The following is a 57,671-nucleotide window of genomic DNA, read 5'->3' as shown; positions in this document are numbered from 1 at the left end:
GCTCAACATAGAAAGATTGTAGAGCATGAAATAGACGACCCTGTATGTAATAGTTGTCGTTATAAAAAAATCTGTAATGGTGGTTGTTTAGGGGCAGGTTTTTATAGTACAGGGTCATTGAATGTAGCAGATATGAAATGCCCTAAAGTATATAGTACATTGAAAGAACGGATAGTCACAACAAAGTTAATTGACTTTGTACAAGTTTAAATTAAGGATATTATTGATGTCAGCAACACTATTTTGGAAACTATCAGATCAACCAAACATGCAAGAAAGGTTAGAAAGAAATTTAAATCATATTTTGAGAACTAGACCTGAATTAAAGCCATTATTTGATAATGCAGATGATCGTATTTCCCATTTTTTTCAGTTATTTTTCCCACAGTCTGTAGAACGAGATTGTTATCTCGCAAATTTATCCTTACAGGATGACTCCGAAAAAAGAATATCATTATCTATTCGATTTCAATATCACCATATTTTTAACCAAAGTGAATACTTGCCAGAATATTGTTCATTGGCTGTGATTGGTTATTGGAAGACAACAGCTCCTACTCCTTGGTTTATGCCAGAAAAGATTATGATTACTCATAATAGTGATGCCACAAAATATGAACATGAAATAGAATGTGCTTATCAACAGCTTGGTGTTGGAGGTGTTGAATATCCACCAAATGGTATTCAAAATGCTTTAACTCGTCAGCTTGCCAATGATTTACCTAAAATTTCTGTAGAAACTAATAAGCGTTTGCAAGATTGGTATTCATTTTTACAGTTTAAACGTAATTTGATTCGTCAAAAAACTGTTGGGCTACGTTATATCAATGCTCAATATATTTCTGAGACTTATCAAGTTCAATTATTAGTGGTTGCTGAAAATAAAGAATATTTGCAACAAGTGCGTAAAGCTTTTTCACGCCAAAATTTAGAACTTTTTGATCTTAATATTTCAAGTGAAGATTGGACGTTTAATTTACCAGAGAATGATAGAGAGAATAAAAGAACACCAAAATCTGAAATAGAGTTAGGTCAAATTCCTCGTAGTAAGAAAGCCTTAGAAGAGATTTCAATTCAACAATTAAAATCTAAAGAAATGCAAAAAATGATCAAAGATGTACCTTTTGATAAACCTGTATTTGCTTTATTAAATATTGAAGTAAGTGAGGACTGGAAAAATAAATTAGAAAAAGTTGATCTTAATTCTCAGGATGAAGAGACGTTATTTAATAATCAAGATATTATAGATAACTTTATTAAAAGGATTCCTCAACAAGGTTTTATTTCTTTCTCATTAGTTGGTGATTGGGCCTTAATTAATCGCCAAGAAAGAGTTATCAATAATCTGCGTCAGAATGAAAATTGCTATTCACCGTATTTATCAAGTTATTTATTTGATATTACTCAAGCACAAAAACCAACAGCTTTACCTAATATTAAAGAGTGGTTTAATACAGACTTAAATGAGGCTCAAAAAAGTGCAGTAAAGAAAATGCTGGCTGCTCCTGATTTATGTTTGATTCAAGGGCCACCTGGGACGGGTAAAACCACTGTAATTGCAGAAGCAATTTTACAGTTTGCAAAAGATGGACAAACAGTTTTACTTGCAAGTCAAGCCCATGATGCGATTGATAATGCACTTTCTCGTATTAAAAATAGACCTGAATTGCGTGCAATTCGTCTTGCGAATGAGGCTAGGGGAAGAAGTAAAATTACAGAGGATGGACAGCAATTTGCGGGAGAACAGGCTTTAGCTCGTCATTATGATGCTTTAGCTCAATATGTCGATAACGGGTTTATAAAACCTTTAAGAGATAGACAGGCGAAGATTAAAAATTTGCAGGAATGGTTAAAACAAGCTGAGTTTTTGACTGTTGATATACAGAAATCCCAGCAGAGGTTGCAAGAAATTGCTCAACAAGGCACCGAGAAAAAACAGGCGTTACAACAAGCACAGCAGGATTTTGATTTACATATTCAAAAATATCAGCAACAGCAACAATATAAACAAAAAATGGTGCAGTTATGTGATTTTCTACAACAGAAATCTCATGCACCAGCAGATATAGATTTCCCCCAAAATTTGGCGACTATTGCAAAAACTTTATTTTTATTAAAAGATGCTCAAGTAAAAATACCATTTGCTTTATCTGATTTTAAAGTGAATCCACAATCACAAATGCTTATTTTAACAGCATTATTTGATGTATGGAAAAAGGTTCAATTCAATATTGAGCATATCCAATCAGATGTTCAGCGTTTGGAATCTTTAGGTTCTGGTAGTTTAACCAGTATTGAAACGACACTCAAAATTAAGTCTTTGGAAGATGAAATTGAAATTCTATTAAATCAATTAGATGCTGGTGATGATAGTGTATCGGATTTATGGCGTAGTAAACGTCGTGAATTAAACCAACTCAAGCAAAGTTCAGATGGTTTAACGCATCTATGTTATCAGCAGTTATTTGAAGATGCAGAGCAGTTTAATAATGTTCAAAATGCACAAAATACGACTCAAGTGTTATCGCAACGATTAGCATTATTTACCCAAATTAATCACGATTTAGTGATTCAAATCAATCATGCTATTCAAGAGTTACAGTATGAGATTCAAAAATTGCCATTGAATCAGCCAGAAGATAGTTTGGTTAAACAATTAGAACATGACGTTGAAACCTTGCGTGATCATTATAAGCAACAACAGAATACACAAAAACAGATAGAGCAGAAGCATTCTGCACATTTAAAAATCCACAATTTTACTCAAGATTTTCAAGTGTGTGTTGCGGCTATTCGGGAGCAAACTAAAAATCTCGAAAATGAATATACTGCTACCTATGATAAAAATAAAAATTGGCAACCTTTATTTGAGCAATGGCATCAAATTTTACAGCAATCAAAACAGGAGGGTGAAGATTGGGAAATATTGCAATCAACTTATACAGAAAACTGTAATTTAGTGGCAATTTCCTGTAATGAAAATGAACGTACCTTGACGAATGCTGGATTAGATGGTTTTGATGTGGTTATTATTGATGAGGTATCTAAGGCAACACCTTTGGAATTACTTTTACCATTAATGCGTGCTAGAAAAGCAATTTTAGTGGGAGACCATCGTCAGTTACCCCCATTATTTCAGGAAAGTCAGGATGCTTCGGCAACATTTGAAGATATGGTGAATGAAGAAGAAGATTCTCAATCACAAGATACTTTATTAACCAAAGAAAATTTTAAACGCTATGAAAAAATGGTGACAGCATCATTATTTAAAGAATTATTTGAAAAAGCACCTGATATATTACGTGAACGATTAACTGTACAATTTCGTATGCACCCAGACATTATGAAAATGATTAATTATTTTTATGAGGGGCAGCTTGACTGTGGTAATCCTGATATTGACAGAAATCATCATATTATCCTAAAAAGTAAATATAATGATTTAGTAACAGAAGATAAACATTTGCTATGGGTGGATACTTCTAATGATGAAAAAGGCGTAGCCTGTTTGGATGTGGATAGAAGTACCAACCCAACTGAAGCAAGATTAATTGCTCAAACTTTAGTGCGTATAAATGAACAGATGCAACGAAAAGGCTTTAACTCAAAAAATAAATACAAAGTTGGGGTCGTCTCTTTCTATCAAGCTCAATGCAGAACGATACGAGAAGCTATTAGAAAAGTAAATCAAGGTCAAATTCGTTTTGATGCTATAGATGTAGAAATTAATACTGTTATTCGCTATCAAGGTAAAGAAAAGCCAATCATTTTAATTAGTTTGGTGCGTAATGATGGTAAATCTAAAGAGCATAGACGATCATCGAATGCCAATGTAGCACGATTTGAGTTTATTAATGTTGCCATGTCTCGAGCACAAAATTTATTGATGGTGTTTGGAGCTAGAAATATGCTCGAAATGCGAGATATTATTTTGCCCAAAATGGATTCTCAAGGTAGTGAGAAAAAGAAAATCTATCAAGATATTTTTAATCGTCTAGACCGTATGGCACAAATCTGTTCAGCAAAAGAATTTGTACAGGCTTGTGAAAACCGTTAATTTTTAATGGTAAATAAGAAGTGGCACAGTTAAATCAATTAGGAAATAATATGCGTAATATTGAATTAAGTCAATGTGATGTCTTTTTACCAATTTATCAGGTAGAGTCTGTTGTTAGTTATCAAACAGTCCGTAAACCAACTGTATTTGAAAAACTGATATTAAACTTGTGTGTAGAGCATCAAAGTAAACTTGGTCAAAATAATTTATTGCAAATCTGTGAAGTTTTTAAGATAGAGCAGGCTTTTCTTCAACAGGCATTAGATAACTTGGTTAATAATGATATGCTTGAACGAAATTCACAAGGTTTATCGAGTCATATTAGGGATTTACGATTAACAAATTTAGGTCAAGATTTATATCGCAAAAATAAAATGTCTGGTGTAAAAAAAGATGTTGATGTATTTTTTTATTATCATTCATTACTAGAACAATTCGTAGAAAAAAAGAACAGTTGGCTTGCTGATGCTCAAACAAAAAAATATATCTTTTCGGAAGATATATTTCCAGTAAATGAAAGGCAAATAAAACAGTTAAGTCAGGCATACATTGACCAAGCTGACGAAAAAATTCTACGTTGGAAAAAACCAAATACAAATATTAGTGATATAAATTGTTCAGTAGATAAAACTTTATGGCAATCATTAAAAGTGGGTTTATCACTCGACCACAATGGTAATATTATTCCTCAAAGTAAAGGCACGACTTCAGAAGCATTGGCATTAGAACAATGGTTAAAACAAGCCCAATCTGAAATTGTTTGGGAACATCTAATTTCACCTGCATTTGAACGGGTAGAAAATGATTTACCCAAGATGGATTGGCAACAGGTATTAGATGTAGCCATGCCTGATACAATACTGGCTACACCATTAGCAAAAGTCAGTGTTTATGATGAGAAAAGTCCTCATACAGTTGCTCAGGGCTTAGAGATTATTTTATCTAGTCAGGCACACATTGCAAAGCTGCAAGGCAAAGTTTTAACTGTACCCTCATCATTGTTTAGACCCTACACAGGCTTTCATGCTTTATATCTTGATAAAGAGAATCAAAGCTCTGTGGTATTTCAAGGTAATACCAATATTTATTATGCCAAGCAAGCAAGAAAAGTTGCTCTACAACTTAGAATTAAAGATGCAGATATTTGGCAAAAATTACAAGAAAAGCTACTGGATTTGGCTAAACAGGATACCGATGTTTTAGCATTTTCTCGTTGCTTTTTGACAGAGCAGCAAGTAATAAATACATTACCAATACTTTCAGTTAAGAAAGCATTAGATTTTAATGAATTAATGCAAAAGACTTGTAATCAAACCATACAAGATACAAATTGGATTGAAAAAATAAAACCATTGGAAAATATAGAAGATTTAACTTATTTCCGTAAGTTATTTCCACACGTCAAATTAGCAGAAGATAGATTAAGTTCTACATTAATGGTTCAGCTTATTGAAACTACTATTTTAGATAATCGTTTTTCTAATACAATTTTCGATGAAATATTAAAGCCTTTAAGTCAAATTAATCAGGAATTAAAAAGTCGAATTAATCCAGACCAGTTAAAACAAGCAATTTCCCAGCAAAAAGTTAATATTGAGAAAGTCAGCATTAAAGCAATGCAAGTGGTTAAGGAATGGCTAGAAGTCTATGATGATGTCAATAAACACATTTCTCATTTAATGCTTGATGCTAAAAAATTGGTTGAACAGCGAAAAAATTTACAACTTTGGCAACAACTGGTTGAGCAGAATTTTGCTCCTAAACGTTCCGATCATCAAAAAGTTGCTGTTTTTGATACCAGTTATTTAATGCAGCATAGTGATAAATTAACAGAGGTTGCTAAACATCAATTTATTATTATTCCTCAAATTGTTTTGCATGAATTAGATGGACTAAAAGGTGGAAATAATGATGAACAAACAGAACAAATAAAACAAGCTCGTCATGCTATTCGTATTATTCAAAATCTGCCTAAAGAACACTTTGAATCTAGTCATGTCGAATTATGGAGTTTTATCAATGGTAGTAAGCAAAAACAAGATTTGAGTCAGGATGAACAGGTTTTATCCGTGGCTCTATATTATCAGCTCAATTCAGTCATGCTTTATAGCTTGGATAAAAATATGTGTAATCTTGCAAAATCTTTGAATATTCAACTTCAATAATTATCTATCAAGGAAGTATCAATTCATTATCAATCTAAGGAGTTTATATCGTGAGTGCAATCCATGAAAGACGTTACCGTATTCAGAGAGAAAGAGAAATTGCTGAAAAGAGAGTAAAACAAACAACGCAACAGTATGTAGAACGTTATGAAAATATTTTAAATGATTTACGTATACAAGGTTTACAAGAATTTGTGAGTGAGGATTTTCGACAAATTAAATCTGAATTGAATGAACTTAAAGCCATGCTCAATCGAGATGCTTTTCGGGCAAGAGAAATGAGCTTGCAAATTGGACAGCGTATTCATGCTTTGCCAAGGCTTGCTCGGCAAGTCAGAAATATTGAGGTTGAAAATGAACGTTTTGAAGCTCAAGAACGTGAACACAAAGCCCAAGAACAACGCCGCCAAGAACATAAACAGCTTGAACAAGTATGGCAACAAGTTTGGTCAAGCTGGACAGATAAACTTTCTCGTAATATGGCATTAAATGAATTATCTAGTTTACGACAACGAATATTTGCGGAAACTAGTTCATACACTGTGCAACAGATTCAAAAAGAAATGCAGCAAATTAAACAGGTTGCAGAGCAGAAAGCAGTACAAAAACGTCAGTCAGTTCAACAGGAAGCAGAGCAAGAAGCGACCAAACAAATGGTAGAGCAGCTTGTAAAAGATGTACAACAAGCAGATTTACCGATTGCACAGACAGAACAGCTTACCCAAGAGATGCAAAAAGCCTTATCTCAACCACAGGTATTACTAGAACAGTTCCAAACTTTGGCACAACAAACCGACCAAGCATTAGAAGATGAAACGATCCGTAAAGAAATGGTCAGAGCAGTCTATCAATCATTGCGTGATGCGGGTTTTAGTGTTTTAAATCCAACACGAAATAAAAATGAGCAAGAAGATGTCGTGATTATTCAAGCTCGCCGCCCATCAGGAAATCAGGCAAAATTTAAAATTGAGCTTGATGGAAAAGTACGTTATGAGTTTGATAATTATAAAGGACAAACCTGTAAAGAAGATATGGAAAAGGTATTACCTCGCTTAGCAGAGGTCTATGGCGTGGATTTATCCGATGAGCGTGTCATTTGGTCTAATCCAGATGATGAATTTCAGGATATGCGACCTATCACCCCAAATCAGACCCAACAACGTTAATTAATACCTGATTTTTATAAGGAAGTGAACATGGAATATATCAACGCATGGCTAGAAAATTTTGAACGTCAAAGCCTGATTCGCCGAGCATTAATTGTATCAGGTAATATTATTGATTTATCTTTTTCGGCGACTGGACAATTACAGCCAATCAATCAAATTATTACGGAAACACTAAAAAAACAGGGTTTTCAGCAAGTTGTTTTTTACTCTCGAGTGGGGGGGATTTCAGGTGTAACCCCTCAACAATGGCAAGATTTACAAGCGACAGGATTCCAACAGGATAATTCTGCTGGTGAAGCATACGACATGGGCGGTTTTGATGATAATCCCCAACAACAAAATACTGGTCAAACAGAACTCACCCCTAAAGACTTTTTTGCAGTCGCTGAAAAAGTATTATTACAATCAAAACAACGTGTTGCATTCATACTAGATTGGTCAAACTATTTATTTGGTCAGGCAAATAGTTTAAGTGATGCAGAACGAGCATGGTTACAACAAATTTCTAAAAGTCTGCGTGATGCTGACATCAATGACAGTGCTTATGAAATGGATAAACCACAAAGTATATTCATCTTTTTATGTTCTGGTATAGGTACTTTACCACCCTCACTATATTTGAATAATCCGCTATTTGGTGAGATAAATATTGCTTTGCCAAATATCAAAGAACGTGAACATGCTATTTTAGCTTGGAAACATATTTTTCAAGTACAGGAAAATTTACAGCATGGAACACGAGAGTTAAATGATTTTGTCACTCAAACAGATAATTTTACCATTCGTGATATTTATAATATGGCACGTTTATCACGTCAGCAAAAAAATGATTTAACCATTAACAATTTAGTTTCACTTTATCGTTTTGGAAAACGTCAGTCGCCTTGGGAACAACTTGACCAAAGTAAATTACAAGGCACAACAGAAAAACTTAAATTGCGTGTAAAAGGTCAAGATCAGGCAGTTGAGGCAGTAAGGAAAATTTTGATTCGGGCTTATACAGGTTTATCAGGGTTACAACATTCTGCCAAAGCGAAAACTCCTAAAGGGGCATTATTCTTTGTTGGACCCACAGGTGTAGGTAAAACAGAATTGGCAAAGTCCTTAGCTCAATTTTTATTTGGTGATGAAGAAGCCTGTATCCGTTTTGATATGTCAGAATTTAACCATGAACATGCCGATCAGCGTTTAGTCGGTGCTCCCCCTGGCTATGTTGGTTTTGAGCAAGGTGGTCAACTTACCAATGCAGTAAAAGCTCGTCCTTTTTCATTATTATTATTTGATGAAATTGAAAAAGCTCATTCTCGGATTTTAGATAAATTCTTACAAATTTTAGAAGATGGTCGCTTAACTGATGGTAAAGGTGAAACAATTTCGTTTGCAGATACATTTATTGTATTTACCTCTAACATTGGGGCAAGTGAGATTGAACCCTCTACACCTAAACAGGTTGCTGAACAATTTAAAATTGCTGTTCAGAGACACTTTAAAGATGAACTCAAACGTCCTGAATTATTAGGGCGTATTGGTGAAGCAAATATCATTCCATTTAACTTTATGCAAGATGATACTATTCTAAAAGAAATTGCTCGAGCAAAATTACAGCCATTAGAACAACGTTTAAAAGAAAAGTGGTTTATTAAAGCATTAGTATTTGAAAATGAAGATAAAGCATTACAAACCTTGGCTGGAATGGTAAATAGGCAGCATGGTGGACGGGGTATGCTTAACGTATTAACTAAAGAACTGTTTGATCCTTTAGCTGAATTCTTATTTTCACAACGTCCTGAGCAGCTTAGAAATAGATCTATTCAAGTGATTCAGGCAGGTAAAACCTTTGATTTTGAAATGATATAAACTGGGAAAATATAAATGGCATGGATTAATCTTGCAAAAATGATTGATGTGACAGAGGCGGAAGGACCTGGATTGCGTGCTGCAATTTGGGTTCAAGGCTGTTTAAAACGTTGTCAAGGTTGCTGCAATGGGCAATTTTTAAAAATTAAGCCAGCAGAATTATGTCAAACTAGTCAAATTATCGAGCGTATTCAATATGCTCAACAAGAGCATCAAATTGAAGGTATCACTTTACTTGGTGGTGAGCCATTTTTACAAGCAGAGGGCTTGGCTGAAATTGCAGAAAACAGCCAAAATTTAGGCTTATCGGTGATGGTTTTTTCGGGATATTTATTAGAGGAATTACAAGACCAGAAGTTTAAAGGAGCATCTCGTTTATTGGCTGCAACTGATTTATTAGTTGATGGTGAATATGAAATTGAAAATACAGAAAATATAAGGAACTGGGTGGGTTCAACCAATCAAAGATTCCATTACTTTACAAATTTTTATGATAAAGAAATTGAAACAAAAATTTTGAATGTAACAAATGAATGGCGTATTGACAGTGAGGGTAGAGTATTAGGAAATGGATTACCATTTATAATGCGAACACATAAGATACAGGGGCAGCAATAGTAACATGTTTGTAGATATCCAACAGACCTTTAAACAAAACCGTGAAAACTTTAATGAAGATTTTCGTTTGCGGATTCATCGCTCACTAAGCTGGTTACAACGAGCTGAACAAGCTCAGCAAGAGCAGGACTTAGACTCACAATTTATTTATCTATGGATTAGTTTTAATGCTGCTTATGCCAAAGATTTGGGAGCTGGTTTAAGAAGTGCTGATAAGGGGGCATTTGTACAATTTATTTATCGTATCTGTCACTTAGATAAAGAACAAAAAATTTATTATACAGTTTGGAATACATTTTCAGGCAGTATCCGTATTTTGCTGAATAACCAATTTACCTTTCAGCCTTTTTGGGATTATCACAATGGTTTAATTACTGAACAAGATTGGATAGCTAGTTTTGAGAAAAATAGAAAAAAGGCACTGGAGGCTTTAACACAAAAAGATACACCTGAAATTTTAATTGCAGTGTTTAATCATCTCTATACTTTACGCAATCAGATTATGCATGGCGGTGCAACGTTTAACAGTACTGTTAATCGTAGTCAGCTAAAAGATGCTTGTAATATCTTATCCACGCTGATTCCTGAAATGCTTAAAGTGATGCTACAAAATCCAGATGATAAAACATGGGGAAAACCATTTTATCCAGTGGTAAAATAATTGATAAAAAGAAAATTTTATAAGGACAGGGACACAACCTGTCCACGCCATACCCAATACTAAAACCTTACCAAAAAGATAATTCAACAAGGGGTTTATTCAATGAAATTATCAAAATCTATTTTACTGGCAAGTTTACTTGCTACAACTACATCTGTTTTTGCAGATGACTTTATTTCTGCAAATGGGGTAAAGCTTACAGTGGGTGATTCATTAAAAACGGTTACAAGCAAACTGGGCAAACCCACAGAAAAAAATTCTGACTTCGTAATCTGGAAGCTAAAAAATGGCAATAAGATTGCAGCTCGTTTTGATCAATATGGCTTAAGTAATGCAACATTAAGTGGAAACGTGTCTACTGATTATTTATATACAGATGGCATTAAGATTTTCCTTAATAAAGAAACAATCAATAGCATTGAGAAAAAACTCAAGTACGGTTGCTACCATGAGGGCTGGGGTGAGGGTGCAATTGCAGACTATGTGGTGAGAAGTGGTCCAGAGGGTTCAATCAATCTGATTTTTAATACTTGGGGTGGGGATATCACCACCAAGCAATTAAAAAGCCAGAAAGTATCAGCGCTTAGCTTGGGCGATGATGAACCATTTGGTGAACAAAAATATTGCCACTATCAATAAATAGTTAAAAGGATTTTTAAAATGAAAAAATTAATCATCGGACTTGCCGTTGCTGCCTGTAGCTATTCATTATTCGCAGCTTGCCCAAATCAAAGCAAAACGGTATTCAATTGTACAACCACCAATAACAAGGTGATTCAGGTCTGTGATGCAGGCAATACGATTAGTTATTCATTTGGTAAGGCAAATGCCACACCAGAGTTGGCGATTACAGTTCCTCGCAATAAAGTCACCACCTATCAATGGGAGGGATTTGGTCGCTATGAAAATTATGCGATTAATATTCCGAATGGAAAAACCATATATCGGGTCAATGACAGTCTGGACAAAATGTCTCAACAATATACGGCTGGCGTTGAAGTTTCCAATAACGACAAATTACTTGCCACAGTGGAATGTGCTGCCAATAAAAAAATAACCAGTAAAATTCAGGGCATTAAACTTCGTCCTGAAATGTAATCCTAGTTTTATCTTTCTCTAGGTTCTTATTTCATTTTCTCGGAATAAGAACCTGAATTTTTTAAAAATAAATGGTGATCCAATGAGATTATACTATCTTATCGGAAGTCTGTTGCTTGTCGCTGGGTGTCAGGATGCCTCAAACCATAAGACAAATGTAGACTCATCAGATACCACCATCCAGAACGGTTTGTGTCATGGAGTCTACGAGCAGAAACGGCTAGAAAAGGAATAGTTAATGCTAGCGTTGTGATGGCATAAAATACAATTGGGTTGGATATTGATCAGATATGATGTTCAAAGAGAAAAACCAGAATAAGCACGACAAACTATGTCTTTTATCTTTCAAATGTAGCTGAAAAATAATTAAATTTCGGTAAACTATTCACGTTTTATACTTATCTTCGGACTTCAATAACAATGACTCAAGTACAACTGCAACAGCTACAAAAACAACTATGGAATATTGCCAATACTTTACGTGGAAAAATGGGTGCAGATGAATTTCGTGACTATATTCTAGGGTTTATTTTCTTTAAATATTTATCTGAAAAAGCGGTTAACTTTGCCAATGAATTGCTTGATGGTGAAGACATTGGCTTTTTAGAACTTGATGAAAACAACGCTGAACATACGCCGTATATCGAAGAAATCAAAAAGAATGCCATTGATGAAGTGGGCTATGCGCTGACACCAAAGCAACTATTCCACACGCTTGCAGAACGTGGTCGTAAAGGTCAGTTTATTCTTGATGATTTATCTGCAACACTAAAAGCCATTGAACAAAGCACATTGGGTTCAGACTCTGCCGATGATTTTGCCAACCTGTTTGAAGACCTCGATCTAAACTCGACCAAACTGGGCAACACAGCGAGTGACCGTAACGAGCTGGTGGCTAAGGTTCTCAGCCATTTAGACGATATTGATTTTGATATTTCCAATACTGAATCCGATGTATTGGGTGATGCTTATGAATATCTGATTGGTGAGTTTGCGTCTGGTGCAGGTAAAAAAGCAGGGGAGTTTTATACACCGCAAACCGTATCGACCTTACTGGCGAAGATTGTGACGCAAGGGAAAACTCGTTTACGTTCTGTTTATGACCCGACTTGTGGTTCAGGTTCGTTGTTGCTGCGTGTTAAACGAGAAGTACAAGATGTGGATATGATTTACGGTCAGGAGATGAACCGTACCACCTACAACTTGGCACGTATGAACATGATTTTGCATGATGTGCATTTCGCCAAGTTCGACATTAAGCAAGAAGATACCTTGATTCGTCCGCAGCATTTAAACAAACGTTTTGATGCCGTGGTGGCAAATCCGCCATTTTCGGCAAAATGGTCTGCCGATCCGTTATTTTTACAAGATGAGCGTTTTGCAGCTTATGGCAAACTTGCGCCAAGTTCTAAAGCCGATATGGCATTTGTTCAGCACATGCTGCATCAACTGGATGAGCATGGCACGATGGCGGTGGTGCTTCCGCACGGTGTTTTGTTCCGTGGTTCGAGTGAGGGCGTGATTCGTCAGTATCTGATTGAACAGCTCAATGTGATTGATACCATTATTGGTTTACCTGCCAATATTTTCTATGGAACGTCGATTCCAACTTGTATTTTGGTGCTGAAGAAAAACCGTGAGCATAAAGACAATATTTTGTTTATTGATGCCAGCAACGAGTTTGAAAAGCAGAAGAATCAAAACAAGTTATTGCCTGAGCATTTGGACAATATTATTGGGGCATTTGAAAACCGTCAGAATATTGAAAAGTATGCGCATGTGGCGACTTTGCAGGAAGTGAAGGACAATGACTTTAACCTGAATATTCCACGTTATGTCGATACTTTTGAAGCTGAGAATGAGATTGACCTTGATGCAATTGCTCAAGCCTTGCAGGCTTTGGAAGTGGAAAGTCGAAAGACCGATGCGGTGATTAGTGAGTTTTGCGCCGAGCTTGGGATTGCTTCGCCGTTTGTGGAGGTGAAGTAATGTCTGTACCTAAGTTACGTTTTGATGGCTTTTCTGGTAATTGGGTAACCACTCAATTAGGTAACATTTGCTCATTTACTCAGGGTGTGCAAATTCCTCAATCTGAACAAATAAATGAAGAGAGAGATAGCTACATTCGCTATTTGTATATCAGAGATTTTTTCTCCGATAAGTTTAAATGCTATGTGCCAAATATTTACCCTGAGAAAATTATCCATCCACACGAAATTATGATGGTAAATACTGGTAATACTACTGGAGAGGCATATACAGGACGATATGGGGTATTGAGTAATAATAGTTTTAAAATTGGCTATGATTTGGCTCATTTTAATGACCAGTTTATGTACCTTTTTTGTTCATCTGAGTTAGCCCAAAATCAAATTAAGAAATTCTTTAATGCTGGGGGGCAGCCACATTTAGGGCATAAAAATATTTCTCAAATTTTAATTAGCTATCCTAAAAAAGAAGAACAAACCAAAATCGCTTCTTTCCTTTCCGCAGTCGATGAAAAGATTAGCCAACTGACTCGAAAACATGAGCTACTCAGCCAATATAAACAAGGCATGATGCAGAAGTTGTTTAGTCAGCAGATTCGTTTTAAAGCGGATGATGGTAGTGAGTTTGGGGAGTGGAAAATAACTTCAATTAAAGATGCTGTAAGTTTTATAAAAGATGGTACTCATGGCACTCATCAAGATGATCCAAGTTCCAATCTATTTTTATTAAGTGCTAAAAACTTACAAAATGGCAAAATTGTGATTGATGACAAAGATAGAAAGATTAATCAAAAAGAATTTGATTCAATTTATAAAAACTATAAATTGCAAGACGGCGACATTCTTTTGTCGGTAGTTGGTACGATTGGGCGTGTGGCAATATTTAAAGACTATTATGAGTCTTATGCTTTTCAACGTAGTGTGGCTTTTATGCGTTTCAAAAAGGCTTTACCTGAATTCATATATCAATTGTTTTTGGCGAAAGACTTTCAAAATGAGTTATTAGTTCGACAAGTTGTATCAGCTCAGCCCGGTATTTATCTTGGTGATTTAAGTAAGATAGACATTAAATTACCTTGCCTAGAAGAACAAACCAAAATCGCTAATTTTTTATCTGTCATCGACCAAAAAATTGAAGTAGTGGCACAGCAAATTGAACAAGCCAAACAGTGGAAAAAAGGCTTGTTGCAGCAGATGTTTGTGTAGGGGGAAAAGATGACCGATTACTTTCAAAATCTTGTATTGCAATTGCTCCAAGAACCCAGTGAGCAAGAATGGTTAGAGTTTAAAGAAAACTACCATAGTGCCGAAGAAATTGGAGAGCGTATTTCTGCCCTATCCAACGGCGCATGTTTATGTAACAAGCGCTATGGCTACTTAGTTTTTGGAATTAAAGACCATGATCACAGTATTGTTGGTACTCATTTTAATCCCAAAAAACAAAAAGCCAAAGGCAATGAAGATTTAGAGTTTTGGTTACTGACACGCTTAAACCCACGTATTGACTTTAAAATTCATAAACTCGACATTGATGGTAAGCATCTTGTTGTATTTGAGATTCCAGCGACTAGCGGCTCACCAGTGAGCTTTCTACATGAAGCCTATATCCGTATTGGGAGTTATACCAAAAAACTTAAAGACTATCCCGATAAAGCCAAGAAAATATGGCAAAGCATGGAAACCGATTGGAGTGCTGAAATCTGTCCCGATGCGACATTACAAGATTTAGACCCGATTGCGATTGCTACAGCCCGACAGCTTTTTATCCGTAAAAATCCACGCTTGGCTGAAGATGTTCCCAATTGGGATGATGCGACATTTTTAAATAAAGCCCGTGTGACTATTCAAGGGAAAATCACCAAAACGGCGATTGTATTGCTTGGTTTACCCGAATCAGCGCACTTTATTAACCCTGCCGTGGCACAAATTACATGGATTTTAAAAGGTGTGGATAGTGTTGAAAAAGACTATCAGCACTTCTATACACCATTTTTACTTGCAGTTGATGAGCTGTATCACAAAATTCGAAATCTAAAATATCGTTATATTGTCGATGGTACACTGTTCCCTGAAGAAGTCGACCAATATGACCCGTATATCATTCGAGAAGCATTGAGTAATGCTATTGCACACCAAGACTATCGTTTAGGTGGGCGGATTACGGTAGTGGAAAAAGAAGATTCAACGTTGACCTTTCAGAACTATGGCAGCTTTTTACCTGTTTCTATTGAAAATGTCATTTTAAACGATGCACCTGAGCAAAAATATCGGAATACATTTTTAGTCAATGCCATGATGCAACTCAATCTGATTGATACTATTGGTAGTGGTATCCGCAGAATGTTCTTAAAGCAAAAAGAAAAGTTCTTCCCTATGCCAGATTATAGCTTTGAAAATAATCGGGTTCAGGTGAAATTTACAGGTAAAGTGCTCAGTATGGACTATGCTCGTAAACTTGCTGAGTTGCCTGATTTATCCCTCACCAATATTATTGCGCTGGATCAGGTACAAAAGAACCAGTTAATCAGTGATGATGACGCTGCCGAACTTAGAAAAAAAGGTTTAATTGAAGGCAGAAAGCCAAATTATTGTATCTCTGCAAATGTGGCTGAACAAACAGATCAGCAAGCAGAATATTTAGAAATGCGTGGTTTGGATGATCAGCATTATCAGGGACTCATTTTGGAATATTTACGCAAGTTTAAGCAGGCGAAACGAGCTGATTTTGAAAAGTTATTAATCGATAAATTACCGCAAATATTAGATGAAGACCAGCGTAGACATAGAGTACGTAATTTACTGCAAAAAATGCGTAGAGATGGTTTGGTCGAAGCTAAAGGTTTGACATGGTATTTAAAGAAGAGCTAGTTTTAGCTAGTTTTAGCTAGTTTTAGCTAGTTTTAGCTAGTTTTTTATATAAGTTATTGTTAATTAAATATTTAATTATGAGAGAAATATGACGGTACAAAGCGAATATCAACTTGAAAATGAACTGATTGCACAACTGCAAGGACTGGGCTATGCAACCGTTACCATCAAGGATGAACGCCAACTACTGTCAAACCTTAAAACACAAATTGAACGTGCCAACGGACTTGCACCATTATCAGAAACGGAATGGAAGCAGGTCATTAGCTTTCTCAATACAGGCACAGTATTTGAACGAGCTAAAAACCTACGTGACCAGTTTCCTGTTAAATTTGATGATGGTTCAAGTAAGCACATTTTCTTTTTATCAGATGACCCAAGCAAAAACGTATATCAAGTCACCCATCAAATCACGGTAGATCATCGTGATTTTAATGGTCGAACCAGCCGTTTTGATGTCACGCTCTTGGTCAATGGTTTGCCTTTAGTTCAAATTGAATTGAAAAAACGAGGCATGGAAATTGCCGAAGCCTTTAATCAAACCCAACGTTATATTCGTGAAGCGTATTGGGCAGGGCAAGGGCTATTTAGTTTTATTCAGCTTTTTATCATCAGTAATGGCGCAAATACTCGCTATTACTCAAATGGTACGACTGGGATAGAGTTTGCCTTTCCGTGGGCAGATGTTGCCAATAAACATATCAATGAAATTGTCGATTTTGCCGATGCATTTTTAAATCATCAGCATCTGACAGACATGCTGACTCAATACATGGTGATGTTGGAAACCAGTAAAAGTTTGATGGTGCTACGCCCATATCAAATTTACGCCGTGCAAAAGATTATTGCCCATGTGCAAAATTCAGAACAAAATGGCTATATCTGGCATACCACAGGTTCAGGTAAAACACTGACCTCATTTAAAGCCAGTCAGCTGATCATGAAGATGCCTGATGTAGAAAAGGTCTTGTTTGTGGTGGATCGTAATGACCTCGACACACAAACCTCACGTGAGTTTAATGCTTTTAAAGCTGAGAGTGTGGATAGCACAGACAGCACGCACACTTTAGTGAAGCAACTCGATCAACGCCATGACAAGCTGATTGTGACCACCATTCAAAAGCTGAATCGTGCGATTAGTACAGACCGATATTTAGAACAGATCAATTATTTAAAAGACAAAAAAGTCGTATTCATTTTTGATGAATGTCATCGTAGCCAATTTGGTGATACCCATCAAAACATAAAAAAGTTCTTTAGTAATGCACAGATGTTTGGATTCACGGGAACACCGATCTTTGAGGAAAATAGTCAATCCAAAGCAGGTTTGAAACTCACCACAGATTATTTATTCAATCAGTGTTTGCATCAATATGTCATTGTGGATGCGATTCGAGACCGCAATGTATTGCAGTTCCAAATAGATTATCGTGGCAAATATACTGCTAAAGGTATGCAGAATAACCTCGATTATGATGAAGATGTTGAAGGGATAGATACCAAAGAGCTGTATGACAATCCGCAGCGATTAGAAATGATTGCCCGTTATATCGTTGATACGCATGATACCAAAACCAAAAACCGTGAATTTACGGCGATGTTCTGTGTCAGTTCAGTGGATACCTTAACGCAGTATTATGAACTGTTTGAAAAGGTACAAGCTGAGAAGCAACAACAAGATGAGGCGGAGGGTCGATTATTTAAACCACTCACCATTGCGACTATTTTTTCCTACGGTGCGAATGAAGCTGTTGAGAACAATGACCAAAATGGATTGATTCAAGAAGAATCAACAGATGCACCAAGCCAAATCAATCAGTCTAGTCGTGATAAATTGGATCGCTACATTGCCAATTATAATGCTCAATTTGGCACGAATTATAACTCTGGTGACGGCTTCTATGCCTACTACCGAGATATTGCAGATCGGGTAAAGAAAAAGCAGATTGATATTCTGTTGGTCGTAAATATGTTCCTGACGGGCTTTGACTCAAAGCCTTTGAATACCTTGTATGTCGATAAAAATCTTAAATATCATGGTCTAATTCAGGCTTTTTCACGGACTAACCGTGTTTACAATGATAAAAAACCATTTGGGAACATCATTAGCTTCCGTAACCTAAAACGGGCTACAGATGAAGCATTGGCATTATTTTCAAATAAAGAAGCCAGAAAAACGGTGCTTGTTCCGAGCTTTGATGAAATCAAGCAAGATTATGAGCAAGCGGTTGAAAAGCTACTCCGTATTACGCCTGACTATCAAACAGTAGATGATTTAGTCACAGAAGATGAACAACTTGAATTTATTAAAGCATTCCGTGAGGTCATGCGCTACAACGCCCAGCTACAAACCTTCATTGAATATGATCAAGACGACACTAAGCTTGATAAACAGCACTTTGCGAATTTTGCATCTAAATATGCTGATCTCTGTCGAGCGATTCGGAAAACCACCAAAAAAGAAAAAGTCTCTGTGCTGGATGATGTCGATTTCCAATTGGATTTGCTGCACAGTGACCGTATCAATGTGGGGTATATCCTGACACTGTTACAGATGGCAGTGAATGCTGAAACAGATGAGCAGCGTAAGAAATACGAAGCTCAAGTACATGATCTGATCGGCAGTGATATTAGCTTGCATGATAAGCAAGACTTGATACAAAAATTTATTGAAGAAAACATGCCAAAAATGATCAATGGGCAAAGCGTACAAGTGGCTTTTGCTCAGTTCTGGGATGCGGAAAAAGAGCAAGCCTATCAGCATTTTTGTGAGCAAGAAAAGCTTAAACCTGAAGTGATGAAGCAAGTTTTAGATAATTATGAGTTCAATAAACGCTTACCAAGAAAAGAAGAAATGAAAGAGTTGCCAAACTACAAGATCAAGCTTTTTGAGCGGGACAGTGTATTATCCAATTTATTAGTGAAAACACGACAGTTGATTGAGAAGTTTTATGTGGGGTTGTAGTAAGGGTTTAGAATGACTTAAACCCTTAAATTTTGGATTTGATACCTTGTATTTCTCCCACCACCTTCAAGTTTTATGATACAGCCTTTTTCCAATAAATCAGTCAGGTGGCGAGTTGCCGTTGCTCGGCTAACTTTAGCCACTTTCTGATATTGTGAAGCACTGATGCCATGCTCAAAGCCATTTTCCCCACCATCAAGCAGTCGATTTAAAACTTTACGCTGCCCCTCATGTAAATCCACTTCCGAAAAAACCTGCCAAAACGTACTTTTTCGAAGCGTCCTTTCAATACGCTTTAATGTCTGCTCAAGGCTTTCATTGAGTGCCTGTAGAAACCAAAGTAACCAATCCGTAATATCAGAATCACTTTTTTGAGTGGCTTCAAGAATTTCATAATAACTCTTACGCTTATTTAAGATGACAGGTGACATTGCATATAGACGAATACTTTGTTGATCCATCTGAGCTAAAGCCAAGTCAGTCAATGTACGGGTAATACGTCCATTACCATCATCAAAAGGATGGAGTGTCACAAACCATAGGTGAGTAATTCCAGCCCGAATCAGTGGGTCAAGCAGGGTATTGTTTCTACTCGTATTAAACCACTGGATAAATTCATCCAAACGTTGTTCTAAAGCATCTCGTGGTGGAGCTTCAAAATGTACAGTAGGGTAATCCATACGCCCTGATACAACCTGCATGGGTTCGTGTCCACGTAACTGCCCAATACGAATACGCTGCATCGTCCAGTCAGTTTCATTAAATAGCCATTGATGCCACTGAAATAATCTTTCAACAGATAAGTCTTGTTCAAAATTATTTAAAGCGTCCAGCATGATATTGGCTAGACCATCTGAACGTTCAGAACTGGGGTATGGTTGGTCTAGTGACACACCTAAATGCCTTGCTAAAGATGAACGCAGCGAATAAACATTCAGAGTTTCATTTTCAATCGCTGAGGATGAGACAAGATTGGCAATCAGGTTATCTAATGTAAGGTATTCTTTTTCGGGGTTATGCTGGCTTTGTCCAAGCAGGATTCCAATTTTTTGATGAATGTGTCTGGTGAGTGGAAGAATATTTTCATCTTTCCATGTAAAGGTTGTCCAGTTAGGCTGTTTCCAAATCCAGTCATCATACATATTTGGTCATCCTCTGAAAGCGTGAAGAATGGGAGTGAGTAGATTGTAGTGTATATTTGACTCATTAAATGAGTCAAATAAAATTGTGATTCAGCTCATTTAATGATTCAATCTGATTGCTTATTTGATGAGCATAAAAAATGGTGGGTCGGTTGCGGTGTAGGCTGTTTTAATGATTTTGAAAAAGTGTAGGTTGTTGTGTAGGTTTCAAGATTTTGTTAAAAATTTATTTTATAAATCAATGAAAAGGTATTTCTGCATCATCGGCGTATGGGATGAAAGATCAGCCATAACTGTGTCACTATTCATGCGTGTTAAATCCTTGAATTTTAATAAATAGAAATATAACTCTAAAGGGTGGGCTACTAGCCGATCTTCACCATGGCTTTGTGAATCTGATAAATAAAGTATTGCTTGTTATCTAACTTCAGTCAGATTCAGTTATCAGCATGTGAAGCTATATTGGTTTTGCATGCATGTTATCTTAGCAAATCCATGTAGATTCACAAAAAGGATTTGTTCCTATAAGTGAAGAAAGAAACAACAAAAAAGTTGTATTATCCACTTGTAAAAATAGATTAGATCAGGTTTAACACCGCAGATAAAAGCAGCGATATTGGTTAATATAATGAAAATTATGAGATTGGGTTAAGCGAAAATTTGCAATATGCGTGATCCAAAGAATGTTAGACATGATTCTAGTTTTCCTAAACCAATTAAACTATCTATCAATCGTGTCAGGGATACAGAGATCAAGGCCTAGATTGAATCCAAAATTGCTCTAAGCTAGAAGAGTGAGTTTAGACTTTCTATTTTTAAATTTTAATTTCTGATTCATTTTTTGCTGTTAAAAGCAATTTAATATTACTGTTTGTTTAATTTTAAAATAAGAGATAAATCATTTAATATAGTTACTTTGGTTTTTTAAGCATTTGTTTGATTAGATTTGATAAAAGTAATAAGGGGAAAATAATGTTAGAAGTTGAAAATAAACACCAATTTGATTCTAGATATTCATTACAAGTTGATTGTGCTTCAGCCTTGAACTTTGTTTTACAACAAAATTCAGTTCCCCTAATCCGACAAATCCTAATATCTTCTGTTGAAAACATTGCTGATTCCCGAATAGTGATCCGTTCCAATCCTGAATATTTCAAGGAACACACAATTCATATCGCAAGTCTGGAGGCTCATCAGGTTCTAGCCCTTGATAAGTCAAAACTCACTTTTGATATCAAACTATTGCAGGAACTGCCTGAGAATATCAAAGGTGGTATTGAAGTCGTTTGGCTAAACAAACAAGAAGAAATCCTTGCGGAACAGCAGATAGAGATCGATTTATTAACCATTGATACATGGGGTGGGGAACGCCAGCCAATAGAATTGTTGGCAAGTTTTTCGCAGCCGAATGCCTCAGCACTTAGCCCAGTTCTGGTTAAGGCCAGTGAGATTCTAAAAGCCAAACAATTAGGTTCATTAAGTGGATATCTAGACCGAGATCGGGATTCTGTCCTGTCTCAACTGAATGCCCTATGGGACTCTCTGTTATTACAAGATATTCACTACATTGTGAGTCCAGCAAGTTTTGTAAAATCAGGACAGAGGGTACGTTTACCAAAACAGATTTTTGAAGAAAAACTGGCATGCTGCCTAGACACATCAATGCTGTTAAGTGCCTTGGCTGAACAAGTTGGACTGGATACCTTAATCATTATTGAAGAGGGGCATGCCTATCTTGGGGTCTGGTTAAATGAAACCCCGAATGTTGACCTGATCATTGATGATATTCAAGTATTAAGAAAACGCTATGATCTAGGTGAGATTGTTTTTATCGAAACAACACTATTAACTCAACAGGCAAGGTTTGCATCCGCACTTGAAACAGCAAAACAGTACATTAAGGATGAATCCCGACAGAATAAGTTTTATCTTGCGCTTGATGTTCGCCAGTCCCGCTTGCGTGGCATTAAACCGATTTCTGCACATCAGGAAAAGAAAAACCATCTGGATGAAACAGAGATTGAATGGGCACCCGCATCCATTCCAGTTTATGACGTTGAACGTCCTGTTGAGAGTAAAGCCACACGGGTTGACCGCTGGTTGCGTCGCTTATTGGATTTAAGTCTCCGTAACAAGCTCTTAAATTTTAAAGATAATCGTTACAGTATTCCTTTACAGTGTTCAGAGCTAACACTGGGCAAACTTGAAGATGCATTGGCAAATCAGGAGGGCTTCTTATTTAAGAGTGTGGATAGTATTTCGCTCAAAGATGTGCAGCGAGAAAATGAAAGTCAGCATATTAATCAATACGTTGATGAGAGCCTATCCAGAAAACTATTGTTTAGCCCACTTGAGACACCTTTATTAGAAAAGCGCCTGATTGAAGTCTATCGTGCTTCACGTACTGCTTTGGAAGAGGGAGGGGCGAATACACTGTTTCTTGCGATTGGTTTTCTGGAGTGGAAAGAATCTGAACGTTCGAAACGTACCTTTAAGGCACCTCTACTGCTCATTCCTGTACAGATCACACGTGAGACTGCTAAAACAGGTTATCGCCTGTTTATGTATGATGATGAACCACGTTTTAACTCAACGCTATTACAGTTATTAAGGCAGGATTTTGAACTGGATATTGCAGGGTTGAATCCTTTACCCACTGATGATTCTGGGGTGGATGTCAATCAGGTTTTACATATTGTGCGTAAGGCGATTGTGAATATCGCAGGATGGGAAGTAAAAGCTGAAGCTGCCATTGGTCAGTTCTCATTCTCAAAATATTTAATGTGGCTCGATTTGTCATCACGAATGGATCAGCTTAAAAATCAATCGGTGGTGAATCATCTGATTGAATCTCCACGAGAACCGTTTATTAAACAGGATGAGTTTCCACAGCCTGCCCAACTCGACCAACAATATCGGCCACAACAATTATTTACCCCATTATCCTCTGACTCCTCGCAGTTAGCCGCAGTCATGTCCGCAGCATTGGGACGAACTTTTGTATTATCGGGTCCTCCTGGGACAGGTAAGTCACAGACCATTACCAATATGATTTCGCAATGTTTGGCGGATGGTAAATCTGTGTTATTCGTTTCTGAAAAAATGGCAGCGTTGGAAGTGGTTTATCGCCGTCTGACACAAATTGGTCTGAGTGAATTGTGTTTGCAGTTGCATTCTTCTAAAGCTCAAAAAATGGAAGTATTGGATCAACTGCGAGAACGGGCACAGAAAAACAATGATCCTTACTTTTTAACTGCCCAGCCTCAAACAACCGGATGGCAGAAACTCTCAGACAGATTAATCCAGACTCGTGATGAGCTAAATCAGCATGTCAAAAATCTCCATATATCACATGCGATTGGCTGGAGTTTGTATGCGGCAATGAGTGATGAACTTCGTTATCGGGATACACCACATTTACGTTTTCCTGAGATCAATATTGCGACACTGACAGTAGAAAAACGTGAGTTGTTGAATGAGATTGTGACACAGGCGGTAAGCCTGCGTCAGTTAGTCAATGAAAATGCTAAAGATATATTGGATGGTTTTGCGGAGGGTTTGTCCGAGCCGATCTGGAGTCTGGCATGGCAGGAGCAATATCAGCTATTACAGGACCAGTTTGTAGGGCAGATACAGCAATTGCAAAAGTCCATTTTTGCATGGCAACAGGCTTTTGGGTTTGGTGAAAAACAAAACCTGAGTCAGCTTAAACAAGATGTCTCTATTTTTAGGGCAATATCCGATCTGGTTCAGCAAATAGATTTAAAACTATTAAGTGCGATTAAAGACATCGATTTAACCACAATCACACAGGCAAAACAGTTATCTCAAGATTTAAAACAGCAGCGTTCCATCTTGGTTGGACAATACCAGCCTCAAATCTATCAGGCGGATTTAAATCAAATTGCCTTTAAATGGCGTGAAGCGGAAGCAAAAATTTTCCCATTCTCATGGTTTGCCAAGTTTCAGTTGAGGAACTTGGTTAAAACTTATCAAAGTTCAGCTCAACGTCCCACAGCTTTGGTGGTTGCCCATGACTTGCCCATCTTGCAACATATCCAAAGTCAACAACGAAAATTCACTGAATGTGAAAATCAGTTGGCAACTCAATTGGGTTCTTACTGGCAGGGTGAAGACAGCGCATGGCAAAGTTTTGAGACTGTTCACAATCAGTGGCAAGAAATTAAACAGGTTGTTGCAACAATAATTACTGACCAAGCGGCTTTATTAAAAGCAGTGGAGTTTAGTAAAAATCATGGTTTGGAAGAAGTGGTACTAAATATAGCTCAGGTGGAGAATACATTCAGTCAATTGCTAAATGACTATGCACTACAAAAAGATGTTCAAGTTACCCCGTATTCAGATATTCATTTTAATGAAATTCTCGAAAGACAACAGCAATTACAGCAATATGTTCCAGCTTGGCGACATTGGTTAAATTGGCAAGCGATTAAAAGTCAGTTAATCAAAAATGGATTGAAACCATTGGCATTCGAGCTTTTACATGCGCCATTGGAACTGAACGCTGCACTAAAACGCCTAAATATTAATTTGGCGAGACACTGGATTACACATCAATTTAGCCAACATCCAGAGTTAAACCAGTTCAATAGTCAGCAACATGAACAGAAAATACAGTCATTTGCCCAGCAGGATAAACAGCACCAGCTTGCTGCAAGCCAAGAAATCATTCATCGCTGGAATGGTATTTTTGCTGAGCAAAGTCAATACAAGGGACAATGGACGGTTCTGAACAAAGAGCTTGGCAAGAAACGCCGTCATATTCCTGTGCGTGAATTGATGCGCCAAATTTCTGATGTGTTGGTTGGATTGAAACCCTGTTTATTAATGAGTCCATTATCGGTTGCTCAATATCTGGATACGGAAGCAAAATTTGATGTGGTGATTTTTGATGAGGCATCACAGATTCCAGTCTGGGATGCAATTGGTGCATTGGCGAGAGGTAAACAGTCGATCGTGGTGGGTGACAATAAGCAAATGCCACCAACTAGTTTCTTTGGGAAAGGCGATTCTGAGGAAGAGGTTGATGAAGAAGTCACTGAAGATTTGGAAAGCATCTTAGATGAATGCCTTGCTGCCCAGTTACCTGAGTTGGCTTTGAACTGGCATTACCGTAGCCGTTATGAGAGCCTGATCCAGTTTAGTAACCAGAAATACTATAAAGGTGGTTTATTTACGTTCCCTGCACCTGTAGCCAAAGACACTGCTGTAAAGCTGCATATGGTTGAGGGTGTTTATGACAAAGGTGATACCCGTACCAATGCCAATGAAGCCAAGGCAATCGTTGAATTTATTATTCAACATTTACAGTCGCAGGTGGGGCAGAAAAATCCTCTGACTCTAGGTGTGGTGACGTTCAACATGACCCAGCAAAAGCTGATTGAGGATCTACTGGATAATGAACTGACGAATCATCCTGAGTTGGAAGCATTAAGCAAATCAGGTATTGAACCATTATTTGTGAAGAACCTTGAAAATGTACAAGGAGACGAACGGGATATCATTGTTTTCTCAATCACCTATGCCAAAGATCAGGATGGTCGCTTATCAATGAACTTTGGTGCGCTAAACCGTCAAGGTGGCCAGCGCCGTCTAAACGTTGCCATTACCCGTGCCCGTCAGGGTTTACATGTTTTCTCTGCCTTGAGTCCAGAGGAAATTAATCTGGCTCGTACCAATAGTGAGGGGGTTAGAGATTTAAAAGATTTCCTTGTTTTTGCCCGTAGTGGTCAGTTGCATTTAAACTATGCTGACCGCAATCAACGGCAGGCTAAAAAAGAACTTGTACAATATCTACAAACCAAGTTGCAGGAACAGGGCTGGAATGTGGATGCTGGAATAGGTCAGGGTGATAGTTGTGTTGATTTAGCGGTCAGAGATGACTTGCATTCAGGCAATTATATTGCAGGTATTCTGGTGGATGGTGAGAACTACGCTAAAGCTGCGACTGCACGAGATCGTGATCAACTTAGACCAACGGTATTAAATGGATTGGGCTGGGAGGTTCTATCCGTCTGGACAGTGGATTGGTGGTTGGATCCAGAGCAGAACTTAAGTAAATTGATAAAATCCTTGGAAGAGATAAAAGTTAATCAAAACGTGGCTTAAATTGTGTAGAAATAGGTAAGAGCTAAACTTATCTTTTTCTGTATCCTTGAAAGAATTTATAGATGATATGGGATGGGGGAAAACGCTACGTATGTTGAAATAGTAACCACTTAACAATGTGTTGCCTTGAAAACATCAGTTCAACAATAAATCCAGAATAGTATGCAGTTAAAAGTATATATTTTATATTAAATTATTGAAAATAATAATTAAATTTATTGGCACGTAAATTGGAAAGATAACAGCAATATTTATTTTATTCTCATGGCAGGGTGGTCTGTCATGAGAAAGGGATGTATTGCAGTATGTCAGATTACACTCACAATCTTGTTTCATTGCTGGTTTATCATGCACAGACACGCCCAGAGGCGATTGCATTAAGACATAAGAAGTTTGGTTTATGGCAGCAATGGTCATGGCAAAAATTACTGCAACTCAGTGAAAAGTATGCCTCTGCACTAGATCGTTATGGTTTTACCAAGGGACAATCATTTTTAATTCTGAGTACCCCCAACACCGAGGTGGTTGCCATCAGTCTTGCGATACAAGCATTAGGTGGCAAGGTACAGTTGATTGATCATGGTGTGGAGCAATTAGCAGCAGAAGCTCTTTTAAACCATCTGGCCATTATACAGCCAGATTATATTTTAATTGAACAGCTTGAGCAGCTTGGTTCGTTACAGCAGCTCAATTACCATCCTGCTTATATTTTCTATATTGAACACAGTAACGCTAGTTCATTTAACCACGACTATATTGTGGATTTGATGGCCCTACTTGCAGATGAGAGGGGACATGCCCAACTGGAATTTAAGCGGCTACCGATACAGCAATCACAGCTTGCCTTTAGTTTTGAGCGAGTTGAAGCCAATCAGCGATTCAGGGTGTGTTATTCGCATCAGGAACTCATCGAAGAAGCTCAACAGCTTATACACACCCATGATTTAGACCATAACGAAGAAGCTTTTATTGCCCGTGCCTTTTCCAGTGTTGGGCATATTCGCTATTTATGGTCATCTTGGTTACTTGCGGGGTTTAGCCTAAATATCCCTGAGACCCTGCAAACACGGGATCAGGACCGTCAGGTAATTGCACCCACCTTGGTATTAGGTACACAAGCGACTTATGTAAGAGTTGAGCAATTGATTTCCAGACGTCTGCCACAGCCACATACATGGCTGGCAAAGACCTATCAGTCAGCTTTACTGAAGCTACAGCAAAAGCAAAAGCTAACACTGGTTCAGCGAGGAATCATAGTTTTATTCCGTCAGGTGATTTTGGAGGAACTGGGTTTTTCTCGTTTAAAAACTGCCTTGATTGTCGGGCAACCAGTGGAAATGACCACACAGCAGTTTTATCAAGGCTTGGGTGTGCAATTACAGCACTGGGGGCAATATACAGAATGGCGAAGCACGCAAGTATCTGTGACTCCCCATGATTTTCCTAATTTACCTATAACAACAATAAATTAGGAGATCACAATGTCATCTTCCACATGGTTAGAACTTAAAGAAATCGATTTGTCATTTGGCACATCTCAGGTATTGAAGCAGTTGAGTTTTGTGGTACGTGAGGGAGAAATCTGCTCATTGATTGGACCAAATGGTGCTGGCAAAAGTTCGGTGATTAACATTATCAATGGCATTTATCAGCCACAGGCTGGGCAAATGATTTGGGCAGGGCAGGTGTTACAACACTATAAAGCCCGACATGCCGCTTATTTGGGGATTGCCCGAACTTTTCAGAATCTGGCTTTATTTAAACAGATGTCGGTACTGGACAATATATTGACTGGGCGCGTTTTGAAAGGTCGCTACTCATTTCTGGGCGCATTGCTGTCATTGCCACAAAGCCGAAAAAATGATGATGAGCAGCGTTATAAAGTCGAAGAAATTTTAAGACTGCTCAACTTGCAGGAATACCGTGAGCAGATTGTCAGTACTTTATCTTATGGTTTGCAAAAGCGTGTCGAACTGGCGAGAGCGTTGGCAGCAGAACCAAAATTATTGTTGCTTGATGAACCAATGGCAGGCATGAACCATCAAGAAAAACAAAGCATTGCCCAGTTTATCCAAAAAATAAATCAGGGTCTTGGTATCACTATCCTGATGATTGAACACGATCTGGGTGTAGTGATGGATATTTCAGATCATATCGTGGTGCTGGACTATGGCAAAAAGATTGCCGATGGCACAGCCCAGCAGATTCAGCAACATCCAGAGGTTCTGAATGCCTATCTGGGCAGGCAGACGCTTGAAGCAAGTTAAATATACGACATTGTCTTAAAAATTTGGGGTGAGTTTTATGTCTTTTTTTCTGGAAGTTCTGCTTGGGGGAACTTTGGCAGGTGTGATGTATTCCTTGGTTGCAATTGGGTTTGTACTGATCTATCGGGCATCGGGAGTATTCAATTTTGCACAGGGGGCTTTGGTGCTATTTTCAGCCTTAACCTTTGTCAACCTGACTGAACGAGGCATTCCATTTGTAGTGGCATTTATTATCACGCTCTTTGTGATTTTCCTGCTTGTCTTGCTAATTGATGCCTTGATTTTACGGCATTTGATTAATCGTTCGGTGATAACCCTGTTCATGGCAACGCTGGGTTTGAGTTATGTGATTGAGGGCTTGGCGCAGACGCTATGGGGGACACAAGTGCATGGGCTGGAGCTAGGAATATCAGATGAACCGATTGAGTTGTTTGGCATCATGCTCAGTAAGTTTGATCTATTTGCAACTGCTATCGCTGGTAGCTTAGTGATTATCCTGTCATTGCTGTTTAGTAAAACCCGTTTTGGTATCTCGTTGCGTGCGGTCGCCGATGATCCACTGGCTGCACAGTCTGTGGGTATTCAGCTTAATCGTGTCTGGATACTGGTCTGGACAGTGGCAGGCTTTGTGGCTTTGGTAGCAGGTTTGTTATGGGGCGCACGTCTGGGCGTACAGTTCTCGCTGTCACTGGTCGTTCTCAAAGCATTACCCGTATTGATCATTGGTGGCTTTACCTCAATTTCGGGAGCGATTGTGGCAGGTCTGATCGTGGGAGCAACAGAGAAACTGGCGGAAATCTATCTAGGTAGCATTATTGGGTCGGGGATTGAAAACTGGTTTCCTTATGTACTTGCGATTGCATTTTTATTGATTCGCCCGACCGGCTTGTTTGGTCAACAACAGGTTGTGAGGGTTTAAGCCATGTTTCTATTTAGTCAGGCGGGGCAGTATCCCCAGCATTATCAGGATCAAAAGCGGATCTTCCGTTTAAAGCAACATCGTATTTTGTTCCTGTTTGGATTATTGATCGCCTTTGTTTTTATCCCGTTTGTTGGAACTGATTATCTGTTCAATGCGATTCTAGTGCCCTATTTAGTGTTGGCACTTGCAGGTCTAGGTCTCAATATCTTGACAGGATATACAGGACAGTTGTCACTGGGGGCGGCTGCATTTATGGCTGTGGGAGCATTTGCAACCTATAACCTTGAGCTGCGTGTTCCACAGTTGCCACTACTACTCAGTATTTTTCTGGGTGGCATCATTGCGGCATTATTTGGAATTTTAGTCGGTTTACCTAGTTTAAGAATTAAAGGTTTTTATCTAATTGTTTCGACATTAGCGGCACAGTTTTTTGTACCGTGGCTATTCACCCAATATAGTTGGTTTACCAATCACAATGCTTCTGGAGTGATCACCGCCCCACGTATGCAAATTCTGGGTTATTCCATCAATAGTCCTGTAGGGCATTATTTACTGAGCTTGAGTATCGTGGTGGTGCTCACGGTATTGGCTCGCAATTTAATTCAGAGTCAATATGGCCGTAATTTCCGTGCGGTACGTGATATGGAAACTGCAGCCACCACCATCGGTATTCCTGTAGGTCGAACCAAGCTATTGGCTTTTGCGATCAGTTCTTTCTATCTCGGTATTGCTGGGGCACTTTGGGCATTTGCTTATCTGGGGACGATTGAAGCCGATGGTCTGGACTTGAATCGTTCATTCCAGATTTTATTCATCATCATTATTGGTGGTTTGGGCAGTTTGGCAGGCAGCTTTTGGGGTGCTGCATTTATTGTGCTATTGCCAATTTTTCTCAGTGTCTTTGGGCAAGCTCTATTCGGTCAAGCCGTAGATCAGGCGTTATTACAAAACCTACAAAAAATTATTTTTGGCGGAATAATTATCTATTTTCTGATTAAAGAACCTGAAGGTCTAAGCCGTTTATTGCGCAATTTTTATCAGTGGTTGAGACGGTGGCCATTACGTTATTGATGGGGTTTACCGTGTTTTTTAATATTTTTTAGAGGCTTAATATTTATGAAGTTATTTAAATCTTTGTGGTTTTGGCTGGTTACCATCGCCATTATCCTGATTTTAATTGTCTTTTTAACTAAAAAGGGCAAGCAGAATCCATCAGAGCAGGCACAGCAGAGTCAGGTAGCGACGGCTGAACAGGCACAATTGTCTGATCAAAATGCCCAATATTTCCCATTACAGAGTTATCGGGTCGGACCTTATGCGGCAGGGGGAACGGGGTTCTTTGGTGGCTTTATTGATTATCTCAAAGCTGTGAATGCCAAAGGTGGGGTGAATGGGGTCAAACTGGTCTGGTCTGAGTGCGAAACTGAGTATGTGGTGGAAAAAGGGGTGGAGTGTTATGAACGTTTGAAAAAAGGTTTAAATGGTGCGCCAGCGGCAGCGACCAATCCACTCTCTGTGGGCATTGCCTATGCGACTTTAGAGCGCTCAACCAAGGATAAATTGCCGTTGATTACCATTAATCATGGTCGGACCGATTCTACTGATGGGCGAGTTTTCCCTTATGTGTTTCCGTTACAGTTGAATCCGTATAGTGAAGTGTCTGCGATCATCAATTATCTTGGACAGCAAAGTGGCGGTATCGACAAACTCAAGGGCAAGAAAATTGTGGTGCTGTATCATGGTTCACCTTATGGTAAAGAAACCATTCCTGTTATTGATATTTTATCGAAAAAATATGGGTTTGAGGTAACGCATATTGAAGTGCCACATCCTGGTAATGAGCAACAATCACAATGGTTGAAGATTAGACAAATTCAGCCTGACTGGGTGATTCTACGTGGTTGGGGTGTCATGAATCCTGTGGCGTTAAAGACTGCGCAAAAAGTTGGCTATCCAACTGATAAAATCATTGGCAATATCTGGTCAAACTCTGAAGAGGATGCAGCGCCAGCAGGCAATGCGGCAAATGGTTTTATTTCCATCACCACGCATCCATCGGGTACAGATTTCCCTGTATTACAAGAGATCAAAACTCTGGTACTGGACAAGGGTCAGTCTGATTTAGCCGATAAAAATCGTTTTGGTACTGTTTATTATAACCTTGGGGTGGTCAATGGCATCCTGAATGTGGAAGCAGTACGTGTTGCACAGGAAAAGTTTGGTAAACGTCCATTGACTGGGGAGGAGGTACGCTGGGGCTTTGAAAATATTCATTTAACCGAACAACGTCTAAAAGAATTGGGTGCGTATGGACTGGTTCAACCATTACAACTGAGCTGTGAAGACCATGAGGGTGGTGGTGCAGTACGCTTCCAGCAATGGGATGGCAAGGCATGGAAAGTGATCAGTGACTGGGTGCAGGCAGATCGTGCTCTGTTACGTCCAATCATTGAAAAATCTTCGGAACAATATGCCAAAGAGCAAGGCATTACCATTCGTGATTGTGCCAGCGAAAGTTAATGGACTGTAGGGGCGAACTGAGTTCGCCCTGTAAAAGAGGATCATCCCATGTCGATTACAAACTGTGAAACCTTATTAAATGTCGCTGATATTGAAGTGGTCTATGAACAGAGTATTCTGGCGGTAAAACAGGTCAGCCTAAGTGTGCCACAGGGTGCCATCGTGGCGTTGTTAGGTGCAAATGGCGCAGGTAAAAGTACCACGCTCAAGGCAATATCGCAGTTAATTACTACTGAAAATGGACAAATCCAGCGTGGACAGATTGAATATCGGGGTGAATCTATTTTAGGACACAACCCTGGCGATATTGTTAAAAAGGGTCTGGTACAGGTTTTGGAGGGGCGGCATTGTTTTGCGCATCTGACTGTGGATGAAAATTTACGCACAGGTGGTTTTATCCATCATTTATCCCGTACCAGATTATCCGAGGCGCTGGAAAAGATTTATTATTATTTTCCAAGGCTTGCGGAGAAAAAACATACCTTGGCAGGATATACATCTGGGGGAGAACAGCAAATGCTGGCGATTGGTCGGGCATTAATGACCGAGCCACAACTGGTTTTGCTGGACGAACCCTCGATGGGGCTTGCACCGAAGATTAGCTATGAGATTTTTGAGTTGATTCAGCTGTTGCGCGAACAACAGGGGACGAGTTTTTTGGTGGCAGAGCAGAACATACGTTTGGCACTGCAATATACCGATTATGCCTATGTAATTGATAATGGCGAAGTCAGTGCATCAGGTCAAACACAACAACTCTATGAACAGGGCGAAATCCAGAAAGCATATCTGGGTAAAATAGCTTGAATATATCCCACTTACCTTTAATTGAATTGAAAAAAGTGCTGACAATGTTGGCACTTTTTTATGCGTGACTAAAAATAGGGTACGGGATGGGCCAATGTTGTTGTAGCAACAGCTGTTCAACAAATTACATCTAATTTATTAAATAAGAAGTGTTTTATTTTTTATTAAATATATGAAAAATAATAATAAATAATGTGGCACGATTTTAGCGTATATAGCTCATATCAGCAAATTAATTTGCCATTTACACAAAGCATCCAGGTGAGTGATTATGAGTTCCATATCTTCTATTCGTCCATTAAAGCTTGTTGCAGTATCGGGTGCGCCAAACGCCCCATCTAAAACAGAAGCACTGCTGAACACTATCCTTGCAGAGCTACAACAGCATATTCACGTTGAGGTTGAATACGTGAAGTTAAGTCAGATTGGTCATTTGCTTAATGGTGCTGCCCGTCGTGACTTGCTTGCACCTGAAGTGCAGGTCGCACTCAACCAGATTGAGGCAGCAGATGCCCTAATTGTTGCTAGCCCAGTCTATCGTGCTTCCTATACAGGTCTATTCAAGCACCTATTTGACTATATCGACCAGTTCGCTCTGGTGGATAAGCCTGTATTGTTGGCAGCAACAGGGGGGAGTGATCGTCATGCCTTGGTGATTGATCATCAATTCCGTCCATTATTTAGCTTTTTTCAGTCCAATACTTTACCGATTGGGGTGTTTGCGACAGATAAAGATTTTGAAAATTATCAGGTAGTGAACCGATTATTAATTGAAAGAATCCAGCTCGCCGTAACACGGGCAGTTCCGCAGTTTTTATTTGCCAGCAGCTTAAATCTTGATACAGCACCAGCCGATGAGGCTGAAATAAAACTCAAGCAACTTATTGCGACACAGCCACACCATGTGTTTTTAACGCATGTTCAGAATTTGGCACTGACTGCACATACAGGCTAAGCCGATTCAATAACGATATAAATTCAACAGATTTTTAAATATTAGGATAAGGAGTTTTTAAAATGACAACTGAAAATAACAGCAATCCTCAACAGATTCGTTTTGCTTATTGGGTACCGAATGTCAGTGGTGGTTTGGTGGTCAGTAACATTGAACAACGTACCGACTGGGGGATTGATTATAATCGTCGTTTGGCGCAGGCCGCTGAGAAAAGTGGCTTTGACTATGCACTGTCGCAAATACGCTTTACCGCAGGCTACGGCGCAGAGAATCAGCATGAATCCGTCTCTTTTAGTCACGCCATTCTGGCCGCGACAGAAAAGCTGAAAGTGATTGCAGCCATTTTACCTGGACCTTGGAAACCAGCCTTGGCTGCAAAACAACTGGCCACCATTGATCAGCTTACCCATGGTCGTATTGCAGTCAATATTGTGAGTGGCTGGTTTAGAGGTGAATTTGATGCTATTGGTGAGGAATGGCCAGAGCATGATGAGCGTTATGTCCGTTCTGAAGAGTTTATCCGTAGTCTAAAAGGCATCTGGACGCAGGACAATTTTAGTTTTGATGGCAAGTATTATCAGTTCAAGGATTACACCCTAAAGCCAAAACCACTACAGCAACCACATCCTGAAATTTTTCAGGGGGGAAGCTCTCGCGCAGCTCGTGACATGGCTTCGCGCGTATCGGATTGGTACTTTACCAATGGCAATACCGTTGAGGGTATTAAAGCGCAAATTGATGATATTCGTGCCAAAGCACAATCCAATGATCATCAGGTCAAGATTGGGGTAAATGCCTTTATTATTGCCCGTGATAGCGAAGAAGAGGCTCAGGCAGTGTTGCAAGAGATCATTGATAAGGCCAATCCAGAAGCAGTCAATGCCTTTGGTGATGCAACCCGTGAAGCAGGTGCAGCCAGCCCAGAGGGTGAGGGGAACTGGGCAAAATCCACCTTTGAAGACCTGGTGCAATATAACGATGGCTTTAAAACCAACTTGATTGGCACACCACAGCAGGTGGCAGAACGTATTGTGGCATTGAAAGACGTCGGTGTTGATCTGGTTCTGGCGGGCTTCCTGCACTTTATTGAGGAAGTGGAATATTTTGGTGAAAAAGTGTTGCCGTTGGTACGTGAATTAGAAGCCAGAAAAAAAGTACAACTTGAAGAAGCCGTATAAATCAATAAGAAACACACTCGTTCTATTGGATGAGTGTGGTGAGCAAATTAGGAAAGAACAAAGAATGACAAGTTTACATGATATTCCAAGTGTGACGTATAGTGCTGATTATCAGGCACTTGCCAATAAATACCGACCAATCTTTGAGCAGATTGCTCAGGGAACCGTGCAGCGTGAGCAACAGCGTATCTTGCCTTTTGAACAGATTCAATGGTTAAAACAGGCAGGTTTTGGCGCAGTCCGTATCCCTGTTGAGCACGGTGGGGATGGGGCATCTATTCCGCAGTTATTCCAGTTATTGATTGAATTATCTAAAGCAGATTCCAATGTGACACAGGCATTACGGGGGCATTTTGCTTTTGTGGAGGATCGTTTGAATGCCCAGCGTGATTCAGATCAGAGTCACTGGTTTAAACGTTTTGTCGCGGGTGAAATTGCTGGTAATGCCTGGACTGAAATTGGAACTGTGAAAATTGGTGATGTGATCACCAAAGTCACCCATCATGGCGATCAATGGCTGGTGAGTGGTCAAAAATATTACACCACAGGGAGTATTTTTGCTGAATGGTTTGATCTTTTTGCCCAGATTGAAGAAACAGGTGAACTTGTGATTGCAGCAACACGCACCCAACAAGAGGGTGTAACTATTAAAGATGATTGGGATGGTTTTGGTCAGCGTACCACTGGCAGTGGCACAACAACTTTGGTCAATGCCAGAGTTGAAGAAGTCATTCCGTTTGATACACGTTTTAAATACCAGACTGCATTCTATCAATTATTTCATTTGGCAACACTGACAGGTATCGCACAGGCGGCTGTGGAGGAGTTTAAACAGCAGGTTCGCCAGCGTACCCGTATTTTTAGTCATGGTAATGGTGATCGGGTTGATCAGGATGTGCAGGTTTTACAAGTGATTGGTAAAGCCTCTGCACAAGCTTACGCCGCTGAAGCAATTACCATTCAGGCTGCACAGGCATCACAGCGCGCCTATCAAATACATTTTGCTCAGGATGATACCCAAGCTGAAAAAGAGCTGAATATTCTGGCAGAAATTGAATCTGCACAAGGTCAAGTGGTGATTGCTGATCTGGTTTTACAATTGACCAGCAATTTATTTAATGCCTTGAGTGCATCAGCTGCAAGTTCAGAAAAATCACTGGATCGTTTCTGGCGTAACGCCCGCACAGTATCCTCCCATAATCCACTAATTTATAAGGAAAAAAGTATTGGAGATTGGGAAGTCAATGGCACAGAGCCCATCTACGCCTGGCAGATTGGGGGCGGCAGTAAAGAAACAGAACAGCTATCTTCCTCTTAAATGAGAAAAAGATCTATGCAACTCTGATATGAATAAGAGTTGCATATTTTTGAATTATTCAGTACCTCGTCGACTCACCACCAACTCACCGAGTTCAATCAATCTTGAACGTACCACATTACGGCTTAAACCCAACAATTGAGCAGTCTTGACCTGATTCTGATGGCAGTAATGATAGGCGATGCGCAATAGTTGATCTTCAAATTGAGCATATACCTTACCCTCATGCTGTTGAAACAAGCTGTGAAACACTTCTTTTAGTTTTGGATCAATGACTGGTTGAGCTGGTTTATCCTCATTCAGTTTACTCTGGTTGAGCTGAGAGGGAGACTTGAGTAGGGTGAGATCATCACTTTCAATCAAGTTGTTCTGGCAAATCAGTAGCGCATGATGAATCATATTCTCAAGTTCACGAATATTGCCTGGCCACCAGTAGCTACTCAGTTTTTTCTTGGCGGCATCTGCAAACTCAGCCTTGTCATACCCAAGTTGTGCATGATACTTGTCAATAAAATGATAGGCTAAAGGTAAAATATCACCCTTTCTTTCACGTAGCGGTTTAATATTGAGCGTGACTACGTTTAAGCGATAATATAAATCCTCACGGAATTGATCACCAATAATGGCCTGTTCCAGATTGACATTGGTGGCAGCCAGTACCCGTACATTGACAGGAATACTTTTCCGTGATCCCAAGCGTACTACTTCACGTTCTTGCAATACCCGTAACAGTTTGACCTGAATACGTTTGGATAGGTCTCCAATTTCATCCAGTAACAATGTGCCACCATTGGCGGCTTCAAACCAGCCTGCACTGCTGGAAAGTGCTCCCGTAAATGCACCTTTTTCATGCCCAAATAATTCGCTTTCCACCAGATTTTCTGAAAATGCCCCACAGTTCACTGCAATAAAGGGTTTATGGCGGCGATGGCTATGTTCATGGATTTGCCTTGCAATCAGTTCTTTCCCTGTCCCTGTTTCGCCATGAATTAACACACTGGCTTCACTTGGAGCAATTTGTTTAATGTATTCCAGTAGCTTTTTCGATTCAGGATCGTTAAAGACTTGTGCCGTAGCTTTATGGGAGTGGCTGCGTTCAGTAATGTCAGGGAGCGTAATAATATCTTGTCTCATTCAATTCAATCCTTCTCCTGCACGATGTGGTTTCGAGAGTTTAAATTGGTATTGCCTACAGTGAGGTCTGAAATATCAGATTGTGTTATGAGTAGAACGATGCTTTTGGATAAACATCATTTAAAGCCCATTGCCCAATTTCTTTAATTTTATATTCCACAGGGTCATGCAGAGTCTGTGTGCGTACATTGCGCCAGAAGCGGTCAAAACGCAAAGCGGCATGAGTGGCTCTTGCTCCAGTGACCTCAAAGATACGATTAGTAATGTCTAAACTGGCGCGTGTGGCTGCAACTTTCGCTGTTGCAACCGCAATGGCAACCTCACCACGTTGTTGCTCTGTGAGTTCTTCGGCAATGTTCCATGCCTCTTGTAGTCTGGCAATTGCATGTTGGTTAAGCAAACGCAGTGATTCCAACTGTAACCAGAACTCGCCATAGTGGCGTAAAGTGTAGGGGTCTTCATGGGCATGTTCCACACCTGACAGAAACCAGGCACGGGATTCGTGTTTGGTGTAACGCTTGGCTTCGTTTAAAGCCCCTTCAGCCACACCCAGAAACATATTGACAAATACCAGTTGGGCAATCAGCGGTCGCAGTGTTGAGAAAGGTGTGCTTAATGGACCTGGATCAAGTAACATGTCCTTGGCTTCAACCCGTACACGTTCAAAAATGGAACTGCCACTGTCGGTCTGGCGTTGGCCAATATTATCCCAGTCATGGTACAGGGTAATCCCTGAACGTGACGTCGGTACGGCCGCAATCAGCAGCTTGCTAGTATTTTCATCAACACCTGACGCGATCAGCATTTCTGAATCTAGGGCACCTGAACAAAAGCTCTTTTTCCCCGAAAATTCGTACCAGCCATCTTGATGTTTGACCACTGTGCGTGAATCCAGTGGATTGAGTGCATTGCCCCAGAACCATGATTTTTCCGCAGTCAGTTGATACCAGCGTTGCCATTGTTGCTGGTTACCAAACAGGCGTACCGTTGCCAAAAGGAGATGGTGGAAACCAAAAACATGGGCAATTGAGCTATCCGCTTGTGCAAATAACCGTACCACATTGAAAGTATCTTGCCATGTGCCAGAAAAACCACCGAATTCCTTTGGAATGGAGAGGGATAATAGACCACTTTGACGGATCAGGTCACGCTCATATTTAGGTGTGCCGCCTATTCTATCCCGTTCTACGGCGGTTTGTGCGAATTGCTGGGCGAGAAACTGAGCAACAGGTATAGCATCAGAAAGACTACATATGCGGTGGTTCTGATTTAAAACGTTCATATTGCGTTATCCTATAACTTATTGATTTTCTAAAATTCAAGATGAGGTATTGATCTATTCTGAAATGGCCTGTTTGTATAATCTGTGCATCAGGCTAACCCCGTTAGGAGTTAGCTCCCGATCATGATTGACTTAGCTGTTTTTCTGGGATGACATCGTTGGCGATCATTTCTCCAAAAGGTCCCGTCAGATTGGTTTGCCCGAACTTGGCATAGCTGGCATAGGGTTCAGGCAGGAGGGGAAAGACCAGTTCAGCAAAACGATAGGCTTCTTCTAAATGAGGATAGCCTGAAAAAATAAAACTTTCGATGCCTAAATCCGCATATTCCTGAATACGCGCTACTACAGTTGCAGGATCACCCACCAATGCAGTCCCTGCACCACCACGCACCAGACCCACTCCAGCCCAGAGATTAGGTGAGACTTCAAGCTGATCACGTCTGCCACCATGTAGGGCAGCCATACGCTTCTGTCCGACTGAGTCAAAGCGAGCAAAAGAGGCTTGTGCCTTGGCAATGGTGTCATCGGAAATATGCTCAATCAGTTGATTGGCGGCTGCCCACGCTTCTTGGTTGGTACGACGTACAATCACATGCAGGCGAATACCAAACTTGACTTCACGACCTTGCTCTGCAGCCTTGGTTCGGATCTGGGCTATTTTTTCCGCAACAGCGGCAGGTGGTTCACCCCAGGTTAGGTAGATATCGACCTGTTTGGCGGCCAGATCCTGTGCGGCATCTGAAGAACCACCAAAATAAAGCGGTGGATAAGGTTTTTGTATAGGTGGATACAGGATTTTTGCATTTTTGACGGTTAAATGTTTCCCCTCAAAATGAACGGCTTCACCTTGTAAAACGCGACGCCAGATGTGTAAAAACTCATCTGCTGCTTCATAACGTTCGGTATGACTTAAAAATAATCCATCACCTGAGTTTTCATCAGGATCACCGCCAGACACCACATTAATTAATAAACGGCCATTAGACAGGCGGTCTAGTGTGGCGGCTTGTCGTGCGGAAACTGTTGGAGAAATAATCCCAGGACGAATAGCAACCAAAAAACGTAATTTTTGGGTCAATGGTGCAAGTGCGGAAGCAACTACCCAAGAATCCTCACAGGAACGACCTGTTGGAATAAGCACACCGTAATAACCCAAATCATCCGCAGCTTGGGCAATTTGTCTTAGATATGCCAATGATACAGGTCGGGCATGCTCACTTGTGCCTAGGAAATGTCCATCGCCATGGGTAGGTAAAAACCAAAAAATATTCATGTAGCATTAACCATTTTACATCTGAGTACTCAACCCACTGCAAGCAATGTACCAAAAAATAATTAATTAAATATCAATGTGATGTGTTCTTTTGGAAGCTTTATGACCTGACGAATGATGAGTTAAATGTTGATTCACTGTTGCTGAGCCAACACTTTTTATTTCCAAGTACAACAATTGGGGAAAAGTTGTGTGGAGTGAATAAATAATTAAACCGAATATGATTAGCACTTAATCTTATTGGTATTTTTTATAGTTAAAATTTAGATTAAAACTAAATTTTTATCCTCTTTTTTATATTTAGCCTGAAAGATGAATAAATTTTATCAGTCTTATCATTTATGGGTAATGTGCTGTTATCCAGTGATCTAGGACTAAAAAAACTGGATGTACTGCATCCAATTCCACTTTGAATTTTGGAGATCATCATGGAGATCGTAAAGCATCCCGAATCTCGTCAATTGGTGCGTACCGTAAAAGCGAGTGCGTATGTATTTGAAGATCAAAATTCAAAGCGGCTTATGTCTTATATTGAGCAAATTGCTCCAAGTGAAGCGACTGTATTGATCATTGGTGAAACAGGAACAGGTAAGGAGCTGGTTGCCCGCCAGATTCATGCGCTTTCACAAAGAAAACATAAACCCTTTGTCGCAGTAAACTGTGGTGCATTGTCGGATACCTTGGCAGAAACGGAGCTGTTTGGACATGAAAAAGGTGCATTCACAGGGGCAGTGAACCAGCAAATTGGCTGGTTTGAGGCGGCTCAGGGTGGAACCATCTTCCTGGATGAAATTGGTGATTTGTCACCGAATATTCAGGTCAAGTTGCTGCGAATTTTACAGGAAAATGAAGTTGTTCGTTTGGGTTCTCGGCAAACCAAAAAGATCGATGTACGTGTGATTGCCGCGACCAATGTCCGCTTAGAAGAGGCAGTGTATGCAGGTAATTTTCGGGAAGACCTTTATTTTAGATTAAAGGTGGCATCTTTAAGCATTTTACCGCTACGTTTACGAACAGGTGATATTTTGCCTTTGGCACAACATTTTATTGATGATTATTCCAAAAGTTTAAAACGTTCATCACCCATACTCAGTGAGGAGGCCAGACAGTTGTTATGTGATTATCACTGGCCTGGTAACATTCGAGAACTGGAAAATGCCATTCATCATGCCTTATTGATTTGTAAAAATGGCGTGATCCAGAGCTATGATTTTCAGCTTTCTGGTTTTAAACATAAACTATTATCCAATGAGTATGATTTATCAATCTATCAAGGCTCAGGGCAAACTTTAAAGCAAATCCTGTTTAACTGGTTTGAGCAGGGTATAGAAGACCTCAATGAACAGCTTGAAGCAGAAATTACCGAAGCTGCTTATGAGTATTGTCATCAAAACCAACTACATACTGCAAAACTGTTGGGGGTAAGCCGTAATATTATTCGTGCCAGACTCATTAAACATGGCTTATTGTCACCCAATACACGGGTATAGACTTCCTAAGCATTTCATTGCTGAGTTATTTTTACGTTCTCCCAAGATTAGAGCACTAATCTTGGGCTTTTTTATTTAAAGATGACTTGGTCTTTAGTCGAACCATTATTTGAAAAGAAATCTTGTTTAGATCAATTTCTTATTTTTTATATAGAAACAGATTGTTTATTGAACAACACTGATTCATCAGCATATTGTGAAAAGTGTGCAATATAACGATATAATTTTAAATAAAATATATATAATTCATGTATTTATGTTTGGCATGTCTTGTGCAATTTGTAAGAACAATTATTGAAAATTGATAGGAAAACAACATGGGTCATTTAAATATCCAACAATTTGTACAAACTTTACCAGTACAGGCTGCTCATCGTATTCAAAGTGGTGAAGAAGCTATCAATATTGCCAAACAACTGGCGACGCAATTTGCTCAGGAAGCCTCTCTGCGTGATCAAAATCGTCGTTTACCCGTTGACGAGTTAAATGCTTTCTCACAAAGTGGTTTATGGAGCATCACCATTCCGAAACAGTATGGTGGGGCTGGTGTATCTTGGCGGACAGCACTTGAAGTCATCAAAACTATTTCGGCTGTTGATCCATCACTCGGGCAATTACCACAGAACCATTTAGTGATCTTGGAACATATCCGTCTGGATGGAACCGAGCAACAGAAAAAGTTCTTTTTTGATCTGGTACTCAATGGGGTGCGTTTTGGTAATGCATTCTCTGAAATTGGCAATAAGCATGTCGCAGATTTTAAAACGATTCTCAAGCCAGTGAATGACAATGCCAATCAACATGGTTTTGAGGTCAATGGCAAGAAATTTTTTGCAACAGGTGCATTATTGGCACACTGGGTACCGATTGTCACTGTAAATGACGGTGGCTTACCGCATTTGGCTTTAGTGCCTAGAGAAACAGCAGGGTTGACCATTATTAATGACTGGTCAAGTTTTGGCCAGCGCACCACCGCCAGTGGTACGGTCATTATTGAACAGGTGAAAGTGCCTGTTGAGCATGTGATTCCGATTTATCAGGCATTTGCCAACCCGACTGTGGCAGGGCCAGTATCACAAATTATTCAGGCGGCATTAGATGCAGGCATTGCACGAGGGGCAATCGAAGAAACCATTCAGTATGTTCGCCAGTATGCCCGTCCATGGATTGATGCCAATCAGGACAAGGCTACAGATGATCATTATACCATTGCAGCAATTGGCGATTTAAAAATTAAGTTACGTGCAGCAGAAGCAGTGCTGGATTTAGCCGCAGATCAAATTGAAAAAGCAAGTCAAGAACCAAGTGATGACAGCGTGGCAGAAGCATCTGTTTTGGTCGCAGAGGCAAAAGTTTTGACCACTGAAATTGCCATTCTCGCAGCCAATAAACTTTTTGAATTGGCGGGAACACGATCAACATTGGCTGAACATAATCTTGATCGTCATTGGCGTAATGCCCGTACCCATACCTTGCATGATCCAGTACGCTGGAAATACCATTTGGTTGGTAATTATTTCCTTAATGAGATTAAACCACCAAGACATCCTTGGGCATAAATGAGTTCTGGATAGAAAATTGCCTGATGATGCCAGTCATCAGGCAATTTTTTGTGTTAAAAAAATAGCCCATATAGAATGGGCTATGCATGAGGTTAAATTAAAAAGAAAAAGACTTATTTAATCCTAGAATCACTTTATTATCATGATGATCTAAGTCAGTTCCCACATAGGAAAATTTGGCAGAAAAACCATCGCCAAAGGATTTTGTGAGTGAAAGTGAATAATTAAAGAACTCTTCTAACCCCCCCACACGTTTCTGATCAAACGTATCACCAAATGCATAACCGACTTGGGGGCTAAGTATCAGATCAGGTTTAAGCTGAATGTCTGCCTGTGTGGTGACATACCATGCTGACTCATCCTGATTTTTAGGATCGGGTAAATATGCATTACGGTCAGGGGTAAAATGCACTTTGCCACTGAGTGTGGTTGGTAACGTACGAGCAATCTTATAATTTAAACCTGCATAGGCTTCAACGGTATTATATTTGCTTTGATTAGGATAATTTAAAAAATATAGGCCAGCATCAATACCCAAGTTGTCACTGAGTTTGGTTGCGTAGCCTGTATAAATATCCCATTCCACATCGCTATCAACCACACCATCGCCAGTCTTGTCGTACCATTTTACATTTGAGGCAAAACTGCCTAAATAAAAACCAGATGCATGATTGTAATCAATACTCCCCTGTACTGTTACGCCACCTGTCTGATCCAAACCACGGGCATAATAATCGCTGACAACACCGACGTTTCCAGAAACGCCAGCATGGCTCGATAGGCTGACTATCGACAATAGTAAAACAAAACCTGATTTAATTTGCAGAGTGTTGAATACGTTATAACTAAACATGATAAAATCCTGAATATAAAAGGTATTTTACATTCGCATTTTTTGTGCCAATTATAAGTATCTGTATTTTATAAAATATTTTTTAACCGATCTGATTTTAATGTGTTTTTTTTTTAATATTTGTATAACTGCTGTTGTATTTCTATAAAACCTTTAAAATATCCATCTACGTGAATCAGATTAGTCATGGGTATCTTGGCTGATCCGATTCAATTCTCACTCGATAACCATTTAAAAATAAATGTACGCTTGCTCTAATATTTTCTTCCAGTTGCGTTGCATTGGGTAAGTGAGATTCATTTCTCAATAAAAAATAGTGGCCAGAGACACAAAGCTGAATAAACTGGATTGCTGCAATGTGTATATTGGGAATGTGGTATTCAGGAAGTTGATTGAGCTTTTCCAGAAATTCCTCGATCGGGCGGCGGGACTGTTGCATCAGCTCATGAATCATGTCAGAGAGTTCTTCTATACGCTGAACTTCTGCAATGATAATTCGTGATAAACGGATATTGGTAACACTCAACCATTGCTGAGCAAGATAAACGCCGAGATCGAATAACATGGCTTCATTGATGGCTTGTGTATGAATCCAGTCAGTGACAGTTGTACGGTATTGATCAACACCTGCCTGAATAACAGCAATAAATAAATTGGTTTTGTTTTGATACTGTCGATAAATGGTGAGTTTGGACACCTGTGCCTCTTTGGCAATTCTCTCAATACTACTGCCTTGAAAGCCATATTCTAAAAAATGTTGAGTGGCAACTGCGAGCAAATGCTCATGTAAGGCTTCAGATGCCTGACGGCTTGGGCGACCTGTTAAGACCTTTTTCCCTTTGCCTGATGGGTCTGTAGATGTACTTGTCACCATAACTTCACTCATGATTTATGTTCCCTCATTAAAAATATTCGTTTATTAAAACTGATTCAGTCTGGGCTTATATCTGGGCAATGAATATCAATATGCCAATTAATTATTTTTTATTTTAAAACGATTCCTATAGTTTAAACAATAAGTAAACGGTGTCGTTCACTTAAATTGTGATTGATGCCTAACAACAATGATTTAAGTCGAAATAAAAGACTTTAGGAACACGTATGACTCTTCCGAAACGACAGATGAAGTTAGGGGCATTTCTACAAAGTGTAGGACATCATCTTGCTGCATGGCGGCATCCCGATGTGAATCCAGAAGATGCGACCAGTCTGGAACATCTTAAAAATCTGGCAAGAATTGCAGAACAAGGAAAATTTGATGCCATTTTCTTTGCCGATGGTTTGGGCTGGCCTCAGGTTCCACCGCAGCTTTTGGCAAAAGGTGCACCTGCTTATTATTGGGAACCTTTAACGGTGTTGTCTGCATTGGCTCAAGTCACCAACAACATTGGTTTAATTAGTACCATTTCGACCTCCTATTTACCACCGTTTCATTTGGCACGTTTATTTGCATCGCTGGATCATATTAGTAATGGACGAGCAGGCTGGAATCTGGTGACATCGGGTACTGATTTTGAGGCTAAAAACTTTAATCTCGATACCCAAACTGGGCATCAGGAACGTTATCTGCGTGCCAGAGAATATGTCGATGTGGTCAAAGGGCTATGGGATAGTCTGGATGATGATGCCTATTTATTTGATCAAGATTCTGGGGATTTCTTTGATCCTGAAAAAATCCATTATCTGAATCATAAAGGCAAATATTTCTCAGTGGCAGGTCCATTGCAATCGGCACGTCCTGTACAGGGTTATCCAGTCATTGTACAGGCGGGTTCTTCAGAAGATGGTCGCCATTTGGCAGCCGAAACTGCGGAAATTGTATTTACCGCACAACAGTCACTTGAGGGCGCGCAGGCTTTTTATCAGGATATTAAACAACGGGCACAAGCCTTTGGACGAACACCTGACAGCATTAAGGTGATGCCAGGCATTATGCCAATTGTAGGCAAAACGCTTGCCGAGGCGCAGGAAAAATTTGAACAGTTACAGTCCTTGATTGATCCAACCATTGGCATTGGTTTGCTTTCAGGATTTTTAGGCAATATCGATTTATCCAAATATTCATTGGATGATCCTGTTCCAGATTTTCCTGTAACCGAGGGTTGGCAAAGCCGACAACAATTATTGATTGATCTGGCACGTCAGGAAAATCTAACCATTCGCCAACTGTATAAACGGGTTGCAGGGGCGAGAGGACACAAGATTGTAGTGGGAACAGCCGCACAAATTGCCGATGAACTGGAACATTGGTTTAACCACAGCGCAGCCGATGGATTTAATATTCTTGCACCAACATTCCCACAGGGCTTGTCTGGGTTTGTTGAACAGGTCATTCCAGAATTACAGGCACGTGGTCTTTTCCGAGAGGAATATGAGGGCAATACCTTACGTGAGCATTTAGGTTTGGCACGTCCACGGAGTCACTATCATGACACAGTCTGATCTTTCGATTTCCAAAGTGGATGTGGCAACACCGACAGTGAGCCATACACATGCAACGGGCACAGATTATTTATTTGGTCGTAAAAGTACGGTGTGGGTCTTTGGTTTATTGTGCTTACTCATGGTGTTTGATTTTGCAGATCGGATGATCATCGCCAGTATCTTGCCCTATATTCAACAGGAATGGAAAATTAGTGATGCACAGGCAGGCTTACTGAGTTCCATTTTAACCTTGGGCATGGTGTTATTCGCTTTTCCAATTTCTATTTTTATTGATCGCTGGAGTCGGATCAAGACGGCCAGTTTGATGGGCGTTTTTTGGGGAATTGCATCGGCAGCAGGGGCATTTACACAAGGGTTTTCACAATTAGTCCTGTCTCGTTTTTTTGTCGGTGCAGGGGAAGCTGCTTATGCACCTGCTTCCTATGCATGGATTAGTGCCGCATTTCCACGCCGCCGTTTACAATTGGCATTAGGCTTATTTTCTGCCAGTCAACCCATTGGGATGGCATTGGGGATTGCTTTGGGTGGTTATATTGCCCAGCACTATGGTTGGCGCCATGCTCTGGGATTCCTGGCGATTCCTGGTATTGTGATTGCTATCTTGCTGTATCGTGGTCGGGATTATAAAACCTTTACCCATCAACACAGTTTGTCTGAAACCGATCAACAGACTCAGCCTACTTCTTCAGAAAAAGCCAAACAGCATTGGGATGCGGTCAAGCAAAGCTGGAGATTGATTCGTCGTACACCATCCTTAATTCTGACCTATCTCGCGATTGCAATGGTGACCTTGCAGTGGATTCCGATGGTGTTTTTCCTGCCGAGTTATTTACATCGTATTCACCATATTGAATTGTCTCAGGCTTCCCTGATGACCAGTTGCATTTTATTGATTGGAATTGTGACCTTGCCACTCGGGGGCTGGGTAATGGATACGCTTTCAAGTAAATATCAAAAAGCCAAGCTCTATGTTTCTTTGGCTGGCTATAGCCTTGCTACCTTATTTTATGGCATTGCTTTTGCGTTGCTTACTGATCTGGTTTGGCAATTTAGCCTGATTATTCTGGCTGGTGCATTACTCAGTTTTTGTAGTCCTGCACCTTTAAGTCTGACTCAGGAACTCGTGCCACCCTCAGCACGTGCATTGTCTGGTACAAGTTCTGTGATGACGATTCACTTATTAGGTTCCATCCCAGGTCCTTTTATTGCAGGTTTGGTCTCCGATGCATTTGGAATCTCAACCGCATTAACTGTTGTTCCTGTCATCAGTGGTGTACTTGCCATTATTTTACTGGGCTTTGCCGCGCATTTTTATAGTCGGGATGTTTCTCGCGTTCAGTTCTCTCATTTGGAGGCGGATACCCGATGAAGCGTTTTCTAGTTCTCATGATTTCTAATCATTTGTTCAAAAAAGGCATCACATTACAGCGATGTCGATGAACAACTGATTCTTTAGAAATTCATTTTTCGTAATTTTTTCATCTTGGTAAAAGCCCAGATTGCTTACTTCCAGAGCAGTGAGGCAGGGCTAACTTTTTTAAATTATGGGGTATGCCATGACACAATATGATTCACCTACTCAAATCAGACGATTAAAACCAACACATCGTTTTGTCTTGAGCAGTCTTGCTGTTGCCATCACAGCCATTTCTTCAAATCTCTACGCACAAGAGACAGAAACTTAACCATCTAGTGTGGCAGCACAAAATGTTCAAGTGAAAGAGGATGTTTTGGGCAATCAACATGGCATGTTACCCCAAAATTCGATTTAACCACAGGCTTACGTTTTACTTCGGAACGTAAAACAGGAGAGGTTGACCAAAATACCATTACTCCTGAAAGCTATGCAACATGGAGCCCTTTATTTCAGGAATATCATTCAGGTGAGCTAAAACGTACAGATAATAGTGTGGCTGGGTTAATCACGGCAAGTTATCAATTTAATCCACAGGTACTTGGTTTTGCTACGGTTTCAACAGGTGAAAAATCGGGTGGATTTAATGTCAATAGCGTGGCTTCACCTGCATCTTTATTGGGGAATAAAGTCTTAAATATTGACCCTGAAAAAGCCAAGAATCTTGAACTGGGTTTAAAAACATCATGGCTGGATAATCGTGTTTTTGCCAATGTCAATCTGTTCCTGACCAAGATTGAAGATTATCAGGCAGTTACCAATGAATCCTATAATAATCAATATATTCCATTATTGACCAATGTCGGAGACCTCACCAGTAAAGGGATTGAACTGGATTTAAAAGCACAGTTAAATCGTCAATTTTCGGTCAATTTCAATGCAGCTTATACCGATGCCACATTTGATAATGGAACTGCGCCGACCCCATTTGAAACCTTTAATGGCGTAGGTGGAACAGCCGATAGTGGTTATGGCAAAGGCTACCGTGATATTTCGGGGAATCGCGTCAATGGTGCGCCGAAATGGACAGCCAATATTTCCCTGCAACATCAGCATTCTGTTTTTGCCAATGCCCAACATTATAGTTTGCTGAATTATGGCTGGCGCTCTGAAACTTATGCGGATGTCAATAACTCGATTTATTCCAGAATACCAGATTATGGGGTGCTTAATCTAAGTACAGGTATTCGTATTCCGCATGGACAGAATGAAATTGATATTTCACTCTGGGCAAAGAATGCGTTGGATAAACATTATTTCTTGGGATTGGTCAATTCTGGCAATGGGGTATATGCAGGTTCGGCAGCACAACCGAGAACAGTGGGAGCAAGTTTGAAATATAGTTTTTAATTGACTTGGTTTAGTTTAAATATGAGGCTGTGTCTAAGGTTAATAGAGCAGCCTTTGTTTTTTTAGATGTTGTAAAAACAACACTGATTTTAAAAAATGATGGAATATAAACAATAACTCAATTTTATTTTTAATTAAGTATTTGAAAAATATAAATAATAAAGGTTGGCATAAAAGCTGCTCAATACAAGTGATATGAAATTGGAAATATCCTAAGGAATACCTATGTCACTTGTTGTCGATAAAAAAGAAAATTCTAAAGAATTTGTAAAAAGTACACTGTCTGAAATTTGGGTCACTCGATGTCCAGTCCCGACTGCAACAGGAATCTCATTAAAGCGTGGGACGTTGATTGAAAAGTTTGAGCGACATGGAATTGATGTTGCCGTATTACAGGATGCTCGTAAGGGATTATCCGTCCATCACTTTGACCATCAACTGCCTGCCTTGTTCCGTGAGGGAGGGAATGTTCCCGCTTTGGCAGCACGTTCTGAGGGTGCACCGAGTCGCCTGATTGGCTTGACCTGGATTGATGAATGGCAAGTGATTATCGTTCGTCCAGATTCTGAGATCAGCCAGCCAGAACACCTTAAAAATGTCAAAGTGGCTTTACCTGAATATGCCGATAAACGTGCTGGCAGTATTTTTAGAGCCATGTCATTACAAGGTATTCGTGGTGCCTTGCAACTTGCAAATTTAACATTCCGTGATGTTGATTTTGTTGAAGTCCCTGAGCGTGCTGAATCTAAACAAGATCGTGATGCCAGTGCCTATTGGTCAGGGCTAGATGCCTTGATTACAGGCGAAGTAGATGCCGTGTATGTCAAAGGTGCATCTGCTGTTGAAGCTGCCACCAAACGCGGTCTAAAAGTTGGGATTGATCTGGATCAATTTGCCGATGTGACTTCGCGTGTAAACAACGGCACGCCTCGTCCGATCACCGTACATGAAGATTTATTGAAAGATTACTTTGATGTGGTGGTTGATTTTCTGGAAGAGCTGTTTGATACCGCAGATTGGGCACAGGATCATTTGGATGAAGTGCTGGTGATTCTTGAAGATGAAACCATTGCGGGTGCTGAAAGTGTGGCGACGGCTTATCGCAATAATTTCCATAAATCGTTACATCCATCATTAAGCGAAGAACGTTTAGAACTTTTAAGACAACAAAAAGATTTCCTTTGGTTACACGGTTTTCTTGAGCGTGATGTCGATATTGAGACATGGGTCGATCATCGTCCTTTGCTCGAAGTTTTAAAACGCCGCCAAAACAAACAATTTTAAGAGGATATTGATCATGACTACACTTATTCAAACCCCACTTTCTGCTGAGCTGACTGATTTTATTGAACTCAACCGTGAAAAGGCTGAGTTTGCCTTTGATGTGTTCCGTGAAACAGGCACGATTACGGCAAATGGCACAGTTAATTTTGTTGAGCGTGCCCCTGAAAATACTTTGGTAACATTTAACTATGCTGGTCCCTGGTCTCGAGACAAGAAAAGCAAAGTCGTTGTAGAGACAGTCGATGGCGAAGTTTTATTGGGACGAAAAGGTGCAGGCGGTCGCTATAACAAGCTTTTCCGTGAGCATGCGGATGTCACCACAATTTCTCATGTCCATGCACCGAATTTAGGTGCCTGGGCACAAACACATCGTACCTTACCGATTCGTTATGTTCCTGTGCAGCGTTTCCATTTATTTAAAGAGTTGCCGATTTATATTGACCGCCGTCAGGCAGAAGTCGATTTCATTTTAGATCAACTGAATATTGATATTGAATATCGTGCCATTTTGGAAGCGAATGGTGGGGCAACGGTTTGGGGCCGCCAAGGATTACAGGAAACGGCTGAGTTTATTTTACTGCTTGAAGAGGGCGCGCAGATCCAGCTTTTGGCTGAATTGGTGGGTGGTAGTCGTGAATATGGAAAAGGGGTTTTACAGCAACAATGGCGAATGAGTGGATTGACCGATAAAGCGAAGTCGCTTGGATTACTTCCTCTTCACTAGAAACACGATTCGATAATAAATATAGAGAACACTATGGCTGTAAAACTTTTATGGTATCTCACCTCTCCCGATGGACCTTATCCGTGGCTGGAATCTGGTCGCTGGGATACCGACTATGAACATTTGCAACAGATTGCAATTACCGCAGATCGTCTAGGTTTTTACGGTTCACTGATGGGAACAAGCGAATATGAAACACTGGCTGTTGCTGCGAGTTTAATCCCATTTACGGAACGCTTGAAGTTTTTGGTTGCACAGCATCCAGGCGAGGTTCAACCTGCTGTTTTAGCGAAATATGCACAAAGTTTTGATGCATTTTCCCAAGGACGTTTGTTGTTTAACGTGGTCAATGGCAATGACAAAGGTTTAGCAGCTTTAGGGATTCATTATTCGCATGATGAGCGTTATGACTTTAGTAAGGAATACTGGACCGCTTTCCAACAGAATTATCTAGGGGATAAATCTGGCTTTGAGGGAGAGTTTATTCAAATTTCTCCACGTCAGGAGGGTGCTTCGCCAATGTCAACCTGGCATGGCCCAACGCAAAAACAAGGTGTGCCACTTTGGGGGGCTGGAACGTCTGTAAAAGGCGTACAGCATTCGGTTGAGTTGCTGGATGTGTATTTAAGCTTTGCCAATACACCACCACTACTAGGGGAAAAGTTCAGTAAAGTTGCGGCTGAAGCTGCAAAAGTTGGACGTCGCCTTGAGTTTGGAACACGCTTACAAATTATTGTTCGTGAAACGGAAGAAGAAGCATGGCAGTACGCGCAATCTCTGCTCGATAAACTTGATGTCAATTATGCGATTGAAGCGGTAAAACGCCAGCTTCCACCTGATGCAACGTTTGAGACTTATCAAAGTAACAATCATGTTGTTCAAAAAAATCTGGAATTGTTACGTCAGGGGATTTTACCTCAAGCCAAAGATTTTGAAATTTATCCAAATATTTGGACAGGGCCATCCTTGTTTGGGTTTGATATTTTAAATCCTGCTGCAGGTACAGCGCTGGTTGGTAGTGCTGAAAATATTGCCGAGCGGATTAAAGAATATGAGCGCTATGGCGTATCCGCTTTTATCTTGTCTGGTTTCCCTTTAATTGGTGAAGCTTATCGTGTTGCAGATTTACTGTTCCCTTTACTTGAGCTTGATCATGGCTTTGAGCTACCGAAGTTAAAACATCGCTCATCTGTAGATTCCCTTGTTAAAAAAATCGTCGCCTAAAGGGAGAATGACATGAGCAAAATTACACGCAGAGAATTACTTAAAAAGACGGGTTTGGGTGTAGGAACATTGGCTGCCGCAAGCCTGATCGGTTGCTCTCGTTCTGATCCAACAACATCAGAAACCCATGCAAATATAGACCAGAATGAGACACCGCAAAAAGGTGGAGTCATCAAAATTGGGGTGATTAACGGTAATCAGGCTGGGAATTTAGATGCCCATAAACCGATTGGCATGTCCAGTGCATTTAGAGGCTGGCCTTTATATGCCAAATTATGGGAATGGGGACGTGATATCCAGCCTAAATTGGCGCTGGCTGAATTTGCAGAACCGAATGAAGATGGAAGCAAATGGACCATTCGCCTTAAAAAAGGACTTGAGTTTCATCATGGTAAAACCATTACCGCTGATGATGTGATTTTCTCTTTACGCCGTCTGACAGACCCTAAACTAGCTTCACCCTTTGCAGCTTATCTTTATTCATTGCAGCGTGATGCGATCAAAAAACGTGATGATTACACGGTTGAAATTCCATTTGCTCAAGGAAAAGGCTTGGTTGCCTTGCCTGAAGCGTGGATGAGTTGGGGCGGGATAGTTCCCACAGATTATGATCCAGTCAACAATGTGGTGGGGGCAGGTCCTTTCAAATTAGACAGCTTTAGCCCAGGTCAGCGTTCCCGTTTTGTCCGTTTTGAAAACTACTGGAAAGACAATCAACCTTATGCTGATGCCATTGAAATTATTGATTTTAAAGACCAGACAGGTCGCCTTGCTGCGTTGCAGTCAGGTCAAATTGATATTGCTTCAGGCATTAGTGCTGAACATCTTTCCTTGATCCAAGCCAATAAACGCTTGAATGTGGTTTCATCTGAAACAGATGCCTGGCAATCCTTTGATATGAATACCACCAAAGCACCTTTTAATGACGCTCGGGTAAGACAGGCATTTCGCCTGATTGCAAATCGGGATGATTTAGTCAAACGTGTATTGGCAGGGCAAGGCCGCATTGCCAATGATCTGTATTCATTTAGTGATCCAGTTTATAACCATGATATTGCTCAGCGTCAGCAGGATTTGGCAAAAGCGAAAACATTATTAAAACAAGCAGGTTTTGATAATAACTTAAAAGTTGATTTGTATACAGGACCTGACAGCAATGCTGCCTTGGTCTTTGCTCAACATGCGGCTCAGGCAGGTGTGATTGTTAATGTCAAACAAGTGGAGGCAGCAACATTTGCAGATGCAGTCAAACAGGATTGGGCATTCAGTACAGGTTCTAATGTTTCTCGTCCATTCTTATTAACCGTCTTACAAATTGATGGGCCAGGCGCAGCCAATAATAAGACCCGTTTTAATAATGAGCGTTTTACTGAACTGGTACATGCGGCATTACAACAACCAGATCTGGAAAAACGTAAGGTTTTGGTGCATGAAGCCCAGCAGATTCAACATGAGCAAGGTGGTTTATTGATTTGGGGCTTTAATAATGTTCTGGATGCCCATTCTAGCCAAATTGGTGGCGTAACCCCTGATCGAACAGGATTTGCTGCATGGCGCACGGATGAATTCTGGCGTAGAGGGTAATGAAGATGACGACTCAAGCTAGCAAACTAGAGACACCCGTTCAACATCAAGCACTCGCCAAGTCGTTTGAATTTCCTGCATGGTTACCTTGGTTTCTGACGCGTGTCGTGTCAGGACTACTGGTTATTTTTGTCATTAGTTTAATTGTATTTATTGCCACACAGGCGCTTCCATCCGATCCAGCGCGTGTCATTTTAGGTGCAGAAGCACCAGAAGCAACGGTACAGGTGTTACGTGAACAATTGGGGTTGAACCAACCGATATTGCTTCAATATTGGAACTGGCTCAGTCAATTATTGCAAGGTAATTTTGGTCGTTCGATTGATTCCAATGTCCCTGTCTCGCAGATTATTCAAAATTATTTTGGAAATACAGTTGCGTTAAGTAGTTTGGTGATTGCAATTACGGTACCGATTTCAGTGGTACTGGGTGTGTGGTTATCGCTGCGTCGTGATAGCAAACTAGATCGGATTATTGTCTCCAGCTCGATTCTGTTTAAGGCTGTTCCTGGATTTGTGATTGCGATTTGGTTAATGATGTTTTTTTCAACGTCGATCTTGCATGTATTACCCGCAGCATCGTTGTTGATTCCAGGACAGTCACCTTTTAGCCAGTTAGAGTTTTTGATTTTACCGATTCTAACCTTGGCATTATCCTTGATTCCTTATCTGATGCGTCTGGTCCGTGGCTCCATGATTGATGCTTTAGAGTCAGATTACGTAACCTCTGCACGATTGCGCGACATCCCTGAACGTCGAATTATTTGGAAGCATGTTTTACCGAATGCCTTAGTACCCGTAGTACAGGGCACTGCATTGACCATACGGGTTTTGCTCAGTGGGGCGTTAATTATCGAAGTGGTATTTAGTTATCCTGGTATTGGCAATGCATTGAATGCTGCAATTGAAATGAGGGATATTCCCACCATTCAAGCGATTGTTTTATTGCTGACCATTTGTGTAGTGGTGGTGAATTTAATTGCAGATTTAATCACGACTTTACTGACCCCAAAAATACGTACTGCAAAAAAACATAAGGCACGTTCACCAGGTCTACGTCAGGCAATACGTTTATGGAAATCAGGTCGACCGATTACGGTCAAGCCTGTCGATCGTCGCAATGCCTTAAAGAATATTCATTCAGGGGGCGAGAAATGAGCACATTTCACTGGTATGAAAGAACCTTTTTTAAAACACTAATACGTGAGCGACAAGTCCGTTTTGGGGTTGTGGTCACCAGTCTGGTTTTGACTTTCGCATTGCTTGGACCTGTATTGGTACCTTTTGAACCAACAGCATTGGTGGGAATGACCTATGGTGCCCCCGAGGGAGACTCATTTCTAGGTTACGACTATATTGGGCATGATGTCTGGTCACGGGTACTCGCTGGCGGCGCTTCTATGATCTGGATGACGCTTGCAGCCAGCTTGGTTGCTTTGGTTATTGGTTCCAGTTTAGGCATATTGGCTGCTTTTGCCCGTAATAAGGTAGATCAGTTTGTGACGTGGCTCACTGATGTTTTTATGGCATTTCCTGATCTGATTTTAGTGTTGCTCATTGTCTCCATGCTCGGACGTGAACCTTGGCTGATTGTGCTGACTGTTTCAATTGCTTTTATTCCAGGGGTGATACGTCTTGCACGAAGTGTGGCACTCAATCTGGTTGAGCAAGAATATGTCGAGGCTGCCAAGATTCTCGGTTACTCAAAAACCTATATTTTATTCCGTGAAATCTTACCCAATATGCTGACACCTTTATTGATTCATCTGGGGGTGATGCTGACTTGGGCGGTGGGGATGTTATCTGGTTTGGCTTTTCTGGGTTATGGGGTTGCGCCGCCAGCAGCAGATTGGGGGCTGATGATTAATGAGAACCGTGCTGGATTGTTGGTTCAACCATGGGCGGTATTTGCACCTGTGATTTTAATTGCCTTGTTTGCACTTGGCACCAATGTGCTGGCTGAGGGTGTGGGACGTGCAGCAGCTCGGATTGAGGAAAAATAAGCATGGCAAATACCTTTAAAAATACAGTATTGAGCGTCTCAGATTTAACAGTGGCATTGGTGAATACGGGTAATCACGTGGTTTCTGATATCGCTTTCAGCCTACGCGAGGGTGAAGTCCTTGGCTTGGTTGGCGAGAGTGGTTCAGGAAAAACCACATTGTCCAGTGCTTTATTAGGCTATGCGCGACACGGTGCCAAAATTATTCAAGGCATGATTGAGCTAGATGGTGAAGATATTCTGAGTCTGGATGATCATGCTTTACGCCAAGTTCGTGGTTATAAAATCAGTCATGTTGCCCAAGATCCTGGAACAGCACTGAATCCAGCATTAAGTATTGGTCAACATTTACTGGAATTATTAGAAGTTCATCAATCCCAGTTATCTAATTCTGAAAGACAGCAAAAGGTTGCCAAAATTTTAGATGAAGTCGGTTTGCCTCATGATGATGTTTTTTTAAAGCGTTATCCTCATCAGCTTTCTGGTGGTCAACAACAACGGATTTTACTGGCATTGGCATTTTTGCTACAGCCACGTTTGATTATTTTGGATGAACCTACAACGGCACTGGATGTGACGACCCAGACTTTGGTGCTCAATATCATTCGTAAATTATGTCGGGAATATAATGTTGCCGCCATTTATGTATCGCATGATTTAACCGTGGTAAAAGATATCGCAGATCGAGTGATTGTGTTGTATTCAGGGCGAATTGCTGAAGATGCAGTTTTAACCCAATTATTTGAAACGCCTAAACATCCTTATACGCAAGGTTTGCTTAATGCCATTCCCGATGTGGTGATTCGTAAATATTTATCCCCAATTGAGGGACATGCACCCTCACCAAATGATCGTCCGTCAGGCTGTGCCTTTGCCGCACGTTGTACTTTTGCGACGGATATATGTCGTCAGAGGCAACCTGACTTGATCCAATTAAAAGATGAATTTGATCCGCATTTTGTTGCCTGCCATCACTCAGATGATGTGGGTGTCATCACATTTAAAGAGGTTGACCATCATGTGATCGAATTGGAAACCAACAAACAAGCATTGCTGAAAGTTGAGCATATTAATGCTTGGTATGGACAACAACAGGCACTGTTTGATGTCTCGTTTCAATTGCAACGAGGTGAATGTCTGGCTTTGGTCGGAGAGTCAGGATCGGGGAAAACCACGTTGTCCCGTGTGATTGCGGGATTAAATGAAAATGCAGAGGGTCAGGTGGTTTTAGCGGATGAAGTCCTATCATTACAGGGGCAACAACGCTCTTTGCAGCAACGCCACAAACTGCAATATATCTTCCAGAATCCTTATAAGGCCCTGAACCCAGCGCATACTATTGGACAAACCTTAACCAAAGTAGTTCA

At 40.1% G+C, this 57,671-nt stretch carries 39 protein-coding genes and 4 pseudogenes (2 of these 43 running past the window's edge); 36 read left to right on the top strand and 7 right to left on the bottom strand.

The features are described 5' to 3' along the window. The 9 genes from QTA56_RS05640 to QTA56_RS05600 all read left to right on the top strand — a co-directional run. A protein-coding gene (locus QTA56_RS05640; protein ID WP_267979959.1) for a radical SAM/SPASM domain-containing protein crosses the window boundary here: on the top strand, positions 1-210 show its final stretch. Its footprint begins 849 nt before the window's first position; only the last 210 of its 1,059 coding nucleotides appear in the window; its start codon lies off the left edge, out of view; the stop codon is at positions 208-210. Between the two features lie 16 nt (positions 211-226). Further along, complete coding sequence (locus QTA56_RS05635) at positions 227-4,057, top strand: DEAD/DEAH box helicase (protein ID WP_267979958.1); 3,831 nt, start codon at positions 227-229, stop codon at positions 4,055-4,057. Between the two features lie 50 nt (positions 4,058-4,107). Beyond that, positions 4,108-6,222 carry a PIN domain-containing protein gene (locus tag QTA56_RS05630; protein WP_267979957.1) on the top strand — a complete coding sequence of 705 codons (2,115 nt, stop codon included), beginning with the start codon at positions 4,108-4,110 and terminating at the stop codon, positions 6,220-6,222. Positions 6,223-6,272: 50 nt separating this feature from the next. Further along, entirely contained in the window at positions 6,273-7,388 is a 1,116-nt protein-coding gene (locus QTA56_RS05625; RefSeq protein WP_267979956.1) for a GumC domain-containing protein, read from the top strand. Between the two features lie 30 nt (positions 7,389-7,418). Further along, on the top strand, positions 7,419-9,248 hold the full coding sequence (locus tag QTA56_RS05620; protein WP_267979955.1) for an AAA family ATPase: 1,830 nt from the start codon (positions 7,419-7,421) through the stop codon (positions 9,246-9,248). Positions 9,249-9,263: 15 nt separating this feature from the next. After that, the gene (locus QTA56_RS05615; RefSeq protein WP_267979954.1) at positions 9,264-9,866 is read left to right on the top strand and encodes a 4Fe-4S single cluster domain-containing protein; all 603 of its coding nucleotides are present in this window, start codon (positions 9,264-9,266) and stop codon (positions 9,864-9,866) included. A 4-nt stretch (positions 9,867-9,870) separates the two neighbouring features. Further along, complete coding sequence (locus QTA56_RS05610) at positions 9,871-10,527, top strand: HEPN domain-containing protein (RefSeq protein ID WP_267979953.1); 657 nt, start codon at positions 9,871-9,873, stop codon at positions 10,525-10,527. A gap of 102 nt (positions 10,528-10,629) precedes the next feature. Beyond that, entirely contained in the window at positions 10,630-11,166 is a 537-nt protein-coding gene (locus QTA56_RS05605) for a hypothetical protein (protein WP_267979952.1), read from the top strand. A gap of 21 nt (positions 11,167-11,187) precedes the next feature. Continuing rightward, entirely contained in the window at positions 11,188-11,625 is a 438-nt protein-coding gene (locus QTA56_RS05600; RefSeq protein WP_267979951.1) for a hypothetical protein, read from the top strand. Positions 11,626-11,783: 158 nt separating this feature from the next. Here the strand turns inward: QTA56_RS05600 and QTA56_RS05595 are convergent. Next, positions 11,784-11,888 (bottom strand): annotated as a pseudogene (locus QTA56_RS05595) (DUF805 domain-containing protein); the annotation flags it as partial. Between the two features lie 157 nt (positions 11,889-12,045). On the opposite strand from QTA56_RS05595, the gene QTA56_RS05590 reads away from it, so the two are divergent. The 5 genes and pseudogenes from QTA56_RS05590 to QTA56_RS05575 all read left to right on the top strand — a co-directional run bounded on the left by QTA56_RS05590 (position 12,046) and on the right by QTA56_RS05575 (position 19,446). Then, a complete protein-coding gene (locus QTA56_RS05590; protein WP_267979950.1) occupies positions 12,046-13,614 on the top strand; it encodes a type I restriction-modification system subunit M in 1,569 nt (522 codons plus the stop codon). Next, a pseudogene (locus QTA56_RS18305) lies at positions 13,614-14,093 on the top strand (restriction endonuclease subunit S); the annotation flags it as partial. The gene QTA56_RS05590 and the pseudogene QTA56_RS18305, both read left to right, overlap by 1 nt. After that, positions 14,073-14,819: pseudogene (locus QTA56_RS18300) on the top strand (restriction endonuclease subunit S); the annotation flags it as partial. The pseudogenes QTA56_RS18305 and QTA56_RS18300, both read left to right, overlap by 21 nt. Before the next feature lie 9 nt (positions 14,820-14,828). Next, the gene (locus QTA56_RS05580) at positions 14,829-16,481 is read left to right on the top strand and encodes an RNA/DNA-binding domain-containing protein (RefSeq protein WP_267979948.1); all 1,653 of its coding nucleotides are present in this window, start codon (positions 14,829-14,831) and stop codon (positions 16,479-16,481) included. Between the two features lie 88 nt (positions 16,482-16,569). Then, positions 16,570-19,446, top strand: a complete 2,877-nt coding sequence (locus QTA56_RS05575) for a type I restriction endonuclease subunit R (protein WP_267979947.1) — start codon at positions 16,570-16,572, stop codon at positions 19,444-19,446. 17 nt (positions 19,447-19,463) lie between these two features. On the opposite strand, the gene QTA56_RS05570 is transcribed toward QTA56_RS05575, so the two are convergent. Beyond that, positions 19,464-20,588: a Fic family protein gene (locus tag QTA56_RS05570; protein ID WP_267979946.1), complete on the bottom strand. Its 1,125-nt coding sequence runs from the start codon at positions 20,586-20,588 to the stop codon at positions 19,464-19,466. 972 nt (positions 20,589-21,560) lie between these two features. Between QTA56_RS05570 and proA the strand changes: the two genes are divergently transcribed. The 10 genes from proA to QTA56_RS05520 all read left to right on the top strand — a co-directional run bounded on the left by proA (position 21,561) and on the right by QTA56_RS05520 (position 36,684). After that, positions 21,561-26,717: an anti-phage protein ProA gene (gene proA / locus QTA56_RS05565; RefSeq protein ID WP_267979945.1), complete on the top strand. Its 5,157-nt coding sequence runs from the start codon at positions 21,561-21,563 to the stop codon at positions 26,715-26,717. Positions 26,718-27,022: 305 nt separating this feature from the next. After that, positions 27,023-28,189 (top strand): AMP-binding protein, encoded by a 1,167-nt coding sequence (locus QTA56_RS05560; protein WP_267979944.1) that lies wholly within the window; start codon positions 27,023-27,025, stop codon positions 28,187-28,189. Positions 28,190-28,198: 9 nt separating this feature from the next. Beyond that, positions 28,199-28,984: an ABC transporter ATP-binding protein gene (locus QTA56_RS05555; protein ID WP_267979943.1), complete on the top strand. Its 786-nt coding sequence runs from the start codon at positions 28,199-28,201 to the stop codon at positions 28,982-28,984. 37 nt (positions 28,985-29,021) lie between these two features. Beyond that, positions 29,022-29,903 carry a branched-chain amino acid ABC transporter permease gene (locus QTA56_RS05550; RefSeq protein WP_267979942.1) on the top strand — a complete coding sequence of 294 codons (882 nt, stop codon included), beginning with the start codon at positions 29,022-29,024 and terminating at the stop codon, positions 29,901-29,903. 3 nt (positions 29,904-29,906) lie between these two features. Next, positions 29,907-30,977 carry a branched-chain amino acid ABC transporter permease gene (locus QTA56_RS05545; RefSeq protein ID WP_267979941.1) on the top strand — a complete coding sequence of 357 codons (1,071 nt, stop codon included), beginning with the start codon at positions 29,907-29,909 and terminating at the stop codon, positions 30,975-30,977. Positions 30,978-31,022: 45 nt separating this feature from the next. After that, on the top strand, positions 31,023-32,426 hold the full coding sequence (locus tag QTA56_RS05540) for an ABC transporter substrate-binding protein (RefSeq protein ID WP_267979940.1): 1,404 nt from the start codon (positions 31,023-31,025) through the stop codon (positions 32,424-32,426). Between the two features lie 48 nt (positions 32,427-32,474). Then, the gene (locus QTA56_RS05535) at positions 32,475-33,233 is read left to right on the top strand and encodes an ABC transporter ATP-binding protein (RefSeq protein WP_267979939.1); all 759 of its coding nucleotides are present in this window, start codon (positions 32,475-32,477) and stop codon (positions 33,231-33,233) included. A gap of 271 nt (positions 33,234-33,504) precedes the next feature. Next, positions 33,505-34,188, top strand: a complete 684-nt coding sequence (gene msuE, locus QTA56_RS05530; protein WP_267979938.1) for an FMN reductase — start codon at positions 33,505-33,507, stop codon at positions 34,186-34,188. Between the two features lie 62 nt (positions 34,189-34,250). Beyond that, positions 34,251-35,366: a dimethylsulfone monooxygenase SfnG gene (gene sfnG, locus QTA56_RS05525; protein WP_267979937.1), complete on the top strand. Its 1,116-nt coding sequence runs from the start codon at positions 34,251-34,253 to the stop codon at positions 35,364-35,366. Between the two features lie 64 nt (positions 35,367-35,430). Then, the gene (locus QTA56_RS05520; RefSeq protein ID WP_267979936.1) at positions 35,431-36,684 is read left to right on the top strand and encodes an acyl-CoA dehydrogenase family protein; all 1,254 of its coding nucleotides are present in this window, start codon (positions 35,431-35,433) and stop codon (positions 36,682-36,684) included. Between the two features lie 54 nt (positions 36,685-36,738). Here the strand turns inward: QTA56_RS05520 and QTA56_RS05515 are convergent, their stop codons facing one another. From QTA56_RS05515 to ssuD, 3 genes are all read right to left on the bottom strand, one after another. Beyond that, the gene (locus QTA56_RS05515; RefSeq protein WP_267979934.1) at positions 36,739-37,818 is read right to left on the bottom strand and encodes a sigma-54 interaction domain-containing protein; all 1,080 of its coding nucleotides are present in this window, start codon (positions 37,816-37,818) and stop codon (positions 36,739-36,741) included. 85 nt (positions 37,819-37,903) lie between these two features. Further along, complete coding sequence (locus QTA56_RS05510; RefSeq protein WP_267979933.1) at positions 37,904-39,100, bottom strand: acyl-CoA dehydrogenase family protein; 1,197 nt, start codon at positions 39,098-39,100, stop codon at positions 37,904-37,906. A gap of 121 nt (positions 39,101-39,221) precedes the next feature. After that, positions 39,222-40,373: an FMNH2-dependent alkanesulfonate monooxygenase gene (gene ssuD, locus QTA56_RS05505; protein ID WP_267979931.1), complete on the bottom strand. Its 1,152-nt coding sequence runs from the start codon at positions 40,371-40,373 to the stop codon at positions 39,222-39,224. 428 nt (positions 40,374-40,801) lie between these two features. On the opposite strand from ssuD, the gene QTA56_RS05500 reads away from it, so the two are divergent. Both QTA56_RS05500 and QTA56_RS05495 read left to right on the top strand, forming a co-directional pair. After that, positions 40,802-41,863 (top strand): sigma-54 interaction domain-containing protein, encoded by a 1,062-nt coding sequence (locus tag QTA56_RS05500; RefSeq protein WP_267979929.1) that lies wholly within the window; start codon positions 40,802-40,804, stop codon positions 41,861-41,863. Positions 41,864-42,180: 317 nt separating this feature from the next. Further along, a complete protein-coding gene (locus QTA56_RS05495) occupies positions 42,181-43,422 on the top strand; it encodes an SfnB family sulfur acquisition oxidoreductase (protein ID WP_267979928.1) in 1,242 nt (413 codons plus the stop codon). Positions 43,423-43,522: 100 nt separating this feature from the next. Here the strand turns inward: QTA56_RS05495 and QTA56_RS05490 are convergent, their stop codons facing one another. Then, a complete protein-coding gene (locus tag QTA56_RS05490) occupies positions 43,523-44,278 on the bottom strand; it encodes a TorF family putative porin (RefSeq protein WP_267979926.1) in 756 nt (251 codons plus the stop codon). Between the two features lie 184 nt (positions 44,279-44,462). Then, positions 44,463-45,164 (bottom strand): TetR/AcrR family transcriptional regulator, encoded by a 702-nt coding sequence (locus QTA56_RS05485; RefSeq protein ID WP_267979925.1) that lies wholly within the window; start codon positions 45,162-45,164, stop codon positions 44,463-44,465. A 215-nt stretch (positions 45,165-45,379) separates the two neighbouring features. Here QTA56_RS05485 and QTA56_RS05480 point away from each other — a divergent pair, with 215 nt between their 5' ends. From QTA56_RS05480 to QTA56_RS05435, 10 genes and pseudogenes are all read left to right on the top strand, one after another. Next, positions 45,380-46,720, top strand: a complete 1,341-nt coding sequence (locus QTA56_RS05480; protein WP_267979924.1) for an LLM class flavin-dependent oxidoreductase — start codon at positions 45,380-45,382, stop codon at positions 46,718-46,720. Then, positions 46,707-48,092, top strand: coding sequence for an MFS transporter (locus QTA56_RS05475; protein WP_267979923.1), 1,386 nt, complete (start codon positions 46,707-46,709; stop codon positions 48,090-48,092). Before QTA56_RS05480 ends, QTA56_RS05475 begins: the two co-directional genes overlap by 14 nt. Before the next feature lie 372 nt (positions 48,093-48,464). Further along, positions 48,465-49,487, top strand: a pseudogene (locus QTA56_RS05470) (TonB-dependent receptor); the annotation flags it as partial. A gap of 225 nt (positions 49,488-49,712) precedes the next feature. Further along, positions 49,713-50,771 (top strand): ABC transporter substrate-binding protein, encoded by a 1,059-nt coding sequence (locus tag QTA56_RS05465; RefSeq protein ID WP_267979922.1) that lies wholly within the window; start codon positions 49,713-49,715, stop codon positions 50,769-50,771. 13 nt (positions 50,772-50,784) lie between these two features. Continuing rightward, on the top strand, positions 50,785-51,495 hold the full coding sequence (locus tag QTA56_RS05460) for a class II aldolase/adducin family protein (RefSeq protein ID WP_267979921.1): 711 nt from the start codon (positions 50,785-50,787) through the stop codon (positions 51,493-51,495). A gap of 33 nt (positions 51,496-51,528) precedes the next feature. After that, positions 51,529-52,719: an LLM class flavin-dependent oxidoreductase gene (locus QTA56_RS05455; protein ID WP_267979919.1), complete on the top strand. Its 1,191-nt coding sequence runs from the start codon at positions 51,529-51,531 to the stop codon at positions 52,717-52,719. Positions 52,720-52,731: 12 nt separating this feature from the next. Beyond that, positions 52,732-54,303: an ABC transporter substrate-binding protein gene (locus QTA56_RS05450; protein WP_267979918.1), complete on the top strand. Its 1,572-nt coding sequence runs from the start codon at positions 52,732-52,734 to the stop codon at positions 54,301-54,303. A gap of 5 nt (positions 54,304-54,308) precedes the next feature. After that, entirely contained in the window at positions 54,309-55,460 is a 1,152-nt protein-coding gene (locus tag QTA56_RS05445) for an ABC transporter permease (protein ID WP_267979916.1), read from the top strand. After that, on the top strand, positions 55,457-56,305 hold the full coding sequence (locus tag QTA56_RS05440) for an ABC transporter permease (RefSeq protein ID WP_267979915.1): 849 nt from the start codon (positions 55,457-55,459) through the stop codon (positions 56,303-56,305). The genes QTA56_RS05445 and QTA56_RS05440 overlap by 4 nt, the downstream gene beginning before the upstream one ends. A 2-nt stretch (positions 56,306-56,307) precedes the next feature. Further along, positions 56,308-57,671: the 5' portion of an ABC transporter ATP-binding protein gene (locus QTA56_RS05435; RefSeq protein WP_267979914.1), read on the top strand. Its footprint extends 454 nt past the window's final position; 1,364 of the gene's 1,818 nt are visible here — the first part of the coding sequence; its start codon is at positions 56,308-56,310; the stop codon falls past the right edge of the window.

This window comes from Acinetobacter thutiue, assembly GCF_030385805.1.
GTDB lineage: Bacteria > Pseudomonadota > Gammaproteobacteria > Pseudomonadales > Moraxellaceae > Acinetobacter > Acinetobacter corruptisaponis.
This window is presented reverse-complemented; position numbering and strand designations above follow the sequence as displayed.

What these genes read in the sequence shown, in the direction of transcription:
- QTA56_RS05635 (WP_267979958.1), top strand. Translation starts at nt 227, where the DNA reads ATGTCAGCAACACTATTTTGGAAACTATCAGATCAACCAAACATGCAA.
- QTA56_RS05630 (WP_267979957.1), top strand. Translation starts at nt 4,108, where the DNA reads ATGCGTAATATTGAATTAAGTCAATGTGATGTCTTTTTACCAATTTAT.
- QTA56_RS05620 (WP_267979955.1), top strand. Translation starts at nt 7,419, where the DNA reads ATGGAATATATCAACGCATGGCTAGAAAATTTTGAACGTCAAAGCCTG.
- QTA56_RS05615 (WP_267979954.1), top strand. Translation starts at nt 9,264, where the DNA reads ATGGCATGGATTAATCTTGCAAAAATGATTGATGTGACAGAGGCGGAA.
- QTA56_RS05610 (WP_267979953.1), top strand. Translation starts at nt 9,871, where the DNA reads ATGTTTGTAGATATCCAACAGACCTTTAAACAAAACCGTGAAAACTTT.
- QTA56_RS05605 (WP_267979952.1), top strand. Translation starts at nt 10,630, where the DNA reads ATGAAATTATCAAAATCTATTTTACTGGCAAGTTTACTTGCTACAACT.
- QTA56_RS05600 (WP_267979951.1), top strand. Translation starts at nt 11,188, where the DNA reads ATGAAAAAATTAATCATCGGACTTGCCGTTGCTGCCTGTAGCTATTCA.
- QTA56_RS05590 (WP_267979950.1), top strand. Translation starts at nt 12,046, where the DNA reads ATGACTCAAGTACAACTGCAACAGCTACAAAAACAACTATGGAATATT.
- QTA56_RS05580 (WP_267979948.1), top strand. Translation starts at nt 14,829, where the DNA reads ATGACCGATTACTTTCAAAATCTTGTATTGCAATTGCTCCAAGAACCC.
- QTA56_RS05575 (WP_267979947.1), top strand. Translation starts at nt 16,570, where the DNA reads ATGACGGTACAAAGCGAATATCAACTTGAAAATGAACTGATTGCACAA.
- QTA56_RS05570 (WP_267979946.1), bottom strand. Translation starts at nt 20,588, where the DNA reads ATGTATGATGACTGGATTTGGAAACAGCCTAACTGGACAACCTTTACA.
- proA (WP_267979945.1), top strand. Translation starts at nt 21,561, where the DNA reads ATGTTAGAAGTTGAAAATAAACACCAATTTGATTCTAGATATTCATTA.
- QTA56_RS05560 (WP_267979944.1), top strand. Translation starts at nt 27,023, where the DNA reads ATGTCAGATTACACTCACAATCTTGTTTCATTGCTGGTTTATCATGCA.
- QTA56_RS05555 (WP_267979943.1), top strand. Translation starts at nt 28,199, where the DNA reads ATGTCATCTTCCACATGGTTAGAACTTAAAGAAATCGATTTGTCATTT.
- QTA56_RS05550 (WP_267979942.1), top strand. Translation starts at nt 29,022, where the DNA reads ATGTCTTTTTTTCTGGAAGTTCTGCTTGGGGGAACTTTGGCAGGTGTG.
- QTA56_RS05545 (WP_267979941.1), top strand. Translation starts at nt 29,907, where the DNA reads ATGTTTCTATTTAGTCAGGCGGGGCAGTATCCCCAGCATTATCAGGAT.
- QTA56_RS05540 (WP_267979940.1), top strand. Translation starts at nt 31,023, where the DNA reads ATGAAGTTATTTAAATCTTTGTGGTTTTGGCTGGTTACCATCGCCATT.
- QTA56_RS05535 (WP_267979939.1), top strand. Translation starts at nt 32,475, where the DNA reads ATGTCGATTACAAACTGTGAAACCTTATTAAATGTCGCTGATATTGAA.
- msuE (WP_267979938.1), top strand. Translation starts at nt 33,505, where the DNA reads ATGAGTTCCATATCTTCTATTCGTCCATTAAAGCTTGTTGCAGTATCG.
- sfnG (WP_267979937.1), top strand. Translation starts at nt 34,251, where the DNA reads ATGACAACTGAAAATAACAGCAATCCTCAACAGATTCGTTTTGCTTAT.
- QTA56_RS05520 (WP_267979936.1), top strand. Translation starts at nt 35,431, where the DNA reads ATGACAAGTTTACATGATATTCCAAGTGTGACGTATAGTGCTGATTAT.
- QTA56_RS05515 (WP_267979934.1), bottom strand. Translation starts at nt 37,818, where the DNA reads ATGAGACAAGATATTATTACGCTCCCTGACATTACTGAACGCAGCCAC.
- QTA56_RS05510 (WP_267979933.1), bottom strand. Translation starts at nt 39,100, where the DNA reads ATGAACGTTTTAAATCAGAACCACCGCATATGTAGTCTTTCTGATGCT.
- ssuD (WP_267979931.1), bottom strand. Translation starts at nt 40,373, where the DNA reads ATGAATATTTTTTGGTTTTTACCTACCCATGGCGATGGACATTTCCTA.
- QTA56_RS05500 (WP_267979929.1), top strand. Translation starts at nt 40,802, where the DNA reads ATGGAGATCGTAAAGCATCCCGAATCTCGTCAATTGGTGCGTACCGTA.
- QTA56_RS05495 (WP_267979928.1), top strand. Translation starts at nt 42,181, where the DNA reads ATGGGTCATTTAAATATCCAACAATTTGTACAAACTTTACCAGTACAG.
- QTA56_RS05490 (WP_267979926.1), bottom strand. Translation starts at nt 44,278, where the DNA reads ATGTTTAGTTATAACGTATTCAACACTCTGCAAATTAAATCAGGTTTT.
- QTA56_RS05485 (WP_267979925.1), bottom strand. Translation starts at nt 45,164, where the DNA reads ATGAGTGAAGTTATGGTGACAAGTACATCTACAGACCCATCAGGCAAA.
- QTA56_RS05480 (WP_267979924.1), top strand. Translation starts at nt 45,380, where the DNA reads ATGACTCTTCCGAAACGACAGATGAAGTTAGGGGCATTTCTACAAAGT.
- QTA56_RS05475 (WP_267979923.1), top strand. Translation starts at nt 46,707, where the DNA reads ATGACACAGTCTGATCTTTCGATTTCCAAAGTGGATGTGGCAACACCG.
- QTA56_RS05465 (WP_267979922.1), top strand. Translation starts at nt 49,713, where the DNA reads ATGTCACTTGTTGTCGATAAAAAAGAAAATTCTAAAGAATTTGTAAAA.
- QTA56_RS05460 (WP_267979921.1), top strand. Translation starts at nt 50,785, where the DNA reads ATGACTACACTTATTCAAACCCCACTTTCTGCTGAGCTGACTGATTTT.
- QTA56_RS05455 (WP_267979919.1), top strand. Translation starts at nt 51,529, where the DNA reads ATGGCTGTAAAACTTTTATGGTATCTCACCTCTCCCGATGGACCTTAT.
- QTA56_RS05450 (WP_267979918.1), top strand. Translation starts at nt 52,732, where the DNA reads ATGAGCAAAATTACACGCAGAGAATTACTTAAAAAGACGGGTTTGGGT.
- QTA56_RS05445 (WP_267979916.1), top strand. Translation starts at nt 54,309, where the DNA reads ATGACGACTCAAGCTAGCAAACTAGAGACACCCGTTCAACATCAAGCA.
- QTA56_RS05440 (WP_267979915.1), top strand. Translation starts at nt 55,457, where the DNA reads ATGAGCACATTTCACTGGTATGAAAGAACCTTTTTTAAAACACTAATA.